Origin of the sequence: Pseudomonas sp. PA-1-3F, from assembly GCF_021609665.1 — a bacterium.
In the GTDB taxonomy this organism is placed as follows: domain Bacteria; phylum Pseudomonadota; class Gammaproteobacteria; order Pseudomonadales; family Pseudomonadaceae; genus Aquipseudomonas; species Aquipseudomonas paracarnis.
The window spans coordinates 57,014-112,082 of the sequence record NZ_WJZD01000001.1 but is presented as its reverse complement, the minus strand read 5'-3'; the positions used below and the strand labels follow the sequence as shown (position 1 = coordinate 112,082).

General features: G+C 60.0%; 58 protein-coding genes (2 of these 58 cut by a window edge). 37 read left to right on the top strand and 21 right to left on the bottom strand.

Annotation, left to right across the window (positions count from 1 at the left end):
- A protein-coding gene (locus tag GIV26_RS00555; protein WP_072447065.1) for an NADP(H)-dependent aldo-keto reductase crosses the window boundary here: on the bottom strand, positions 1-924 show its 5' portion. 117 nt of this gene lie to the left of the window's left edge; the window shows 924 of its 1,041 coding nt (coding positions 1-924); the start codon lies at positions 922-924; its stop codon lies beyond the left edge, outside the window.
- Between the two features lie 249 nt (positions 925-1,173).
- Between GIV26_RS00555 and rplM the strand changes: the two genes are divergently transcribed.
- From rplM to GIV26_RS00515, 8 genes are all read left to right on the top strand, one after another.
- On the top strand, positions 1,174-1,602 hold the full coding sequence (gene rplM / locus GIV26_RS00550; RefSeq protein ID WP_003188508.1) for a 50S ribosomal protein L13: 429 nt from the start codon (positions 1,174-1,176) through the stop codon (positions 1,600-1,602).
- Between the two features lie 14 nt (positions 1,603-1,616).
- Positions 1,617-2,009 (top strand): 30S ribosomal protein S9, encoded by a 393-nt coding sequence (rpsI, locus tag GIV26_RS00545; protein WP_002555064.1) that lies wholly within the window; start codon positions 1,617-1,619, stop codon positions 2,007-2,009.
- 266 nt (positions 2,010-2,275) lie between these two features.
- Positions 2,276-2,869 (top strand): ubiquinol-cytochrome c reductase iron-sulfur subunit, encoded by a 594-nt coding sequence (gene petA / locus GIV26_RS00540; protein ID WP_003188524.1) that lies wholly within the window; start codon positions 2,276-2,278, stop codon positions 2,867-2,869.
- Complete coding sequence (locus GIV26_RS00535; RefSeq protein WP_003188526.1) at positions 2,869-4,080, top strand: cytochrome b; 1,212 nt, start codon at positions 2,869-2,871, stop codon at positions 4,078-4,080. The genes petA and GIV26_RS00535 overlap by 1 nt, the downstream gene beginning before the upstream one ends.
- Positions 4,080-4,859 (top strand): cytochrome c1, encoded by a 780-nt coding sequence (locus GIV26_RS00530; RefSeq protein ID WP_014716911.1) that lies wholly within the window; start codon positions 4,080-4,082, stop codon positions 4,857-4,859. The genes GIV26_RS00535 and GIV26_RS00530 overlap by 1 nt, the downstream gene beginning before the upstream one ends.
- 148 nt (positions 4,860-5,007) lie before the next feature.
- Positions 5,008-5,625, top strand: coding sequence for a glutathione S-transferase N-terminal domain-containing protein (locus GIV26_RS00525; protein ID WP_003188529.1), 618 nt, complete (start codon positions 5,008-5,010; stop codon positions 5,623-5,625).
- A 17-nt stretch (positions 5,626-5,642) separates the two neighbouring features.
- Positions 5,643-6,062, top strand: coding sequence for a ClpXP protease specificity-enhancing factor (locus tag GIV26_RS00520; protein WP_014716912.1), 420 nt, complete (start codon positions 5,643-5,645; stop codon positions 6,060-6,062).
- Positions 6,063-6,221: 159 nt separating this feature from the next.
- A complete protein-coding gene (locus tag GIV26_RS00515; protein ID WP_034126291.1) occupies positions 6,222-6,971 on the top strand; it encodes a FadR/GntR family transcriptional regulator in 750 nt (249 codons plus the stop codon).
- A gap of 141 nt (positions 6,972-7,112) precedes the next feature.
- Here GIV26_RS00515 and GIV26_RS00510 read toward each other — a convergent pair whose 3' ends face one another.
- The gene (locus tag GIV26_RS00510; RefSeq protein WP_236279312.1) at positions 7,113-8,270 is read right to left on the bottom strand and encodes a phospholipase; all 1,158 of its coding nucleotides are present in this window, start codon (positions 8,268-8,270) and stop codon (positions 7,113-7,115) included.
- 233 nt (positions 8,271-8,503) lie between these two features.
- Between GIV26_RS00510 and kdgD the strand changes: the two genes are divergently transcribed.
- The 5 genes from kdgD to GIV26_RS00485 all read left to right on the top strand — a co-directional run bounded on the left by kdgD (position 8,504) and on the right by GIV26_RS00485 (position 15,188).
- Positions 8,504-9,415, top strand: coding sequence for a 5-dehydro-4-deoxyglucarate dehydratase (gene kdgD, locus GIV26_RS00505; RefSeq protein ID WP_236279311.1), 912 nt, complete (start codon positions 8,504-8,506; stop codon positions 9,413-9,415).
- A gap of 54 nt (positions 9,416-9,469) precedes the next feature.
- Complete coding sequence (locus GIV26_RS00500; RefSeq protein WP_236279310.1) at positions 9,470-10,915, top strand: aldehyde dehydrogenase family protein; 1,446 nt, start codon at positions 9,470-9,472, stop codon at positions 10,913-10,915.
- A 183-nt stretch (positions 10,916-11,098) separates the two neighbouring features.
- On the top strand, positions 11,099-12,463 hold the full coding sequence (locus tag GIV26_RS00495; protein ID WP_003188541.1) for an MFS transporter: 1,365 nt from the start codon (positions 11,099-11,101) through the stop codon (positions 12,461-12,463).
- Positions 12,464-12,473: 10 nt separating this feature from the next.
- Complete coding sequence (gene garD, locus GIV26_RS00490; RefSeq protein WP_032903376.1) at positions 12,474-14,027, top strand: galactarate dehydratase; 1,554 nt, start codon at positions 12,474-12,476, stop codon at positions 14,025-14,027.
- A 219-nt stretch (positions 14,028-14,246) separates the two neighbouring features.
- Positions 14,247-15,188 (top strand): AEC family transporter, encoded by a 942-nt coding sequence (locus GIV26_RS00485; RefSeq protein WP_034126295.1) that lies wholly within the window; start codon positions 14,247-14,249, stop codon positions 15,186-15,188.
- A gap of 124 nt (positions 15,189-15,312) precedes the next feature.
- Here the strand turns inward: GIV26_RS00485 and GIV26_RS00480 are convergent, their stop codons facing one another.
- The 6 genes from GIV26_RS00480 to gatC form a co-directional block, all read right to left on the bottom strand.
- Positions 15,313-15,696, bottom strand: a complete 384-nt coding sequence (locus GIV26_RS00480) for a carboxymuconolactone decarboxylase family protein (protein WP_034126296.1) — start codon at positions 15,694-15,696, stop codon at positions 15,313-15,315.
- Positions 15,693-16,772: a calcium/sodium antiporter gene (locus GIV26_RS00475; RefSeq protein ID WP_054897025.1), complete on the bottom strand. Its 1,080-nt coding sequence runs from the start codon at positions 16,770-16,772 to the stop codon at positions 15,693-15,695. The genes GIV26_RS00480 and GIV26_RS00475 overlap by 4 nt, the downstream gene beginning before the upstream one ends.
- Before the next feature lie 26 nt (positions 16,773-16,798).
- Positions 16,799-17,170, bottom strand: coding sequence for a septal ring lytic transglycosylase RlpA family protein (locus GIV26_RS00470; RefSeq protein WP_034126298.1), 372 nt, complete (start codon positions 17,168-17,170; stop codon positions 16,799-16,801).
- Between the two features lie 130 nt (positions 17,171-17,300).
- Positions 17,301-18,746 carry an Asp-tRNA(Asn)/Glu-tRNA(Gln) amidotransferase subunit GatB gene (gene gatB / locus GIV26_RS00465; RefSeq protein ID WP_054897023.1) on the bottom strand — a complete coding sequence of 482 codons (1,446 nt, stop codon included), beginning with the start codon at positions 18,744-18,746 and terminating at the stop codon, positions 17,301-17,303.
- A gap of 10 nt (positions 18,747-18,756) precedes the next feature.
- Positions 18,757-20,208, bottom strand: a complete 1,452-nt coding sequence (gene gatA, locus GIV26_RS00460) for an Asp-tRNA(Asn)/Glu-tRNA(Gln) amidotransferase subunit GatA (protein WP_205548448.1) — start codon at positions 20,206-20,208, stop codon at positions 18,757-18,759.
- Positions 20,209-20,224: 16 nt separating this feature from the next.
- Positions 20,225-20,512 (bottom strand): Asp-tRNA(Asn)/Glu-tRNA(Gln) amidotransferase subunit GatC, encoded by a 288-nt coding sequence (gene gatC / locus GIV26_RS00455; RefSeq protein WP_003188556.1) that lies wholly within the window; start codon positions 20,510-20,512, stop codon positions 20,225-20,227.
- Between the two features lie 210 nt (positions 20,513-20,722).
- On the opposite strand from gatC, the gene mreB reads away from it, so the two are divergent.
- The 8 genes from mreB to tldD all read left to right on the top strand — a co-directional run bounded on the left by mreB (position 20,723) and on the right by tldD (position 31,887).
- The gene (gene mreB, locus GIV26_RS00450) at positions 20,723-21,760 is read left to right on the top strand and encodes a rod shape-determining protein MreB (protein ID WP_002555108.1); all 1,038 of its coding nucleotides are present in this window, start codon (positions 20,723-20,725) and stop codon (positions 21,758-21,760) included.
- A gap of 139 nt (positions 21,761-21,899) precedes the next feature.
- Entirely contained in the window at positions 21,900-22,973 is a 1,074-nt protein-coding gene (gene mreC / locus GIV26_RS00445; protein ID WP_072447076.1) for a rod shape-determining protein MreC, read from the top strand.
- The gene (gene mreD, locus GIV26_RS00440; RefSeq protein WP_003188558.1) at positions 22,973-23,461 is read left to right on the top strand and encodes a rod shape-determining protein MreD; all 489 of its coding nucleotides are present in this window, start codon (positions 22,973-22,975) and stop codon (positions 23,459-23,461) included. The genes mreC and mreD overlap by 1 nt, the downstream gene beginning before the upstream one ends.
- 51 nt (positions 23,462-23,512) lie before the next feature.
- Entirely contained in the window at positions 23,513-24,109 is a 597-nt protein-coding gene (locus GIV26_RS00435) for a Maf family protein (protein WP_054897022.1), read from the top strand.
- A gap of 70 nt (positions 24,110-24,179) precedes the next feature.
- Complete coding sequence (gene rng / locus GIV26_RS00430; RefSeq protein ID WP_003188562.1) at positions 24,180-25,637, top strand: ribonuclease G; 1,458 nt, start codon at positions 24,180-24,182, stop codon at positions 25,635-25,637.
- 78 nt (positions 25,638-25,715) lie between these two features.
- On the top strand, positions 25,716-29,531 hold the full coding sequence (locus tag GIV26_RS00425; RefSeq protein WP_236279309.1) for a YhdP family protein: 3,816 nt from the start codon (positions 25,716-25,718) through the stop codon (positions 29,529-29,531).
- Between the two features lie 48 nt (positions 29,532-29,579).
- A complete protein-coding gene (locus tag GIV26_RS00420) occupies positions 29,580-30,428 on the top strand; it encodes a carbon-nitrogen hydrolase family protein (RefSeq protein ID WP_236279308.1) in 849 nt (282 codons plus the stop codon).
- Between the two features lie 16 nt (positions 30,429-30,444).
- Complete coding sequence (gene tldD / locus GIV26_RS00415) at positions 30,445-31,887, top strand: metalloprotease TldD (RefSeq protein WP_034126304.1); 1,443 nt, start codon at positions 30,445-30,447, stop codon at positions 31,885-31,887.
- A 45-nt stretch (positions 31,888-31,932) separates the two neighbouring features.
- Here the strand turns inward: tldD and yjgA are convergent, their stop codons facing one another.
- On the bottom strand, positions 31,933-32,454 hold the full coding sequence (gene yjgA, locus GIV26_RS00410) for a ribosome biogenesis factor YjgA (RefSeq protein WP_003188568.1): 522 nt from the start codon (positions 32,452-32,454) through the stop codon (positions 31,933-31,935).
- Positions 32,455-32,562: 108 nt separating this feature from the next.
- Between yjgA and pmbA the strand changes: the two genes are divergently transcribed.
- From pmbA to GIV26_RS00380, 6 genes are all read left to right on the top strand, one after another.
- Complete coding sequence (pmbA, locus tag GIV26_RS00405; RefSeq protein WP_034126305.1) at positions 32,563-33,909, top strand: metalloprotease PmbA; 1,347 nt, start codon at positions 32,563-32,565, stop codon at positions 33,907-33,909.
- A 147-nt stretch (positions 33,910-34,056) separates the two neighbouring features.
- The gene (locus tag GIV26_RS00400) at positions 34,057-34,452 is read left to right on the top strand and encodes a hypothetical protein (protein ID WP_003188570.1); all 396 of its coding nucleotides are present in this window, start codon (positions 34,057-34,059) and stop codon (positions 34,450-34,452) included.
- Positions 34,445-35,821 (top strand): class II fumarate hydratase, encoded by a 1,377-nt coding sequence (locus GIV26_RS00395; protein WP_034126306.1) that lies wholly within the window; start codon positions 34,445-34,447, stop codon positions 35,819-35,821. Before GIV26_RS00400 ends, GIV26_RS00395 begins: the two co-directional genes overlap by 8 nt.
- Before the next feature lie 27 nt (positions 35,822-35,848).
- On the top strand, positions 35,849-36,277 hold the full coding sequence (locus GIV26_RS00390; RefSeq protein ID WP_034126307.1) for a hypothetical protein: 429 nt from the start codon (positions 35,849-35,851) through the stop codon (positions 36,275-36,277).
- Position 36,278: 1 nt separating this feature from the next.
- The gene (locus GIV26_RS00385; protein WP_034126308.1) at positions 36,279-36,890 is read left to right on the top strand and encodes a superoxide dismutase; all 612 of its coding nucleotides are present in this window, start codon (positions 36,279-36,281) and stop codon (positions 36,888-36,890) included.
- A gap of 32 nt (positions 36,891-36,922) precedes the next feature.
- Complete coding sequence (locus GIV26_RS00380) at positions 36,923-37,816, top strand: ZIP family metal transporter (RefSeq protein ID WP_236279307.1); 894 nt, start codon at positions 36,923-36,925, stop codon at positions 37,814-37,816.
- A 113-nt stretch (positions 37,817-37,929) separates the two neighbouring features.
- Here GIV26_RS00380 and GIV26_RS00375 read toward each other — a convergent pair whose 3' ends face one another.
- From GIV26_RS00375 to GIV26_RS00330, 10 genes are all read right to left on the bottom strand, one after another.
- Positions 37,930-38,202 (bottom strand): HPr family phosphocarrier protein, encoded by a 273-nt coding sequence (locus GIV26_RS00375; protein ID WP_014716931.1) that lies wholly within the window; start codon positions 38,200-38,202, stop codon positions 37,930-37,932.
- A 16-nt stretch (positions 38,203-38,218) separates the two neighbouring features.
- The gene (gene rapZ, locus GIV26_RS00370) at positions 38,219-39,076 is read right to left on the bottom strand and encodes an RNase adapter RapZ (protein WP_034126310.1); all 858 of its coding nucleotides are present in this window, start codon (positions 39,074-39,076) and stop codon (positions 38,219-38,221) included.
- Positions 39,077-39,078: 2 nt separating this feature from the next.
- On the bottom strand, positions 39,079-39,543 hold the full coding sequence (gene ptsN, locus GIV26_RS00365; RefSeq protein WP_034126311.1) for a PTS IIA-like nitrogen regulatory protein PtsN: 465 nt from the start codon (positions 39,541-39,543) through the stop codon (positions 39,079-39,081).
- A gap of 10 nt (positions 39,544-39,553) precedes the next feature.
- Positions 39,554-39,859, bottom strand: coding sequence for a ribosome hibernation-promoting factor, HPF/YfiA family (gene hpf, locus GIV26_RS00360; RefSeq protein ID WP_003171804.1), 306 nt, complete (start codon positions 39,857-39,859; stop codon positions 39,554-39,556).
- A 75-nt stretch (positions 39,860-39,934) separates the two neighbouring features.
- Positions 39,935-41,428: an RNA polymerase factor sigma-54 gene (locus tag GIV26_RS00355; RefSeq protein ID WP_236279306.1), complete on the bottom strand. Its 1,494-nt coding sequence runs from the start codon at positions 41,426-41,428 to the stop codon at positions 39,935-39,937.
- A 184-nt stretch (positions 41,429-41,612) separates the two neighbouring features.
- Positions 41,613-42,338, bottom strand: coding sequence for an LPS export ABC transporter ATP-binding protein (gene lptB / locus GIV26_RS00350; RefSeq protein WP_003188582.1), 726 nt, complete (start codon positions 42,336-42,338; stop codon positions 41,613-41,615).
- A complete protein-coding gene (gene lptA, locus GIV26_RS00345) occupies positions 42,338-42,871 on the bottom strand; it encodes a lipopolysaccharide transport periplasmic protein LptA (protein WP_032893554.1) in 534 nt (177 codons plus the stop codon). The genes lptB and lptA overlap by 1 nt, the downstream gene beginning before the upstream one ends.
- Positions 42,858-43,430 (bottom strand): LPS export ABC transporter periplasmic protein LptC, encoded by a 573-nt coding sequence (lptC, locus tag GIV26_RS00340; protein WP_014716937.1) that lies wholly within the window; start codon positions 43,428-43,430, stop codon positions 42,858-42,860. The genes lptA and lptC overlap by 14 nt, the downstream gene beginning before the upstream one ends.
- Before the next feature lie 8 nt (positions 43,431-43,438).
- The gene (locus tag GIV26_RS00335; protein WP_236279305.1) at positions 43,439-43,963 is read right to left on the bottom strand and encodes a KdsC family phosphatase; all 525 of its coding nucleotides are present in this window, start codon (positions 43,961-43,963) and stop codon (positions 43,439-43,441) included.
- Positions 43,964-44,938: a KpsF/GutQ family sugar-phosphate isomerase gene (locus tag GIV26_RS00330; RefSeq protein ID WP_034126314.1), complete on the bottom strand. Its 975-nt coding sequence runs from the start codon at positions 44,936-44,938 to the stop codon at positions 43,964-43,966. It abuts the gene before it with no gap.
- A gap of 310 nt (positions 44,939-45,248) precedes the next feature.
- On the opposite strand from GIV26_RS00330, the gene GIV26_RS00325 reads away from it, so the two are divergent.
- The 10 genes from GIV26_RS00325 to hisC all read left to right on the top strand — a co-directional run bounded on the left by GIV26_RS00325 (position 45,249) and on the right by hisC (position 53,274).
- Positions 45,249-46,058: an ATP-binding cassette domain-containing protein gene (locus tag GIV26_RS00325; protein WP_003188590.1), complete on the top strand. Its 810-nt coding sequence runs from the start codon at positions 45,249-45,251 to the stop codon at positions 46,056-46,058.
- Positions 46,058-46,855, top strand: a complete 798-nt coding sequence (mlaE, locus tag GIV26_RS00320) for a lipid asymmetry maintenance ABC transporter permease subunit MlaE (RefSeq protein WP_003188592.1) — start codon at positions 46,058-46,060, stop codon at positions 46,853-46,855. Before GIV26_RS00325 ends, mlaE begins: the two co-directional genes overlap by 1 nt.
- Positions 46,855-47,322, top strand: a complete 468-nt coding sequence (mlaD, locus tag GIV26_RS00315; RefSeq protein WP_003188593.1) for an outer membrane lipid asymmetry maintenance protein MlaD — start codon at positions 46,855-46,857, stop codon at positions 47,320-47,322. The genes mlaE and mlaD overlap by 1 nt, the downstream gene beginning before the upstream one ends.
- Before the next feature lie 11 nt (positions 47,323-47,333).
- Positions 47,334-47,981: an MlaC/ttg2D family ABC transporter substrate-binding protein gene (locus GIV26_RS00310; protein ID WP_236279304.1), complete on the top strand. Its 648-nt coding sequence runs from the start codon at positions 47,334-47,336 to the stop codon at positions 47,979-47,981.
- Positions 47,978-48,283 (top strand): STAS domain-containing protein, encoded by a 306-nt coding sequence (locus GIV26_RS00305; protein ID WP_003188596.1) that lies wholly within the window; start codon positions 47,978-47,980, stop codon positions 48,281-48,283. Before GIV26_RS00310 ends, GIV26_RS00305 begins: the two co-directional genes overlap by 4 nt.
- Positions 48,284-48,397: 114 nt before the next feature.
- Positions 48,398-48,637, top strand: a complete 240-nt coding sequence (locus GIV26_RS00300) for a BolA family protein (protein ID WP_003188597.1) — start codon at positions 48,398-48,400, stop codon at positions 48,635-48,637.
- A 23-nt stretch (positions 48,638-48,660) separates the two neighbouring features.
- Positions 48,661-49,926, top strand: coding sequence for a UDP-N-acetylglucosamine 1-carboxyvinyltransferase (murA, locus tag GIV26_RS00295; RefSeq protein ID WP_034126315.1), 1,266 nt, complete (start codon positions 48,661-48,663; stop codon positions 49,924-49,926).
- Positions 49,927-50,137: 211 nt separating this feature from the next.
- A complete protein-coding gene (gene hisG / locus GIV26_RS00290; RefSeq protein ID WP_003188599.1) occupies positions 50,138-50,773 on the top strand; it encodes an ATP phosphoribosyltransferase in 636 nt (211 codons plus the stop codon).
- A 128-nt stretch (positions 50,774-50,901) separates the two neighbouring features.
- The gene (gene hisD, locus GIV26_RS00285) at positions 50,902-52,218 is read left to right on the top strand and encodes a histidinol dehydrogenase (protein ID WP_034126316.1); all 1,317 of its coding nucleotides are present in this window, start codon (positions 50,902-50,904) and stop codon (positions 52,216-52,218) included.
- A 3-nt stretch (positions 52,219-52,221) separates the two neighbouring features.
- A complete protein-coding gene (gene hisC / locus GIV26_RS00280; protein WP_236279303.1) occupies positions 52,222-53,274 on the top strand; it encodes a histidinol-phosphate transaminase in 1,053 nt (350 codons plus the stop codon).
- Positions 53,275-53,401: 127 nt separating this feature from the next.
- On the opposite strand, the gene GIV26_RS00275 is transcribed toward hisC, so the two are convergent.
- Positions 53,402-54,676 (bottom strand): uracil-xanthine permease family protein, encoded by a 1,275-nt coding sequence (locus tag GIV26_RS00275; RefSeq protein ID WP_003188606.1) that lies wholly within the window; start codon positions 54,674-54,676, stop codon positions 53,402-53,404.
- 2 nt (positions 54,677-54,678) lie between these two features.
- Positions 54,679-55,069, bottom strand: partial view of a uracil phosphoribosyltransferase gene (gene upp / locus GIV26_RS00270; protein WP_003188608.1) — the 3' portion only. The gene runs 248 nt beyond the window's last position; the window shows 391 of its 639 coding nt (coding positions 249-639); the start codon falls outside the window, past its right edge; its stop codon occupies positions 54,679-54,681.

Genomic DNA, 55,069 nt, shown 5'->3' with positions numbered 1-55,069 from the left:
CCCAATGATATTGCTGGTCACAAACGGCTGCTGTGTCACAAACGCCAGCGCCATCTGCGCCGGGTCCAGGCCATGCTTGCGCGCCAACGCCACATATCGGCTGCACGCCGCTTCCGATTGCGGGTTGAAGTAGCGGCTGAAACGGCTGTACTCGGTCAGGCGCGCCTTGGCCGGACGTGCGCCGTCTTCATACTTGCCACTGAGCATGCCGAACGCCAAAGGCGAATAGGCCAGCAAGCCGCACTGCTCACGAATGGCAACCTCTGCCAAGCCCACTTCAAAGCTGCGGTTGAGCAGGTTGTAGGGGTTCTGGATCGACACTGCACGTGGCCAGCCGCGGGCTTCGGCCAGGGCGAGGAACTTCATGGTGCCCCACGGCGTTTCGTTGGACAGGCCAATGTGGCGGATCTTGCCGGCCTTCACCTGTTCATCCAGGGCTTCGAGCGTTTCCTCCAGTGGCGTGAGGTCGTCTTCGTCCTTGTGCTTGTAGCTCAACTGGCCGAAGAAGTTGGTGCTGCGCTCCGGCCAATGCAGTTGGTAGAGGTCGATCCAGTCGGTCTGCAGGCGCTTGAGACTGGCGTCGAGGGCTGCGCCGATGTGCTTGCGGTTGTGGCGCAGGTGGCCATCGCGGATATAGTCGATGGTGTTGCCGGGGCCGGCGATTTTGCTGGCAAGGATCCAGTCGGCGCGGTCGCCACGGCTTTTGAAGTAGTTGCCGATGTAGCGCTCGGTGGTGGCGTAGGTGTCGGCCTTGGGCGGCACTGGGTACATTTCTGCAGTGTCGAGGAAGTTGATCCCCGCGGCCTTGGCCCGTTCGATCTGCGCGAAGGCCTCTGCCTCGCTGTTCTGCTCGCCCCAGGTCATGGTGCCCAACGCGATCGCGCTGACATTCAGATCGGTGCGGCCCAGCTGTCGGTAATCCATCGGGTACTCCTTCGGGGAAAACAATCATAAAAGCAGGTTGAATTTTTTTTCGCAATCTGCATAATTGCCCACCTCTTTCTGCAGTGGAAGTGATGCGCCGCCTGCCGAAGAATCTTGCCGTTGAACGGACGCGCCGACCCGAGCCCCCGATAGCGTCTGTATCCGGCTGCCTTTGACCTTGTCAAAGTACGCACTATTCAGTAAGATCCGCCGTCTAAATTTACAGGCGGCCCCTGAGGCTATTAAAGAATGACAACTTTTACTGCAAAACCGGAAACAGTTCAGCGCGACTGGTTTGTCGTCGACGCCGCTGGTCAGACCCTGGGTCGTCTGGCCACTGAAGTCGCCAGCCGTCTGCGTGGCAAGCACAAGCCTGAATACACCCCGCACGTTGATACCGGCGACTACATCGTCATCATCAATGCTGAGCAGGTTCGTGTAACCGGCAACAAAGCAAGCGACAAAATGTACTACCGTCACTCCGGTTTCCCAGGCGGTATCAAGTCTTCCAACTTCGAAGGCCTGATTGCCAAGAAGCCTGAAGCCCCGATCGAAATCGCGGTCAAAGGCATGCTGCCTAAGGGCCCACTGGGTCGCGATATGTTTCGCAAGCTGAAAGTCTATGCGGGCGCTGTACACCCTCATGCTGCTCAGCAGCCCCAAGAACTGAAGTTTTAACGGAATAGTTCATTATGTCGGCGACTCAAAATTACGGCACTGGCCGTCGCAAAACCGCAACCGCACGCGTTTTCCTGCGTCCGGGCACTGGTAACATCTCGATCAACAACCGCTCCCTGGACAACTTCTTCGGTCGCGAAACTGCCCGCATGGTAGTTCGTCAGCCGCTGGAATTGACCGAGACCGTTGAAAAGTTCGACATCTACGTCACCGTTATCGGTGGCGGTGTAAGTGGTCAAGCTGGCGCAATCCGCCACGGTATCACTCGCGCTCTGATGCAGTACGACGAAACCCTGCGTGGCGCTCTGCGCAAAGCTGGCTTCGTGACTCGCGATGCTCGTGAAGTTGAACGTAAGAAAGTCGGTCTGCGTAAAGCGCGTAAGCGTCCGCAGTACTCGAAGCGTTAATTCGCTTTACGTTCCACAAAAACGCCCAGCCTCCTCACGGAGCTGGGCGTTTTTTATTGCCTGTGATTTATGCACATTTTTCGCCGTGACAACTTGCCACATCCGTAGACCCCCTATACTACAAGGCCTGGAGACGGAGCCCCGGGCAATTCCCTTGTCATACGTGGGGCTTTTCATTACCATCCGTCAAAATTTTTATAAGTAAAGATTCAACACTTAGTAGACGCCTGATTTAACAGGCCAAAAAGCTGATGGGAGAGGACTGAATGAGCAATGACGGCGTGAATGCAGGCCGGCGTCGCTTCTTGGTAGCAGCCACATCCGTGGTGGGTGCTGCAGGAGCGGTGGGGGCTGCGGTCCCGTTCGTGGGGTCATGGTTTCCCAGTGCCAAGGCGAAAGCCGCAGGTGCACCGGTGAAGGTGAATGTCAGCAAGATCGAGCCAGGCCAGCAGATGATTGCTGAGTGGCGCGGCCAGCCGGTTTTCATTGTTCGTCGTACCGAGGAAATCCTGGGGAATCTGAAGAAGATCGAAGGCCAGCTGTCTGACCCGACATCCGAAAAGTCCGACCAGCCCGCCTACGCCAAGAACGAAGCACGTTCGATCAAGCCAGAGATTCTGCTGCTGGTTGGTCTTTGTACCCATCTGGGTTGCTCACCTACCTTCCGCCCGGAAGTGGCGCCTGTCGATTTGGGCAAAGACTGGGTCGGCGGTTATTTCTGCCCGTGCCACGGTTCCCACTATGACCTTGCGGGCCGCGTCTACAAATCCCAGCCCGCCCCCCTGAACCTGCCGGTTCCTCCTCACAATTACGAATCTGACGACATCATTGTCATTGGCCTCGACAAGGAGAACGCGTGATGAGCAAGTTCATGGATTGGGTGGATGCGCGCTTCCCCGCCACTAAAATGTGGGAAGACCATCTCAGCAAATATTACGCGCCGAAAAACTTCAACTTCTTCTACTTCTTCGGCTCCCTGGCCCTGTTGGTGCTGGTCAACCAGATCGTCACCGGCGTGTGGTTGACGATGAGCTACACGCCGTCGGCGGAAGAGGCGTTTGCCTCTGTCGAATACATCATGCGTGATGTCGAGTACGGCTCGATCCTGCGCCTGCTGCACTCCACCGGCGCGTCGGCGTTCTTTATCGTCGTCTACCTGCACATGTTCCGCGGCCTGCTCTACGGCTCGTACCAGAAGCCCCGTGAGCTGGTGTGGGTCTTCGGCATGTTGATCTATCTGGCGCTGATGGCCGAAGCCTTCATGGGCTACCTGCTACCTTGGGGCCAGATGTCTTACTGGGGCGCCCAGGTGATCATCTCGCTGTTCGGCGCAATCCCGGTGATCGGCAACGACCTGACCCAGTGGATTCGTGGTGACTACCTGATCTCCGGCATCACCCTGAACCGCTTCTTCGCCTTGCACGTGGTGGCCTTGCCGATCGTGATCCTGGGCCTGGTGGTATTGCATATCCTGGCGCTGCACGAAGTGGGTTCCAACAACCCGGATGGCGTGGACATCAAGAAGCACAAGGACGAAAACGGCATCCCGCTGGATGGCATTCCGTTCCACCCGTACTACACCGTGAAAGACATTGTCGGCGTGGTCGTGTTCCTGTTTGTGTTCTGCTCGATCGTGTTCTTTTTCCCGGAGATGGGTGGTTATTTCCTGGAGAAGCCTAACTTCGAACAGGCCAACGCCTTCAAGACACCTGAGCACATTGCCCCGGTCTGGTACTTCACGCCGTTCTACGCGATCTTGCGTGCGATCCCCGACAAACTCATGGGCGTGATCGCCATGGGCGCGGCCATCGCGGTGCTGTTCGTGCTGCCGTGGCTCGACCGTAGCCCGGTCAAATCAATGCGCTACAAAGGCTGGCTGAGCAAGATCTGGCTGTGGGTGTTCTGCATTTCGTTCGTGATCCTGGGTGTGTTGGGTGTATTGGCGCCCACCCCTGAACGGACGTTGCTGTCGCAGGTCTGCACCTTCCTGTACTTCGCCTACTTTATTCTGATGCCGTTCTATACCCGGCTCGAGAAGACCAAACCGGTTCCGGAAAGGGTGACTGGCTGATGAAAAAATTACTCGTTGCATTCGTGCTTGCGGCGCTGCCGCTACTGTCCTTCGCTGCCGAACATGGTGCGCAGCTGGAAAAAGTCGATATCGATGTGTCTGACAAAGCCGCCATGCAGGATGGGCTGCGTACATTCACCAACTACTGCATGGGGTGCCACAGCGCCAAGTTCCAACGGTACGAGCGCGTTGCCGATGACCTGGGAATTCCCCATGAGGTGATGCTCAGCCATGCGGTGTTCACAGGCGCCAAGATCGGCGACCACATGAACATCGGCATGCAGCCGGCCGACGCCAAGACCTGGTTCGGCGCCGCGCCGCCCGACCTTACCCTGGTGGCTCGCGTACGCGGTACCGACTGGCTCTACGGTTACCTCAAATCCTTCTACGAAGACCCTGCACGCCCCTATGGCGTGAACAACAAAGTCTTCCCGAACGTCGGCATGCCGAACGTTCTGGTCGGCCTGCAGGGGCGCCAGGTGGTAGGATGCAAACAGGTTCAGGTCGTTGAAGACGGCAAGAAGCAATATGATCCGTTGACCGGCACGCCGCTGACCCATGAAGCGTGCGATCAACTGACCATCGTGCCCAAGACCGGTACGCTGAACGAAGAGCAGTTCGACGAGAAGGTCAAGAACCTGGTGACCTTCCTGGCCTACTCGGCCAACCCGGTCAAACTGCAGCATCAGCGCATCGGTACCTACGTCTTGCTGTACCTGGCTTTCTTCTTTGTATTCGCTTATTTGCTCAAGCGTGAATACTGGAAGGATGTGCATTGATCCAACCGTAAGCAATTGCTGTTAATCTTGCGCGCCCAGCGGCATCTCTGAACACGTAGCGTCGGTTTGAACCGGACGTTACAGGGATGCTTTCTGGGCGCGCTCGTTTTTGAGCTTTCGATAATTTCAACAAGCGAGGAGGACCGCCATGGGCGTGACCAACCGGTTGGCCTGTTACTCCGACCCCGCCGACCACTATTCCCACCGAGTACGCATCGTGCTCGCAGAGAAGGGTGTCAGCGCCGAGATCATCAGTGTGGAGGCGGGCCGTCAGCCGCCGAAGCTGATCGAAGTGAACCCTTACGGCAGCTTGCCCACCCTGGTCGATCGTGACCTGGCGTTGTGGGAGTCGACCGTGGTGATGGAATACTTGGATGAGCGTTACCCTCATCCGCCTTTGCTGCCGGTGTACCCGGTGGCGCGTGCCAACAGCCGCCTGCTGATCCATCGGATCCAGCGTGACTGGTGCGGGTTGGTGGATGTGATCCTGGATTCGCGTTCCAAAGAAGCCGCTCGTGTGCAGGCGCGCAAGGAATTGCGCGAGAGCCTCACCGGCGTTTCGCCGTTGTTCGCCGATAAACCTTTTTTCCTCAGTGAGGAACAAAGCTTGGTGGATTGCTGCCTATTACCCATACTCTGGCGCTTGCCGATTCTGGGCATTGAACTGCCACGGCCGGCCAAGCCGTTGCTTGATTACATGGAGCGCCAGTTTGCGCGTGAGGCTTTCCAGGCAAGTCTGTCTGGTGCCGAACGTGATATGCGCTAAGGCTTAAGGAGCCGTTGATGAACTCCAGTCGACCTTACCTGGTCCGCGCGCTCTATGAGTGGATTGTGGACAACGATTGCACCCCGCACATGCTGGTCAATTCCGAATTTCCTGCGGTTCAGGTACCCCAGGGTTTTGCCAGTGACGGACAGATTGTGCTGAACGTATCGCCCAGTGCCGTGCGCCACCTGCACATGGACAACGAAGCGGTGAGCTTCGAAGGGCGTTTCGGCGGTGTGCCCCATACGCTGTTCGTGCCCATCGGTGCCATCCTCGGGATCTACGCCCGGGAAAATGGCCAGGGCATGGTGTTCGATCTGGAGTCGCCTTTGGAGGATGACGAAACGATCGAAGGCGAAGACGGTGATGATGTACCGCCACCGGATACCGAGCCGCCGCGCCCTAGCGGTCGGCCAAGCTTGAAAGTGGTGAAGTAGGCGGATTTCGCTTACAGATCCATCTGAAAAATGCCCCGACGTCTGTCGGGGCATTTTTTTTGCGTGAAGGATATGGATGAAAGTCGCGCCAGAACGGTGATCGTACAACCACCATGGGCTATGATGCGGTCTTTAGTTCGTCGAGAAAGATGGTTCATCATGGAAAACGCCAGCGCCGCCCCACGTCTTCCCCGCAAGCGCCGCAGCCTTGCCCAGGAATTGGTCACGGTGTTGTCCGAGCAGATCCGCGATGGCCAGCTCAAACGCGGCGACAAGTTGCCCACCGAGTCGGCGATCATGGATGCCCACGGCGTCAGTCGGACGGTGGTGCGTGAAGCCATCTCGCGCCTGCAAGCGGCGGGGCAGGTCGAGACTCGCCACGGTATCGGCACCTTCGTGCTGGACACGCCAAGCCCCAGCGGTTTTCGCATAGACCCGGCCACCGTGGTGACCTTGCGCGATGTGCTGGCGATTCTGGAGCTGCGTATCAGCCTGGAAGTGGAGTCTGCGGGCCTCGCGGCGCTGCGTCGCAGCGATGAGCAACTGGCGGCCATGCGTGCGGCCCTCGATGCCTTGAATGAGAGTGCGGCCCACGCCGGCGATGCGGTGGCGTCGGACTTTGCCTTCCACCTGGAAATTGCACTGTCTACCGGCAACCGCTACTTCACCGACATCATGACCCACCTGGGCACCAGCATCATTCCGCGTACCCGCCTGAATTCGGCGCGCCTGGCCCATGATGATCAACAGCACTACATGAGCCGCTTGAGCCGCGAACACGAAGAGATCTACGAGGCGATAGCCCGCCAGGATTCGGATGCGGCGCGGGCTGCGATGCGCTTGCATTTGACCAACAGTCGCGAACGACTGCGCCATGCCCATGAAGAGGCAGAGGCGCAGCGGGTCTGATCGTTCCCACGCTCTGCGTGGTAACGCCTCTATGGACGCTCCGCGTCCCGATGCGCGTGAATTTCTCAAGCCCTCGCAGGGTGACGCGGAGCGTCATAGGCTGTATTCCCACGCAGAGCGTGGGAACGATCATGCCAGCCGTTAGTTGACGGGTTGGTTTGGCTTGTAGTCTTTAAGCAGCAAGTACGTACTCCACCCCCACCAATCATTGGTCCAGTGCTTGTCGTTCAAATCGTTGACGTCCTTGCGCCGCAGCACCTTGTCCCCTTCCATCTTGAACAGCGGCGAGAAGTTATTCGCCGGGTTTTGCGCGGCGTTCAGGTCGGGCACATACAGCGGTGCCTTGAACTCAGCCGGGGAGGGCGCGATGCCGCTGATGAAGGTTTCGAAGATTTCATCTGCCGAGGCCTGTACTGCCCGTTTGACCTGCACGCGATTGTCGGCGTCAATGCTGTCGAAGTAGCGCTTGTCGCCGTAGGCATGCCACTGAGCGCCCATGGCATTGCGCACCTTGAGCCCGAATTTACTGTCTTCATCGTGCATGAAGCGGCTGATCAGCGAGCCGAGTTCTCCTGGTGTCACCACTGCCGCCAGTTGTTTACGCGGTACCCGCAGGTGGCCGGCGGAAAACAGGTCGGTCAAAAAGTGATCGGCAAAGCTGTTCATGGCATAGGCCAATTCCAGCGCCTGGTCGGTGCCGGTCTGATGGGCCACCACTGCCTGTTGCAGTGCTGCCGTATGGCCGGCCAAGTAGGCGGACAGGGCCCATTCACCGAAGTGGTCGGCGTTGTCCGCTGCCAGTTTCAGGTAGCGGCCGAGTGGCACGAGGGCCGAAACAGCGCTGCCGCCGCCGGTGATGCGGTTCCACTCCTCGGACAACGTATCACCCAGGGCGTCGTAGGCTTCGTGCGGCTGTTTGCCGTCCTTGATCGCCTGGTTGACGGCGTTGATCTCCTTTTGCATCACCGCCAGGATCTTCTGCGCTTCTTCCCGTGAAGCAGGCAACACGGCAAGAGAATTGAAGGCCGCGGTGAAGCGTTGCACGCGCTCGGCCGGAGAATTGCCCTCGCTGATCGGTTGGCCGGGGATGCCATAGAAGTCGCCGCCCAGGGCGATCACTTGGCCATAGGTCAGCGCAAGCCCGTTGGGCAGGTGCAGTTCGACTTGGCGCGCAGGAATGGCCGGGGCGTCCTTGACGAAGCGAAGCAGGGTGTCATCGCCGATGGCGGCGTGTTCACCGCCTTCGAAGCGCAGGGTAGGTGGTGTTTTTTCGGGTGCTGCGAGTTCAAGACCTGACATGTTAGCTCCTTGCTATGTCGTAGGAATCTTCCGTGATGACTGTATATGCATACAGCTTTCTGAATCATAGGTGAGAAATTTCCTACGTCAAGAGCCGCGTCTTAAGCCTTCGCGGGATTACGCCGGATGAATTGCAGTTGACGAATCTGTTTATAGTTGTACGATGACGTACGACATCATCAAAACCAACAACAACCTTTCGTTAGAAAGTCTTCGCCCAGGGTGTTCGAATAATGAATCCACAAGAACTGAAGTCCATCCTCTCCCACGGTCTGCTGTCTTTCCCGGTGACCGATTTCAACGCCCAGGGTGATTTCCACCAGGCGGGTTACATCAAGCGCCTGGAATGGCTGGCCCCTTATGGCGCCAGCGCCTTGTTCGCCGCAGGTGGCACAGGTGAGTTTTTCTCCCTGGCGGCCAGCGAATATTCCCAAGTAGTGAAAACCGCCGTGGATACCTGTGCGTCCAGCGTGCCGATCCTGGCCGGTGTAGGCGGTGCCACCCGCCAGGCCATCGAGTATGCCCAAGAGGCCGAACGCCTCGGCGCCAAAGGTCTGTTGCTGCTGCCGCACTACCTCACCGAAGCCAGCCAGGACGGGGTTGCCGCCCACGTTGAAGCCGTGTGCAAGTCGGTCAAGATCGGCGTGGTGGTGTACAACCGCAACGTCTGCCGCCTGACCGCACCGCTGTTGGAGCGCCTGGCCGGGCGTTGCCCGAACCTGATCGGCTACAAGGATGGCCTGGGTGATATCGAGCTGATGGTGTCGATCCGCCGTCGCCTGGGCGACCGTTTCAGCTACCTCGGTGGCTTGCCGACCGCAGAGGTTTACGCCGCGGCCTACAAGGCCCTGGGCGTGCCGGTGTACTCCTCGGCGGTGTTCAACTTCATCCCCAAGACTGCGATGGATTTCTACCACGCCATTGCTCGCGAAGATCACGCCACCGTTGGCAAGATCATTGACGACTTCTTCCTGCCATACCTGGATATCCGTAACCGCAAGGCGGGTTACGCGGTGAGCATCGTCAAGGCCGGTGCGAAAATCGTCGGTTATGACGCCGGCCCCGTGCGCACGCCACTGACCGACCTGCTGCCGGAAGAGTACGAAGCCCTCGCCGCGCTGATCGACAAGCAAGGCGCGCAATAAATTATCCACAAGGCCGCTGAGCAATCAGCGGCCTTTTGCGTCAGGAGAAGATTCGTGTCCCAGGCAAAGCGTTTTGAGAACTACATCAATGGCGAATGGGTAACCGGCGCCGACTACTGCACCAACATCAACCCGTCGGATGTGTCCGACGCCATTGGCGAATACGCCAAAGCCGACGTGGCCCAAGTCAACGCGGCCATCGACGCTGCCCGCGCCGCGTTCCCGGCGTGGTCCACCTCCGGTATCCAGGCGCGTCACGATGCGCTGGATAAAGTCGGCAGCGAGATCCTCGCCCGTCGCGAAGAACTCGGCACCCTGCTGGCCCGCGAAGAGGGCAAGATCCTGCCTGAAGCCATTGGCGAAGTGACCCGCGCCGGCAATATCTTCAAATTCTTCGCCGGTGAGTGCTTGCGCCTCTCGGGCGATTACTTGCCTTCGGTGCGCCCGGGCGTCAACGTTGAAGTGACCCGCGAAGCCCTCGGTGTGGTGGGTCTGATCACCCCGTGGAATTTCCCGATCGCCATCCCCGCGTGGAAAATCGCCCCGGCCCTGGCCTACGGCAACTGCGTGGTGATCAAGCCTGCCGAGCTGGTGCCGGGCTGCGCCTGGGCCTTGGCCGAAATCATCTCCCGCGCCGGTTTCCCCGCCGGTGTGTTCAACCTGGTGATGGGCAGTGGCCGTGTGGTCGGCGACGTGTTGGTCAACAGCCCGAAAGTCGATGGCATCAGTTTCACCGGGTCGGTGGGCGTTGGGCGTCAGATCGCGGTCAGTTGTGTATCGCGCCAGGCCAAGGTGCAGTTGGAGATGGGTGGCAAGAACCCGCAAATCATTCTCGACGATGCCGACCTCAAGCAGGCTGTCGAGCTGTCGGTACAGAGTGCGTTCTACTCTACCGGCCAGCGTTGCACGGCCTCGAGCCGCTTGATTGTCACCGCGGGGATCCACGACCAGTTTGTCGCCGCCATGGCCGAGCGCATGAAGTCGATCAAGGTGGGCCACGCTTTGAATAGCGGCACCGATATTGGCCCGGTGGTATCCCAGGCCCAGTTGGATCAGGACCTGAAATACATCGACATCGGCCAGAGCGAAGGTGCCCGGCTGGTGAGTGGGGGCGGCCTGGTGACCTGCGACACCGAAGGCTATTACCTGGCGCCCACACTGTTTGCCGACAGTGAAGCGGCCATGCGCATCAGCCGTGAAGAGATCTTCGGCCCGGTGGCCAACGTGGTGCGCGTGGCGGACTACGAGGCGGCGCTGGCCATGGCCAATGACACCGAGTTCGGCTTGTCGGCCGGCATCGCCACTACCTCGCTCAAATATGCCAACCACTTCAAGCGCCACTCCCAGGCTGGGATGGTGATGGTCAACCTGCCGACGGCGGGGGTGGATTACCACGTTCCATTTGGTGGCCGTAAGGGTTCATCCTACGGTTCGCGTGAGCAGGGTCGCTATGCGCAAGAGTTCTACACCGTGGTGAAAACCAGCTACATCGGTTCGTAACACGCAGCATCCTCTCTGTAGGAGCGAGCTTGCTCGCGAAAAACTCAAATTCACCGCGTGCATCCTGAATGCCCGCGTGATCGTTGAAGTTCTTCGCGAGCAAGCTCGCTCCTACAGGGAGGCGCAACCAGGCAATACAAAATCATTACCCGCAAAAAAAATAATTAGTGGGAGTACTTTTACATGCAAGCGACCAAGCCGACCCATGTCCGCTATTTGATCCTGCTCATGCTGTTCCTAGTGACCACGATCAACTACGCCGACCGGGCCACCATCGCTATCGCCGGCTCCAGCCTGCAAAAAGACCTCGGCATCGACGCGGTCACCCTCGGTTATATCTTCTCTGCATTCGGTTGGGCCTACGTGGCCGGGCAAATTCCCGGTGGCTGGCTGCTCGACCGTTTCGGCTCGAAAAAAGTCTATGCCCTGAGCATCTTCACCTGGTCGCTGTTCACCGTGCTGCAAGGCTATGTCGGTGAGTTTGGCGTCTCCACTGCGGTGGTCGCGCTGTTCATGCTGCGCTTTATGGTGGGCTTGGCCGAGGCGCCGTCGTTTCCGGGAAATGCCCGTATTGTTGCGGCGTGGTTCCCTACGGCGGAACGCGGCACTGCGTCGGCGATCTTCAACTCGGCCCAGTATTTCGCCACGGTGTTGTTCGCGCCGTTGATGGGCTGGATCGTCTATCGCTTTGGCTGGCAGCACGTGTTTATCGTGATGGGCGTGATCGGCATTGTTTTCTCGCTGATCTGGCTGAAAGTTATCCACAGCCCGCGCCAGCACCCGATGATCAACGAGGCCGAGTTCAATCACATCGCTGCCAATGGCGCGATGGTCGATATGGACCAAGACAAGGGCAAGGGTAAGAAAACCGACGGGCCGAAGTGGGATTACATCCGCCAGCTCCTGACCAACCGCATGATGCTCGGCGTCTACCTGGGCCAGTACTGCATCAACGGCATCACCTACTTCTTCCTGACCTGGTTTCCGGTGTACCTGGTGCAGGAGCGTGGCATGACCATCCTCAAGGCCGGCTTCATTGCCTCGTTACCGGCGATCTGCGGCTTTATCGGCGGAGTGCTCGGCGGGGTGATTTCCGACTACCTGCTGCGCAAAGGCCATTCGCTGACCTTCGCACGCAAGGCGCCGATCATCGGTGGCCTGCTGATTTCCAGCAGCATCGTGGCGTGCAATTACGTAGACATCGAATGGATGGTGGTGGGCTTCATGGCCTTGGCCTTCTTCGGCAAAGGCGTGGGCGCATTGGGTTGGGCGGTGGTATCCGACACTTCGCCTAAACAAATCGCCGGCCTCAGTGGCGGCTTGTTCAACACCTTCGGTAACCTGGCCTCGATCACCACGCCGATTGTGATTGGCTACATCATCAGCACCACCGGCTCGTTCAAATGGGCGCTGGTGTTCGTGGGCGCCAACGCGCTGGTGGCGGTATTTAGTTACTTGGTGATTGTCGGCCCGATCAAGCGCGTGGTGCTCAAGGAGCCGCCTACCCAGGGCCCTGAGTTGACCAACCTTTCTCAAGCGCATTCCTGAGGTTCGTGTGATGCAGTTGATTGAACATGCCGACTCGCCGCGCTCGATCCGTTTGCACGAGCGCGACAATGTGGTGATCGTGGTGAACGATCAAGGGGTACCCGCCGGTACCGAGTTTCCCGACGGGCTGGTCACCGTGGATTTCATCCCGCAGAGCCACAAGGTGACGCTGGAAGACATCCCCGAGGGCGGCCAGATTATTCGCTACGGCCAGACCATCGGTTATGCCCTGGCGCCGATTCCGCGTGGCAGTTGGGTGCAGGAGGACCAGTTGCGCATGCCCACCGCACCGCCGCTGGACAGCTTGCCGCTGTCCACCGAGGTGCCTGAAACCCAGGCGCCCCTGGAGGGGTTTACCTTCGAGGGCTATCGCAATGCGGACGGCACCGTGGGCACGCGCAACATCCTCGGCATTACCACCACCGTGCAATGCGTTACCGGCGTGCTGGACCATGCGGTCAAGCGCATCAAGGACGAGTTGCTGCCCCAGTACCCGCATGTCGATGACGTGGTGGCGCTGACCCACAGCTACGGCTGCGGCGTGGCGATTACGGCGACGGATGCCTACATCCCCATCCGCACCGTGCGCAACCTGGCGCGCAACCCCAACCTGGGCGGCGAAGCCTTGGTGATCAGCCTGGGCTGTGAAAAGCTCCAGGCCGGCCAGGTGATGCACGACAACGACAGCTCCGTGGACTTGAGCGAGCCGTGGCTGTATCGCTTGCAGGATTCCAGCCATGGCTTTACCGAAATGATCGAGCAGATCATGGCCCTGGCCGACGTGCGCTTGAAGAAACTCAACCAGCGTCGCCGCGAAACCGTGCCGGCCTCCGAGTTGATCCTGGGCATGCAGTGCGGCGGCAGCGATGCGTTCTCCGGCATCACCGCCAACCCGGCGCTGGGGTATGCCTCGGACCTGTTACTGCGCGCCGGCGCGACGGTGATGTTTTCCGAAGTGACTGAAGTTCGCGATGCGATTTACCTGCTGACCTCACGCGCGAAGAACCCGGACGTTGCCCGCGAGCTGGTCCGGGAAATGGACTGGTATGACCGTTACCTGGCCAAGGGCGAGGCAGACCGCAGCGCCAATACCACGCCGGGTAACAAGAAGGGCGGGCTGTCGAATATTGTCGAGAAGTCGTTGGGTTCCATCGTCAAATCCGGCAGCAGTGCCATCAACGGCGTACTTGGCCCTGGCGAGCGCTTCAAGGAAAAGGGCCTGATCTTCTGCGCCACACCGGCCAGTGATTTTGTCTGCGGCACCTTGCAACTGGCAGCGGGGATGAATCTGCACGTGTTCACCACCGGGCGCGGCACGCCGTATGGGCTGGCGATGGCGCCGGTGGTGAAGGTCTCCACCCGCACCGAACTGGCCCAGCGTTGGCCGGACCTGATCGATATCGACGCCGGGCGCATTGCGACGGGGCGGGCGAGTATCGAGGAGCTGGGTTGGGAGCTATTCCACTTCTATCTGGATGTGGCCAGCGGCAAGAAGCAGACCTGGGCAGAGCGGCATAAGCTGCATAACGACATCACGCTGTTCAACCCGGCGCCGATTACCTGAAACCAGGCGCTAACCCTGTAGGAGCGAGCTTGCTCGCGAAAGACGCCAACGATAACGCGTGTTAACTGAATGAACGCGGCGCCTGGGAGTTTCTCGCGAGCAAGCTCGCTCCTACGACGGCAAGCCAGCTCCCACATTTGAATGGCGTTGCCCACACGAACCCGCTCGTACTGGCTTATCATTAGCCAACTAACGACGCCCACCAAGGTTCTCCCCGGCATGCTGGCAATCTTCCTCACCACCCTCACCATCACCGCGCCGGTGTTTGCCATGCTGTTCCTGGGCGTGTTTCTAAAGCGCATCAATTGGATCAACGACAACTTTATCCACACCGCATCGTCCCTGGTGTTCAACGTCGCCATGCCGGCGCTGCTGTTCCTTGGCATTCTGCATGCCGACCTGCACTCGGCGCTCAAGCCGGGCCTGCTCATCTACTTCTGCGTCGCCACCCTGGTGAGCTTTGCCGTGGCCTGGGGTTGGGCGATCTTTCGCTGCAAGCGCGAAGACCGAGGCATCTACGCCCAAGGCGCGTTTCGTGGCAATAACGGGGTCATCGGCCTGGCACTGGCGGCCAGTATGTACGGCGATTACGGCATATCCCTGGGCGCGATCCTCGCCGCGCTGGTGATCCTCTTTTACAACACGCTGTCGACCATTGTGCTGGCGGTCTATAGCCCGGTGATCAAGTCCGACCCGTGGAGCATCTTCAAAAGCGTATTGGCCAACCCGCTGATTATCAGCGTGATCGTCGCTACGCCGTTCGCGTACTTCCAGATCGGCGTGCCCGGTTGGCTTGAGAAATCCTTGCAGTACCTGTCCGATACCACGCTGCCGCTGGCGCTGATTTGCATCGGTGGCACCTTGTCCATGGCCGCGCTGCGCAAGAGCGGCAACATGGCGTTGAGCGCGAGCCTGATGAAGATGATCTGGCTACCGGTGATCGCCACCCTGGGCGCGTGGTTGCTGGGGTTCCGAGGGCCGGAGTTGGGGATTCTGTTTCTGTATTTCGGCGCGCCGACCGCCGCCGCAAGCTTTGTGATGGCCCGGGCGGCGCAGGGTAATCATGAGCTGGCGGCCGCGATTATCGTGATCACCACGCTGATGGCGGCGGTGACCACGAATATCGGGATTTTTGTGTTGCAGGCGGGTGGTTGGATCTGAAATCGGCGGGCAGCTTGAGGCCCCATTGCAGCGATGCGGCGACCCGACAAGCCAGCTCCCACATGTGGGCGTGTGAATACCCTCAAGTGTGGGAGCTGGCTTGCCTGCGATAGCTACAGGACAGTCACTGCTGATCGGCCTGATACGCCTCAATCACTTCCTGCGCCGCCCGAAACGCATCAATCGCCGCCGGCACCCCTGCATACACCGCGCAATGCAGCAGCGCTTCGCGGATCTCCTCCACCGTACAGCCATTATTCAGCGCACCGCGCACATGGCCCTTGAGTTCCTGCGGGCACTTGAGGGCGGTGAGGGCGGCGAGGGTGATCAGGCTGCGGGTCTTGAGCGGTAACCCTTCGCGGTTCCAGACGCTGCCCCACGCGTGCTCATTGACGAAGTCCTGCAGCGGTTGGGTGAACGCCGTGGCATTACCCAAGGCGCGGTCGACGAACGCATCGCCCATGACCTGGCGACGTACTTCAACCCCGGGTTTTTTCTGTTCGGTCATTGCGATTCCCTCTTGTGTTGGCGGTGCCAGGCGCGCAGTGAGGTGAACAACAGCAGAGCCCCTAACGCTGGCAGGACGTAATACAGCATCAATTGTTCAAGCTTGTTGGCCAGCGGCATGCCAGTGGTGAAGGCCATGACATGCAGCCCGTACGCCAGGTACAGCCCCAGCAGCACCAGCCCTTCGATACGTGTTACCCGATAGCCGGTATAGAACACCGGCAGGCACAGGATGATGGCGCCGAGCATCACCGGTAAATCGAAGTCCAGGGCGTTGGGCGAGACCGACAGCGGCGTCGGCGCCACCAGTGCGGTAAAGCCCAGCACGCCGAGCAGGTTGAACAGGTTGCTGCCGATCACGTTGCCCACGGCGATCTCCCGTTCGCCACGCAACGCGGCGATCAGCGATGTGGCAAGGCACGGCAGCGAGGTGCCGACGCCGATCAACGTGAGGCCGATGACGCGCTCCGACAATCCGAGATCGCCCGCTACATCCACCGCTGCGCCGAGCAACAAATGCCCGGCCAGCACCAGCACCAGCAAACCGCCGAGCATCAGCAGCACACTGCTCAGCCATGGCGCCTTCGCCACGGTGTCCAGAGTGCGCGGGCGGCGGGAATGACGCGTCTGATAATGCAATACGCCAAGGTAGGCCACCAGCGCCACCAGCAGCACGGCGCCATCGAAGGGCGTCAGCATTTCGTTAGCCGCCAGGATAAATACCAGCAGGCCGGCGACGATCATCACCGGGATATCTACGCGCACCAGTTGCCGCGAGACCCGCAACGGAATGATCAGTGCGGACAAGCCCAGGGTCACGAGGATGTTGAAGATACTGCTGCCGATGACACTGCCCACAGCGATATCCGTGTTGCCGGCCAGCGTGGCCTGAAGGCTGACGGTCATCTGCGGCGCACTGCTGCCGAAGGCGACGATGCTCAAGCCGATGATCAGTGGCCGAACCTTGAGACTCGCCGCCAGGCGTACTGCGGCGCGTACCAGGATTTCAGCGCCGATGATCAGCAAGATCAGGCCGCCCACCAGTTCGAGCAGGCTCCAGGGTGAGAGGGCGTTCAATCCGAAAATGCTCAAGGCTGCCTCGATCAGTTGTTCAGGGCTTGCACGCGTACCCGTGCGGTACCGCTGCGCAGCATGCGCAACTGCTCGGCAGCCTTGCGTGAAACGTCGATCAGGCGGCCACGGGTATGCGGGCCGCGATCAGTGATACGCACCACGACAGAACGGTTGTTGTCGAGGTTGGTCACCTTGACCTGCGTACCGAAGGGCAGGCGCCGATGGGCGGCGGTCAAGGCGTTCTGGTTGAAAGGTTCACCGCTGGCGGTTTTCTTGCCATGGTGCTTGGCGCCGTAATAGGACGCGGTGCCGGTTTCGTCGTAGCCGTTGGGGTCGATGAGGCCGCTGGCGCAACCGGCCAGCAGGGAGGACAGGGCCAGGAGGCCGAGTAGACGCTTCATTTCAAGATGTCCCCGTTGGATCGTTCCCACGCTCTGCGTGGGAATGCAGCTGGTGACGCTACGCGTCACAAAAGCGGACGCGGAGCGTCCCGTGAGGCGTTCCCACGCAGAGCGTGGGAACGATCATGGATCAGCCTTCGAGCTTGCTTTTGAGCAGTTCGTTCACCTGTTGCGGGTTGGCTTTGCCCTTGGAGGCTTTCATCGCCTGGCCGACAAAGAAGCCGAACATCTTGCCGCGCTTGGCTTCGTCTGCGGCGCGGTATTGCTCGACCTGTTCGGCATTGGCCGCGAGCATTTCATCGAGCACGGCCGAGATCGCGCCGCTGTCGGTGACTTGTTTGAGGCCACGCTTCTCGATGATCTCGTCGGCATTGCCTTCACCGGCGGCCATCGCTTCGAACACGGTCTTGGCAATTTTGCCGGAGATGGTGTTGTCCTTGATGCGCAGCAGCATGCCACCCAGTTGTTCGGCGGTGACCGGCGCGTCGTCGATTTCCAGGCCCTGTTTGTTCAACAGGCTGCCCAGCTCGACCATCACCCAGTTGGCCGCCAGCTTGGCGTCGCCGGCAATGCTCACGACTTTTTCGAAGTAGTTGGCTTGTTCACGGCTGGAGGCCAATACGCTGGCATCGTAGACCGACAGGCCGAATTGCTCCTGGAAGCGCTCGCGTTTTTGCTGCGGCAGTTCCGGCAGGGTGGCGCGGATGTCATTGAGGAACGAATCCTCCAGCACCACCGGCAACAGGTCCGGGTCAGGGAAGTAACGGTAGTCGTTGGCTTCCTCTTTGCTGCGCATGGCGCGGGTTTCGTCTTTGTTCGGGTCGTACAGGCGCGTTTGCTGGATCACCTTGCCGCCGTCTTCGATCAGCTCGATCTGGCGACGTACTTCGCTGTTGATCGCTTTCTCGATGAAGCGGAACGAGTTGACGTTCTTGATCTCGCAGCGGGTGCCGAACTCGACCTGGCCCTTGGGGCGGATCGACACGTTGCAATCGCAACGCAGCGAGCCTTCGGCCATGTTGCCGTCGCAGATGCCCAGGTAGCGCACCAGCGCGTGGATGGTCTTGACGTAGGCCACGGCTTCCTTGGCGCTGCGCATGTCCGGCTCGGACACGATCTCCAGCAGCGGCGTGCCGGCACGGTTCAGGTCGATACCGGTGGCGCCCGGGAATTCTTCGTGCAGGCTTTTGCCGGCGTCTTCCTCCAGGTGTGCACGGGTGACGCCGACGCGCTTGATGGTGCCGTCTTCCAGGGGAATGTCCAGGTGGCCCTTGCCGACAATCGGCAGTTCCATCTGGCTGATCTGGTAGCCCTTGGGCAGGTCCGGGTAGAAGTAGTTCTTGCGCGCAAACACGTTGTGCTGGCCGATTTCGGCGTCAATCGCCAGGCCGAACATCACCGCCATGCGCACCGCTTCCTGGTTCAGCACCGGCAGCACGCCGGGCATGCCCAGGTCTACCAGGCTGGCCTGGGTATTGGGCTCGGAGCCGAACGTAGTGGCGCTACCGGAGAAAATCTTCGATTGGGTGGCGAGCTGGGTATGAATCTCCAGCCCGATCACAACTTCCCATTGCATAGTGTTCTCCTCAGAAGCCGGTAGGGGTGCGGGTGTGCCAGTCGGTGTTCAACTGGTACTGGTGCGCCACATTGAGCAGGCGGCCTTCCTGGAAATACGGGGCGAGCAGTTGCACGCCCACCGGCAGGCCATCGACGAAACCTGCGGGCATGGACAAGCCCGGCAAGCCCGCGAGGTTGGCGGTGATGGTGTAGAGGTCTTCCAGGTACTCGGCGATCGGGTCGCCGGTCTTGGCGCCGATCTTCCACGCGAGGTTCGGCGCGGTCGGGCCGAGGATCACATCGACTTCTTCAAAGGCGGCCATGAAGTCGTTCTTGATCAGGCGACGGATTTTTTGCGCCTTGAGGTAGTACGCGTCGTAGTAGCCGGCCGACAGGGCGTAGGCCCCGACCATGATCCGGCGCTGCACTTCACTGCCGAAGCCTTCGCCACGGGAGCGCTTGTACAGGTCGGTGAGGTCTTTGGGGTTTTCGCAGCGATAGCCGAAGCGCACGCCGTCGAAACGCGACAGGTTGGAAGACGCCTCTGCTGGCGCGATCACGTAGTAGGCGGGAATCGCGTGCTGGTTGTTCGGCAGGCTGATTTCCTTGATCACGGCGCCAAGCTTCTCCAGCTCTTTGATGCTGTTTTGCACCAGATCGGCGATACGCGGGTCGAGGCCGGCGCTGAAATACTCTTTTGGCACACCAATGCGCAGGCCCTTGATCGATGTATTCAGGCCGGCGCTGTAGTCCGGCACGGGCTCGTCGATGCTGGTGGAGTCCTGTTTATCGAAGCCTGCCATGCCTTGTAACAATATTGCGCAGTCTTCAGCGGTGCGTGCCAACGGGCCGCCCTGATCCAGGCTGGACGCATAGGCAATCATGCCCCAGCGAGACACACGACCGTAGGTCGGCTTCAGGCCGGTGAGGTTGGTGAAGGCGGCTGGCTGGCGGATCGAACCGCCGGTATCGGTGGCGGTAGCGGCGGGCAGGAAGCGCGCGGCCACGGCCGCAGCCGAACCACCGGAGGAGCCACCCGGTACGTGTTCCAGGTTCCACGGGTTTTTCACCGCGCCGTAGTAGCTCGACTCGTTGGCCGACCCCATGGCGAATTCGTCCATGTTGGTCTTGCCCAGGGTCACGGCCCCGGCAGCGGCCAGCTTGGCGACCACAGTGGCGTCGTAGGGCGCCTTGAAGTTGTCGAGCATCTTCGAGCCGCAGCTGGTGCGAATGCCCTGGGTGCAGAACAGGTCCTTGTGGGCGATCGGTGCGCCGAGCAGCGCGCCGTTCTCACCGTTGGCGCGACGGGCGTCGGCGGCCTTGGCCTGGCTCAGGGCCAGCTCTTCGGTGAGGCTGATGAAGCTGTTGACCTTGGGATCGAGCGCGGCAATACGCGCAAGCAAAGCCTGGGTCAGCTCTTCGGAAGAAAACGATTTGTCGGCGAGACCGCGGGCGATCTCGGCCAGAGTCATGTGATGCATGAAAGGCTCTTTCCCTTTAGTCGATGACTTTCGGAACCAGGTACAGGCCGTTTTCGACCGCTGGCGCGATGGACTGGTAGGCCTCGCGATTATTGCGTTCGGTCACGACGTCTGCGCGCAGGCGCTGGCTGGCTTCCAGTGGGTGAGCCAGGGGCTCGATGCCGTCGGTATTCACGGCCTGCATTTGGTCGACCAGCCCGAGAATGCTGTTCAGGGCTGCGGTGGTCTGTGGAAGATCGGCATCATTAAGGCCAAGCGAGGCCAAATGTGCGATTTTTTCCACGTCGGAGCGTTCAAGCGCCATGGGATTCTCCAGTGGAAAACAGAACGGAGGGCGTCCGTGTGTTAGATTGTCGGAACACTACCGCATTTCTACGGTCATAAGGCCGCGATTGTGGGGGTTGGTGCACAGAAAGTCGGCCAATTTAGCACATTGGCGCCTTGCCCAAAATCCCTGTCGTTGTTAGAGTTTGCCGCACTTTTTTACCCACGCGTTGCCTAGGGTCCTTTCCCCATGTTCAAGAAACTGCGTGGCATGTTTTCCAGCGATCTCTCCATTGACCTGGGCACTGCCAACACCCTTATTTACGTGCGCGAGCGCGGTATCGTTCTGAATGAGCCATCGGTTGTGGCCATTCGGACCCATGGTAATCAGAAAAGTGTCGTTGCCGTTGGCACCGAGGCCAAGCGCATGCTCGGCCGTACACCAGGCAATATTGCTGCCATTCGTCCGATGAAGGATGGCGTGATCGCCGATTTCAGCGTCTGCGAAAAGATGCTGCAGTACTTCATCAACAAAGTTCACGAAAACAGTTTCCTGCAGCCCAGCCCTCGCGTGCTGATCTGCGTTCCGTGCAAGTCCACCCAGGTGGAGCGTCGCGCCATCCGTGAATCGGCCCTTGGCGCCGGTGCCCGTGAAGTATTCCTGATCGAAGAGCCAATGGCGGCTGCGATCGGTGCCGGCCTGCCGGTGGAAGAAGCGCGCGGTTCGATGGTGGTGGATATCGGTGGTGGTACTACCGAAATCGCCCTGATTTCCCTGAACGGTGTGGTGTATGCCGAATCCGTGCGCGTGGGCGGCGACCGCTTCGACGAAGCGATCATCACTTATGTGCGTCGTAACTACGGCAGCCTGATCGGCGAATCCACCGCCGAGCGCATCAAGCAGGAAATCGGCACCGCTTACCCAGGCGGTGAAGTGCGCGAAGTCGATGTGCGCGGTCGCAACCTGGCCGAAGGCGTTCCACGTGCCTTCACCCTGAACTCCAATGAAGTGCTGGAGGCTCTGCAAGAGTCCCTGGCCACCATCGTTCAGGCGGTGAAAAGTGCCCTGGAGCAATCGCCGCCGGAGCTGGCTTCCGATATTGCCGAGCGTGGCCTGGTACTGACCGGTGGTGGCGCCTTGCTGCGCGACCTCGACAAGTTGCTGGCCCAGGAAACCGGCCTGCCAGTGATCGTCGCTGAAGACCCGCTGACCTGCGTTGCCCGTGGCGGTGGTCGTGCGCTGGAAATGATGGATAAACACACCATGGACCTGCTCTCCAGCGAATAAGATTGCCTGGATGGTTCATGCTTCGTCGGCAGGCAGCACTTTGCAGTGCTGCCTGTTGGCGTTTATCTTCTTCAATCTGCATCCAGGCCGGTTTGATGCCGTATGAATAAAGAGAACATTTGCCTGGGAGGAGCGGCTTATTAAACCGCTTTTCGCCAAAGGCCCCTCATTGGGTGTGCGCTTATTGGTGCTGACCGTGCTTTCGGTCGCGCTGATGGTGGTCGATGCCCGCTTTGCACTGCTCAAGCCGGTGCGCAGCCAGATGTCGCTGGTGTTGATGCAGACCTACTGGATCACCGACCTGCCGCAACGTCTCTTCCAGGGCGTGTCCAGCCAATTTGGCAGCCGCACCGAACTGGTCGCCGAGAACGAAAAACTCAAGACTGAAAACCTGCTGTTGCAGGGGCGCATGCAAAAGCTGGCGGCCCTCACCGAGCAGAACGTTCGGCTGCGCGAGTTGCTCAATTCTTCCGCGCTGGTCAACGAAAAGGTCGAAGTGGCCGAGCTGATCGGCATGGACCCCAACCCCTTTACCCACCGCATCATCATCAACAAGGGTGAGCGCGACGGTGTGGTGCTTGGCCAGCCGGTGCTTGATGCCCGTGGCCTGATGGGCCAGGTGGTGGAGTTGATGCCCTACACCTCGCGGGTGCTGTTGCTGACGGATACGACCCACAGCATTCCGGTGCAGGTCAACCGTAACGGCTTGCGCGCAATCGCCAGCGGCACCGGTAACCCGGAACGCCTGGAACTGCGCCATGTGGCCGACACTGCGGACATCAAGGAAGGCGACCTGTTGGTCAGCTCTGGCCTGGGCCAGCGCTTCCCGGCGGGTTATCCGGTGGCGACGGTCAAAGAGGTGATCCACGATTCCGGCCAGCCGTTCGCTATCGTTCGGGCGGTACCGACTGCCGCGCTGAACCGCAGCCGTTACCTGCTGCTGGTGTTCAGCGACAACCGCACCCCGGAAGAGCGCGCTAACGACGCTGCCCAGGCCCAGGAAGCGGAGGACCAGCAGAATGGCACCGCGCCTATCGTGCCGGCCACGGTGCCAAAACCTGCTTTTGTTGGCCCACCTGCACCCGCGCCAGCCACGTCACCTGCACCGGCAGCTGCAGCACCTGTGGCAACGCCGGCCAAACCTGCCGCGCATAACGCGCGCCCGGCTAAACCGACCGCCGCTCCGGCCACCACACCGCAGAGGGGGGACTAATGGCGGGTACTCATTCACGCAATGGCTGGATCGTCTGGCTGACCTTCGCCATCGGCTTGCTGCTCAGCGTCTCGCCGCTGCCGCAGTTCATGGAAATCCTTCGCCCGCTCTGGCTGGCCTTGTTGCTGGCGTTCTGGTCATTGAACCTGCCGCACAAGGTGGGCATGGTCACGGCCATGTGCCTGGGTTTGGCCGAAGATGTGTTGTATGGCACCTTGCTGGGCCAGAACGCGTTGATCCTGACCCTGATTACCTTTCTGGTGCTGTCGCTGCAGCAGCGCTTGCGCATGTTCCCGATGTGGCAGCAGTGCCTGGTGATCCTGGTGATCTTCGGCCTGGCGCAGTTGGTGCAACTATGGCTCAGCGCGTTGACCGGCAACCGCCAGCCGACCCTGGCCTTGGTTCTGCCGGCGCTGGTCAGCGCCTTGTTATGGCCCTGGATCAGTTTTGGCCTGCGTGGGCTGCGTCGTCGCTATAAAATCAATTGAATGGATTGCGAGGCTCTGCCTGGTTATCGAACCCCACAGGGAGAGTCTGCAATGAATTCGCTTTATCTGGCCTCGGGCTCCCCGCGGCGACGTGAACTGCTGGCCCAGATCGGTGTGCCCTTCACCCTGGTCAGCGCCGCTATTGATGAAACTCCCCTGAACGACGAACCTGCCGTTGCCTATGTCGAGCGCCTTGCGCGGGGCAAGGCGACGGCAGGTTTTGTCGCGCTTGGCCACACCTCGGGCACCTGCGTACTGGGGGCCGACACGGCGGTGATTGTCGATGGGCGGATCCTGGGCAAGCCGGTGGACCAGGCTGATGCACTGGCCATGCTGATGGCCCTTTCCGGCCGCGAGCATGAAGTGCTCACCGCCATCGCCCTGACCGACGGCCAGCAATGTGAAACCCGATGTGTCAGCAGCCGTGTACGTTTCCGCGAGGTTTCTGTGCGGGAGGCTACCACCTACTGGCACAGTGGCGAACCGCAGGACAAGGCCGGCGGCTATGCTATCCAAGGGCTGGGCTCGGTGTTTGTGGCCGGGCTGAATGGCAGTTATTCCGCCGTGGTGGGCCTGCCAGTCTGCGAAACCGCGCAACTGCTCGCCCAATTCGGCATACCCTGTTGGCAAAACCTTACCGTGTGCTGAACGCCGTATTCCAGCGCCAAGCCTTAAGCGAACGGTCACTATTGTGAAAACGCCTGAACGAGACCCAGCCATGAGTGAAGAGATTCTGATCAATATCACGCCGATGGAATCGCGCGTGGCGGTGGTAGAGAACGGTGTTCTGCAAGAAGTGCATGTCGAGCGCACCCAGAAGCGCGGGATCGTCGGCAATATCTACAAAGGCAAGGTGGTGCGCGTATTGCCGGGCATGCAGGCGGCCTTCGTCGACATCGGCCTGGACCGTGCAGCGTTTATCCATGCCTCGGAAATTTCCTTGCGCGAGGGCCCTGCGGTGGAAAGCATCAGCGCTCTGGTGCACGAGGGCCAGAGCCTGGTGGTGCAAGTCACCAAGGACCCCATCGGTTCCAAGGGCGCCCGCTTGACCACCCAGCTGTCGATTCCCTCGCGCTACCTGGTGTACATGCCGCGCACCGCCCATGTGGGCATTTCCTTGAAGATCGAAGATGAAGCCGAGCGCGAGCGCCTGAAGAAGGTGGTCAGCGACTGCGTCGCCGCCGAGGGCATCAAGGAAGCGGGCGGGTTTATCCTGCGCACCGCCGCAGAAGGCGCAGGCGCTGACGAGATCCTCATGGATATTCGCTACCTGCGGCGCTTGTGGGACCAAATCGACGCGCAGATCAAGACCATTGGCGCGCCCAGCGTCATTTATGAAGACCTTGGCCTGGCGTTGCGCACGTTGCGCGATCTGGTCAGCCCGAAGATCGAGAAAATTCGCATCGATTCGCGGGAAACCTTCCAGCGCACCACGCAATTTGTTGCTGAGTTGATGCCAGAAATCGCCGATCGCCTGGAACACTACCCCGGCGAGCGGCCGATATTCGACCTGTATGGCGTCGAAGACGAAATCCAGAAAGCCCTGGAGCGCAAGGTGCCACTCAAGTCCGGCGGCTACCTGGTGGTGGACCCGGCAGAAGCCATGACCACCATCGACGTCAACACCGGTGCCTTCGTGGGCCATCGCAACCTTGAAGAGACGATCTTCAAGACCAACCTCGAAGCGGCCACGGCCATCGCTCGTCAACTGCGCCTGCGTAACCTGGGCGGCATCATCATCATCGACTTCATCGACATGGAAGATGAAGAGCACCAGCGCCAGGTGCTGCGTACGCTTGAAAAACAACTGGAGCGCGATCACGCCAAGACCAACATCATCGGCATCACCGAGTTGGGCCTGGTGCAGATGACCCGCAAGCGCACGCGTGAGAGCCTGGAACAGGTACTGTGCGAGCCGTGCAGCAGTTGCCAGGGGCGCGGCAAACTGAAGACCCCGGAAACGGTTTGCTACGAGATTTTCCGTGAGATCCTGCGGGAGGCACGCGCCTATCAGGCCGAAGGTTATAGAGTGCTTGCCAATCAGAAGGTGGTGGATCGCCTGCTGGACGAAGAGTCCGGTAACGTCGCCGAACTGGAAAGTTTTATCGGTCGCACCATTCGCTTCCAGGTCGAAACCATGTATTCCCAGGAACAATACGACGTGGTGTTGCTCTGATCCCCAACTGTGCACTTTCTTCGAGACCGGCAGACCTTGATCTGCGGTCCGCTAACTGTTTTTTGAGGGTCGCCTGACATGGAGCGTCTGATACGCTTTTTTGCCGCTTTGACCCGTTGGAGTCTGGGCCTGTGTGCGTTGTTGCTGGTATTGGCGGCGGTGTACGTGAGCCTGGGGCGCGAACTTACCCCGCTGGTGGCCGAATACCGCGCCGAAGTCGAGGCCAAGGCCCAGGCTGCGCTGGATACGCCGCTGCATATCGGCAGCCTTGAAGGCCGCTGGAGCGGGTTTGCCCCGGTATTGCTGGCCCACGACGTCATGGTCGGCGAGGGCAGCAGTGCCTTGCGCCTGGACCAGGTGCAAGTGGTGCCGGATATGTGGGCCAGCCTGTTGGCCCGCGAAGTGCGTATCGCCCATCTGCAAGTCAGTGGCTTGCAACTGAGTGTCAAGGAAGACCAGGACGGCCGCTGGACCCTGCAAGGCTTGCCGGTGCAGGACGACCAGCCGTTGGACCCGCAACAACTGCTGACGCGCATGCAAATGGTCAAGCGCGTGTCGGTGCTGGACAGCCAGGTGACCCTGCAACCCTTCGACCAGGCACCAGTGACCGTGACCTATGTGGGCCTGAGCCTGCATACCGGCATGAGCCAGCAGCGTCTGGACGCTCGCCTGACATTGCCCGATGGCCAACCGTTGGCGGTCAGCCTGCGTAGCCGCATTCGTGCCAGCCAGTGGCAAGACGCTGAGGTCGATGCCTACCTGAGCCTGCCGCAGAGCGACTGGGCCAAGTGGATTCCCGCCAAACTGACCCAGCAATGGAAGCTGACGCAATTGAAGGCTGGCGGCGAGTTTTGGCTCAGTTGGGCCAAAGGTACGGTGCAAAGCGCTGCCGTGCGCCTCAATTCGCCCCAAGTGAAGGGCAGCTATGCCGACCGTAAGCCGGTACACCTCGAAAACCTGGCCCTGACCGCCTACCTGCAGCGCAGTGACGCTGGCCTCAAGGTGCTGTTTGATTCCCTGGCGATGAACATTGGCGAAACCCGCTGGGAGTCGCGCCTGCAATTGCAGCAAAGCCTGGCGACCGACAAGGAACAGGAAGTGTGGAAATTGCAGGCCGACCACCTCGACCTGACCCCCATTACCCCGTTGCTCAACGCCTTGGCGCCGCTGCCAGACGGTTTCGCCAAGGCCGTCGAACACCTCAAAGCCACTGGCCTGTTACGCAATGTGCTGGTGGACTTCCGACCGCAAGACACCACCGATCGCAAACTCAGTTTTGCCGCCAACCTGGAGCGTGTCGGCTTCGATGCCTACTTTGGCGCGCCGGCCGCACGCAATGTGTCCGGCAGCATCAGTGGCGACCTGGGCCAGGGTGAGTTGCGCATGGACAGCAAGGACTTTTCCTTGCATCTGTATCCGATCTTCGCCAAGCCGTGGCAGTACATCCAGGCCAATGCGCGCCTGACCTGGAAGTTGGACAAGCAAGGCTTCACCCTGATCGCCCCGTATATCAAGGTCCTGGGGGAGGAAGGCAAGGTGGCGGCGGACTTCCTGATTCGTCTGCATTTCGACCACAGCCAGGAAGACTACATGGACCTGCGGGTCGGCATGGTCGATGGCGATGGCCGTTTCACCCCCAAGTACCTACCGGCCGTGTTGAGCCCGGCGCTGGATGAATGGCTGCGCACGGCGATCCTCAAGGGCGCGGTGGACGAAGGCTTCTTCCAGTACCAGGGCTCGCTCAGCCACAATGCGCTGCCTGCGTCGCGCAATATCAGCCTGTTCTTCAAGGTGCATGATGCCGAGCTCGCCTTCCAGCCGGGCTGGCCTCATGTGAACAAGGTCAATGGCGAAGTGTTTGTCGAGGAGAGCGGCGTACGCATTCTGGCGAGCAAGGGCCAGTTGCTCGACACCCAGGTCAAGGATGTCTACGTCAATATCCCCCACGCCCCAGCGGGCGGGGACAGTCATCTGCTGCTCACGGGCGGGTTCTCCGGCGGCTTGGGCGACGGCCTGAAGATCCTTCAAGAAGCCCCTATCGGCACGGCGTCTACGTTTGCCGGCTGGAAAGGCGAGGGCGACCTGCAAGGTAGCCTGGACCTGGACGTACCGCTGGCCAAAGGCACTGAGCCCAAGATCGTGGTGGACTTCAAGACCGACAAGGCGCGCCTGCAATTGGCCGAGCCGCCGCTGGACCTGACCCAGCTCAAGGGTGATTTTCGCTTCGACAGCGCCAAGGGCCTGAGCGGGCAGAAGATCTCGGCCCAGGCGTTCGACCGCCCCATCACGGCGCAGATCTTTGCCGAAGGCAAACCGGGTAATATCAGCACGCGGGTGACTGCCAATGGCCAGGTCACCGTCAAGCGCCTTACGGACTGGTTGAAAATCAGCCAGCCGTTGCCGGTCTCCGGCGATATTCCGTACCAGTTGCAAGTGATCCTGGACGGCGCGGACAGCCAGTTGATGGTCAACTCCAACCTCAAGGGTGTCGCGGTGGACCTGCCGGCACCGTTCGGCATGCCCGCCAGCCAGGGGCGTGACAGCACCTTTCGCATGACCTTGCAGGGTGCTGAGCGCCGTTACTGGTTTGATTACGGCGAGTTGGCGAATTTCACTTTTGCCGCGCCGCCGGACAAGTTCAATGATGGTCGCGGCGAACTGTTCCTCGGCGACGGCGATGCCGTGTTGCCCGGTGCCAAGGGCCTGCGCATTCGTGGCGTGCTGTCGGAACTGGATATCGATCCCTGGAAGAAACTTGTGGATCGCTACGCGGGCAATGATCCAGGTGGCAATGCCAAGCAACTGCTCAGCGGTGCGGACTTCAAGGTGGGCAAACTGACCGGGTTTGGTACCCAGTTTGACCAGGTCAGCTTGCAGCTCGATCGCAAACCAGCGGCCTGGGGCCTGCAACTCGATAGCCAGCAAGCCAAGGGCGCGGTGAACCTGCCGGACGCCAAAGGCGCGCCGATTGCGGTCAACCTCAAGTATGTGAAATTGCCTGCGCCAGACCCGACCGCGCAGGCGGACGAAAACGCGCCGGACCCGCTGGCCGATATCGACCCAAAAAGCATTCCGGCGCTGGATATTGCCGTCGACCAGCTGTTCCAGGGCTCGGACCTGATCGGGGCCTGGTCGCTGAGGATCCGCCCCACCGCCAAGGGCCTGGCCTTCAATAACCTCGACCTTGGCCTCAAGGGCATGCTGCTCAAAGGCGCCGGGGGTTGGGAAGGTGCGCCAGGCGCCAGCAGCAGTTGGTACAAGGGCCGCCTCGATGGGCGCAACATTGCCGACGTGCTCAAGGGCTGGGGTTTTGCGCCTACGGTGACCAGCGAAGACTTCCATCTGGACGTGGATGGCCGCTGGCCGGGGTCGCCGGCCTGGGTCGGGCCCAAGCGGTTTTCCGGCAGCCTGGATGCCGCGTTCCGCAAAGGTCAGTTCGTCGAAGTGGAGGGCGGGGCCCAGGCATTGCGAGTGTTTGGCCTGCTTAACTTCAATTCCATTGGTCGGCGTTTGCGTTTGGACTTTTCCGACTTGTTCGGCAAGGGCTTGAGCTACGACCGGGTCAAAGGCTTGTTGGCCGCCAGTAATGGCGTGTTCGTGACCCGCGAGCCCATCACCATGACCGGGCCTTCCACCAACCTGGAGCTTAACGGCACCCTGGATCTGGTTGCTGATCGCGTCGACGCCAAATTGCTGGTCACCTTGCCTGTGACCAACAACCTGCCGATTGCGGCGCTGATTGTCGGTGCGCCGGCCATTGGTGGTGCGCTGTTTTTGATCGACAAGCTGATCGGTGACCGGGTTTCGCGCTTCGCCAGTGTGCAATACAAGGTGCAAGGCCCCTGGAAGGATCCAAAAATCACCTTCGACAAGCCATTTGAAAAGCCAAACTGAGAGCCTGTGGAGTAGCATGGCCCCATGCCCTGTATGGAGTGTCGGCCCATGTCCTTTGCGGTAATTCAAATGGTCAGCCAGAGTGACGTGCTGGCCAACCTCGCCCAGGCGCGTCGCCTGCTGGAGCAGGCGGCGGCCGATGGCGCGAAACTCGCGGTGCTGCCAGAGAATTTCGCCGCCATGGGCCGCCGCGACGTGGCCGACATTGGCCGCGCCGAGGCGTTGGGCCAAGGGCCTGTGCTGCCCTGGTTGAAACAGGCCGCCCGCGACCTCACCTTATGGATAGTGGCCGGCACATTGCCGCTGCCGCCCAAGGACCAGCACCACGCCAAACCCAATGCTTGCTCGCTGCTGATCAATGATCAGGGTGAAATCGTCGCTCGCTACGACAAACTCCATCTGTTTGATGTGGACGTGGCGGATGCTCGCGGTCGTTATCGCGAATCTGACGACTATGCTTTCGGTAACCATGTGGTGGTGGCGGATACGCCGGTGGGCCGTGTGGGGTTGACGGTGTGTTACGACCTGCGTTTCCCCGAGCTGTACAGCGAGTTACGTGCGGCGGGGGCTGAACTGATTACCGCGCCCTCGGCCTTCACGGCGGTGACCGGGGCTGCACACTGGGATGTGCTGATTCGCGCACGTGCCATCGAAACCCAGTGCTACCTGCTGGCAGCCGCCCAAGGCGGTGTGCACCCAGGCCCACGGGAAACGTTTGGCCATGCGGCGATTGTCGATCCTTGGGGCCGAGTGCTGGCGCAACAGGATCAAGGCGAAGCGGTGTTACTGGCCGAACGCGATAGCAGTGAACAGGCGTCGATACGGACGCGCATGCCGGTGGCCAATCACCGGCGCTTTTTCTCGCAGGGCGCGCAGCGGCCTGCTTCAGAACGATGAATTTAAGGCCAAACCTATGAGCGAGTTGTTGTCCTCAGTCAGTGATCACCTCCTGGCACCCGGTGGCGTGACCATCGAAAGCCTGCAAGCCGTGCTCGGCGATCTGGCCGGGCCGGGTATCGATGCGGCTGACCTGTATTTCCAGGGGCAGATTTCCGAGTCCTGGGCGTTGGAAGATGGGATCGTCAAGGAAGGCAGTTTCAACCTTGACCAGGGCGTAGGCGTTCGCGCGCAATCGGGTGAGAAGACCGGATTTGCCTACAGCAATGCGATCACCCTGGAGGCCCTGGGCCTGGCGGCGCGTGCCGCCCGTTCGATCTCCCGTGCCGGGCAGAATGGCACGGTGCAGGCGTTCAGTACCCAGGACGTGGCGCAGTTGTATGCGCCGGATAACCCGTTGGAAGTGATCAGTCGTGCGGAAAAGGTCGAGCTGCTCAAGCGTATCGACGCTGCTACCCGTGCCTTGGACCCGCGTATCCAGCAAGTGACCGTGAGCATGGCTGGCGTGTGGGAGCGCATCCTCGTGGCGTCCACCGACGGTGGGCTGGCGGCGGATGTACGGCCGCTGGTGCGTTTCAATGTGAGTGTGATCGTCGAACAGAACGGGCGCCGCGAGCGCGGCGGACATGGCGGCGGTGGGCGCACCGACTACCGTTATTTCCTTGCTGACGACCGTGCCATGGGCTATGCCCGTGAGGCGCTGCGCCAGGCATTGGTCAACCTGGAAGCGATTCCCGCGCCGGCCGGCACCTTGCCGGTGGTGCTGGGTTCGGGTTGGTCTGGCGTGTTGCTCCACGAAGCCGTGGGCCATGGCCTGGAAGGCGATTTCAACCGCAAGGGCAGTTCCGCCTACAGCGGGCGCATGGGCGAAATGGTTGCGTCCAAGCTGTGCACCATTGTCGATGACGGCACCCTGGCCGGCCGCCGTGGTTCGCTGAGCGTCGATGACGAAGGCACGCCGACCGAATGCACCACCCTGATCGAGAACGGCGTGCTCAAGGGCTACATGCAAGACAAGCTCAACGCCCGCCTGATGGGCGTGGCGCGCACCGGTAACGGTCGTCGTGAGTCCTATGCGCATCTACCGATGCCGCGCATGACCAACACCTACATGCTCGGTGGTCAAAGCGATCCGGCAGAAATCATTGCCTCGGTAAAACGCGGTATCTACTGCGCCAACCTCGGCGGCGGCCAGGTGGATATCACCAGCGGCAAGTTCGTGTTCTCCACCAGCGAGGCGTACCTGATCGAAGACGGCAAGATTACCGCGCCGGTCAAAGGGGCGACGCTGATTGGTAACGGGCCGGAAGCCATGAGCAAGGTATCGATGGTCGGTAACGACCTGTCGCTGGACAGCGGCGTGGGCACGTGCGGCAAGGATGGGCAGTCGGTGCCGGTAGGTGTCGGCCAGCCAACTTTGAAAATTGATGCGATTACCGTGGGTGGCACGGGATCGTAGGAGCCGGAGCTTCGGGTGGCGAAGACCGCCACCCGGGGAAGAGGATCAGCGCAGACCGCGTTGAGTCTCGTCCAGCTCACGGATGTACTTGAAGATTTTACGGCTGGTGGCCGGCGCCTTGTTATGCGCCAGCTCGTGCTGGGCCTGACGGATCAGGGAGCGCAATTGCTGGCGGTCCGCGTCCGGGTAGTCCAGTACGAATTTCTCCAGCACCGCGTCATCGCCCGAGATCAGGCGGTCACGCCAACGTTCCAGGTTGTGGAAGCGTTCGTTGTACTGGCGAGTGGAGGCATCGGTTTGATCGAGCAAAGTCAGAATGGCGTCAATGTCTTGGTCGCGCATCAGTTTGCCGATAAACGAGATGTGCCGTTTACGCGCGATATTCGCGGTGTGCTTGGGCGCATCGGCCAGGGCCCGACGCATTTCGTCGGTCAGTGGCAGTTTGGCAACCAAATCCTTTTTGAGCGTTGTAAGGCGCTCGCCAAGGTCAACCAGAGCATGCAGCTCACGTTTGACCTGGGTTTTGCTTTTCTCCCCATCGAGGGAGTCGTCGTAAGAATCAACCATGGTGGCAGTCCGCAAAGAAACGCCGCCATGATAACCAGTCGGGGGCCGCTTGTCCGGCCCGGTCGCTCGATGGCCATTACCGAAAGCAGAATTTGAGTGGAGAAAACCATGAGTGCAGCCCAAAGCGTCGGTCCACAAGCGTTACCGGCACTGCAGGAACAAGTCGAGCAGATCCTTGCCGAAGCCAAGCGCCAGGGGGCCAGCGCCTGTGAAGTGGCGGTGTCGCTGGAGCAAGGGTTGTCGACTTCGGTGCGCCAGCGTGAAGTGGAAACGGTTGAATTCAATCGCGACCAAGGGTTTGGCATCACCTTGTATGCGGGCCAGCGCAAAGGTTCGGCCAGCACCTCGGCCAGTGGGCCGGAGGCGATTCGCGAGACCGTCGCCGCAGCACTGGCGATTGCCAAGCACACCTCCGAGGATGAAAGCTCGGGCCTGGCCGACAAGGCGCTGATGGCCAAGGATGTGCAGGATTTCGACCTGTTCCATGCCTGGGATATCACCCCTGAGCAAGCCATCGAGCTGGCGCTGACCTGCGAAGCGGCAGCGTTCGATGCCGATGCCCGCATCAAGAATGCGGACGGCACCACCTTGAGCACCCATCAGGGTTGCCGCGTCTACGGCAACAGCCATGGCTTTATCGGTGGTTATGCCTCCACGCGTCACAGCCTCAGTTGCGTGATGATTGCCGAAGCCAATGGGCAGATGCAGCGTGATTACTGGTACGACGTAAACCGCCAAGGCGATTTACTGGCAGACCCTGCAAGCATTGGGCAGCGTGCGGCGCAACGGGCCGCGAGCCGCCTGGGCGCGCGCCCGGTGCCGACCTGCGAAGTGCCTGTGCTGTTTTCCGCAGAGCTGGCCGGTGGTTTATTCGGCAGCTTCCTGGGCGCGATTTCCGGTGGCAACCTGTATCGCAAGTCTTCGTTCCTGGAAGGCGCCATCGGTCAGAAACTGTTCCCTGAGTGGCTGACCATTGACGAGCGCCCGCATCTGATGCGCGCGATGGGCAGTTCGTCGTTCGACGGCGATGGCCTGGCGACCTATGCCAAGCCGTTTGTCGAGAAGGGTGAGCTGGTGTCCTATGTGCTGGGCACTTATGCCGGTCGCAAGCTGGGCCTGCCAAGCACCGCTAACGCGGGCGGTGTGCATAACCTGTTCGTGACCCACGGTGATGAAGACCAGGCGGCGTTGTTGCGGCGGATGGGGCGCGGGTTGCTGGTGACTGAATTGATGGGCCATGGCCTGAACATGGTCACCGGTGACTACTCGCGTGGTGCGGCGGGCTTCTGGGTGGAGAATGGCGAGATTCAGTTCGCCGTCCAGGAAGTGACCATCGCCGGCAATATGCGCGATATGTTCAAGCAGATCGTTGCCGTGGGTAACGACCTGGAACTGCGCAGCAATATTCGCACGGGTTCGGTGCTGATCGAACGCATGACGGTCGCTGGCAGCTAATTCCTCCCGCACGTTCTGAAAGGCGCGCCATCGCAAAGATGGCGCGCCTTTTTTATTGCGCCTCTTTTGACAGGATTAATGGGCTACTCTTGTTTTGATTCTCAATATCATTTAATAATAAATATCATTACCGAATGAGTGTGTCTCATGAGTTCTGTCTTGCATGAGGATCCCTATCTGGAAAGCTGGCGTTGGATGAGCCGCCAGATTCGCTGTGGCCTGGATCCCAATGAACCCCGCCTGATTGAGCATTACCTGAACGAAGGTCGATACCTGGCGTGTTGCACCGCAACCCATCCGTGGACCATCGCTGAAACCTCATTTCGTTTGTTGATCGACACCGCCGCTGATGTCGCCTTGCCCTGGCATTGGCGCTCCCTGTGCCTGGACCAGGCCTGGCGACCACTGCGCGACCTGGAAAAACTCTCCCACTGTGCCTGCCGCCTCAAGCGCTGGCAGACCTTTGCCTGGCAATTGGCGAGCTGCGAATTACTGCCTTCGATTTCCGTTTCTGACTTGGTGCAAGGATCTAATGATGAGTAACACCCGTATCGAACGCGACAGCATGGGCGAACTGCATGTGCCGCAAGAAGCTTTGTATGGCGCACAAACACAGCGTGCGGTGAACAACTTTCCGATCAGTCATCAACCCATGCCGGCGCAATTCATCCGCGCGCTGATCCTGGCCAAGACAGCCGCGGCCAAGGTCAACGTCGACCTCAAGCAAATCAGCGAAGGGCAGGGCAAGGCTATTGTCGATGCTGCCCAAGGCTTGCTGGAAGGCGACTACATGCAGCACTTCCCCGTGGATATCTTCCAGACCGGCTCCGGCACCAGCTCCAACATGAACGCCAATGAAGTGATCGCGACCCTTGCCAGCCGTTTGCTGGGCGAGGCGGTCAACCCCAACGATCATGTGAATTGCGGCCAGAGCAGCAACGACATCATCCCCACCACCATTCACGTCAGTGCTGCGTTGGTGCTGCACGAGCAAACGTTGCCGGCCCTGCTGCATCTGGTGCAGGTCATCGAGCAAAAAGCCGAGGCGGTTCACCCGTTCATCAAGACCGGCCGCACGCATTTGATGGACGCCATGCCGGTGCGCATGAGTCAGGTGCTGAACGGCTGGGCGCAGCAGCTCAAGGCCAATATCGGCCACTTGCAGGACCTGCTTCCGGCGCTGCAAGCATTGGCTCAGGGCGGCACGGCGGTCGGTACCGGGATTAACGCACACCCCGAGTTTGCCGGGCGTTTCAGCCAGCAACTGAGCCTGTTGACCGGAGTGAAGTTCACACCCGGCAAGAACCTGTTTGCGCTGATTGGCTCCCAGGACACCGCCGTTGCAGTCTCTGGCCAGTTGAAAGCCTCGGCGGTGTCGCTGATGAAGATCGCCAATGACCTGCGCTGGATGAACTCCGGGCCATTGGCCGGCCTGGGTGAAATCGAACTGGAGGCGCTGCAGCCGGGCTCGTCGATCATGCCGGGCAAGGTCAACCCGGTCATCCCGGAAGCGACCGCCATGGTGGCCGCCCAGGTCATCGGCAATGACACAGTGATCACGGTGGCCGGTCAGTCGGGCAATTTCGAGCTGAATGTGATGCTGCCGATCATTGCCCAAAACCTGCTCAGCAGCCTGGAGTTGCTGGCCAATGCCAGCCGGTTGCTGGCGGACAAGGCCATTGCCAGCTTCAAGGTCAACGAACCCAAGCTCAAGGAAGCGCTGTCGCGCAATCCGATCCTGGTCACCGCACTTAACCCGATCATCGGCTACCAGAAAGCCGCTGAAATCGCCAAGAAGGCGTATCAGCAAGGCCGCCCGGTGATCGATGTCGCCCTCGAACACACCGACCTGCCTCGCAGCCAACTGGAAGTCCTGCTGGACCCGGAAAAGCTCACCGCCGGCGGCGTGTAATCAACGACCCTGCTTTGGAGGCTCACCATGGAGCACTGGAAACGCACGATCGAACGGGCCAATCGCTGCTTTATGGCGGGTGAGTTGGTTGACGCTCGCGAGGCCTATCTGCAAGCCCTGGCCCTGGCCCAAGTGTTGTTCGAACGCTGGGCGGATGCTGACGAAGCAGTGGCGGCCTGTGTCATTTCCCATCACAACCTGGCGGACCTGCACTTGCGCCTGAACCAGCCTGAGGAAAGCGCCGAATACCTCTGCGCTATCCATCAGCGCCTCTTGCAGACCATGCAGGACCCACGCCTCAGCCCGTCACTGCGCGAGGCCGCGTTGCGCCAGAGCAGCAAGACCTACGTCGAGCTGCTGAATTTCATCAGCGATCACGGCGAATACCCACGCACTCATCGGCTGCTGGGAAGTGCTGCGACGCCACCGTCCACGTCCCATTATGGAGCACATTGATATGACCTATACCTTGCCGGCCTTGCCTTACGCCTACGATGCCCTCGAGCCGCATATCGACGCGCAAACCATGGAAATTCACTACACCAAACACCACCAGACCTACATCAATAACCTCAATGCCGCGGTCGAGGGCACTGAGTTCGCCGGCTGGCCCGTGGAGAAGCTGGTGTCCAGCGTCGAAACATTGCCGGAGAAATTACGCGCTGCCGTGGTCAACCAAGGAGGCGGGCATGCGAACCACTCGTTGTTCTGGGCGGTCATGTCACCGACAGGGGGCGGCAAACCCGAGGGCGCCCTGGGCAAGGCTATCGACGAGCAATTGGGTGGTTTCGACAGCTTCAAGGAGGCCTTCACCAAGGCGGCGTTGACGCGTTTCGGTAGCGGCTGGGCCTGGTTGAGTGTCACGCCACAGAAAACGCTGGTGGTGGAAAGCAGCGGCAACCAGGACAGCCCGCTGATGAGCGGCAATACACCGGTCCTGGGCCTGGACGTTTGGGAGCACGCCTACTACTTGCAATATCAAAACCGACGACCTGAGTACATCAATGCATTTTACAGCGTCATCAACTGGCCGGAAGTTGCCGCGCGGTATCAGGCGGCCTTGGCCTGACACTCACTCCATAACAAGATCTAAGGCCGACTATGGGCACTCAAACACTGGCGATCGGTAGCGTACGAATGTTTCGTTATGCGTTTGGCACGCTGCTGCTATTGGCAGGTACTGCGTTATTGGTGGCCCATGGGCTGGCCTGGTTGAACCTGGAGGCGCGCATCCTGCGCGCTTTGCAGGGTGGAGCGATCTGCGCGCTGGGCACGGCGCTGGGCGCGGTGCCGGTGTTGGTGATTCGGCGCATGCCGATGGCGCTGAGCGATACCTTGCTGGGCTTTGGTGCCGGTGTGATGCTGGCGGCGACCGCTTTTTCCCTGGTCGTGCCGGGTATCGCCGCCGCTGAAAGCCTGGGGCTTTCACCTTGGGGTGCCGGTGGCTTGATCAGCTTCGGCATCATGCTCGGGGCGTTCGGCCTGTACCTCGTAGATCGCAAGGTTTCTGGCGCCAGCCCGGAAATGCTGGTGGGTACACCGGATAAACCGGTTATCCCGCCGCGTATCTGGTTATTCGTATTTGCGATCATTGCGCACAATATCCCGGAAGGCATGGCTGTAGGTGTTTCTGCGGGCGGAGGCATGGCGGATGCCGACAGCCTCGCCATGGGCATTGCCCTGCAGGATGTCCCTGAAGGGCTGGTGATCGCACTGGTATTGGCTGGGGCCGGAATGTCGCGGATCAAAGCCTTCCTGATTGGCGCTGCATCGGGCTTGGTTGAACCGGTATTTGCGGTGCTCTGCGCATGGCTGGTGAGCCTTGCCGAAGTGTTGTTGCCGCTGGGTTTGGCGCTGGCCGCCGGGGCAATGTTGCTGGTAGTGACTCATGAAGTCATCCCCGAATCGCGCCGCAATGGCCATGAAAAGCTCGCCAGCCTTGGGCTGTGCATCGGGTTTTGCCTAATGATGGTGATGGATACGGCGTTGGGTTGAGGGGGGCTGTAGGAGCGAGCTTGCTCGCGAAAAACCTGAGAACACTGCGTTAAACCAGGATGCCCGCGTTATCGTTGACGTTTCGCCAGCAAGCTCGCTCCTACATAAGGGGGTTATTCGCCTTCGTCGAAGTAGTTGTTGATCAACGCGACCAGTGCGGCCATTGCTTCGTCTTCTTGCTCGCCTTCTGTGCGCAGATGGATTTTGGTGCCTTTGCCGGCCGCCAACATCATCATCGCCATGATGCTTTTGCCATCGACCATGGACTCTGGCGTACGCCCAGCACGGATCTGGCAGGGGAACTGGCCGGCCACGCCGACGAATTTAGCCGACGCCCGGGCGTGCAAGCCCAGCTTGTTGATGATTTCAATTTCCAGAGCAGGCATCGCGCAGGTGTTCCTTTCAACTCAGGTCGCGGTGGCGAACCTGGACGTTCTTGAGGGTTTGTTGCAGCACCTGGCCCAGGCGCTCAGTCAGATAGACCGAGCGGTGGTGGCCGCCAGTGCAGCCAATGGCAATGGTGACATAGGCTCGATTGCTGGCGGCAAAGCGCGGCAACCATTTGAGCAGGTAGCTGGAGATATCCAGGAACATCTCTTCTACGTCCGGTTGTGCGGCCAGGTAGTCGATCACGGGCTGATCCAGCCCGGACTGGTCGCGTAACTCCGGTTTCCAGTAAGGGTTGGGCAGGCAGCGCACATCGAACACAAGGTCGGCATCTACCGGCATGCCCCGCTTGAAGCCAAACGACTCGACCAGAAACGCTGTGCCCGGCTCAGGCTGGTTCAGCAGGCGCAGCTTGATCGCGTCGCGCAACTGATACAGGTTCAGGTTGGTGGTGTTGATCTTCAGGTCGGCCAGGTCAATGATCGGCCCGAGCAGCTTGGTCTCGTCCTCGATGGCTTCGGCCAGGGAACGGTTGGCGCTGCTGAGGGGGTGGCGTCGACGGGTTTCGGAGAAACGCTTGAGCAGGGTCTCTTCGTCGGCATCCAGGTACAGCACATCGCAATGAATGTGCTTGGCACGCACTTCTTCCAACAGTTCCGGGAACCGCGAGAGGTGGCTAGGCAGGTTGCGCGCATCAATCGAGACCGCCACCAGCGGCTGCGCCAATTCGGTATGGATCAGTGCGCGTTCCGCCAGCTCTGGCAGCAGGCCGGCGGGCAGGTTGTCGATGCAATAGAAGCCGTTGTCCTCAAGCACATTGAGGGCGGTGCTCTTACCCGAGCCGGAGCGACCGCTGACGATGATCAAACGCATGATTACTGCCCGTTTTGTTCATCCAGGACAACTTGGTACAACGCTTCATTGCTGGAGGCGCTGCGCAGTTTGTCGCGTACATCCTTGCGGTCCAACATGCTGGCGATCTGCCGTAGCAGTTCCAGGTGCGCATCGGTGGCGGCTTCCGGGACCAGCAGCACAAACAGCAGGTCGACCGGGGCGCCGTCGATGGCGTCGAAATCAATCGGAGCGTCCAAGTGCATCAGCGCGCTCACAGGTTTATCACAACCTTTGAGGCGGCAGTGAGGGATCGCGATGCCGTTACCAAAACCGGTGGAGCCGAGTTTTTCACGGGCAATCAGAGCTTCGAAGACATCTTGCATCTCCAGATCCGGAATTTCCCGGGCGATCAGGTTGGCAATTTGTTCGAGGGCGCGCTTTTTACTGCCGCCCGGCACGTTCACGAGGGAACGGCCGGGGGTCAGGATGTTTTCAAGTCGGATCATGGGGGGAGAGTTAACGACCTGTACCTTGCATCAGGTGCAGATTCTTTTCCTTATGCTTTATGAGTTGGCGGTCGAGCTTGTCGTAGAGGGAGTCAATGGCCGCGTACATATCTTCATGTTCCGCATTGGCGACGAGCTTGGCATTCGGTACGTGCAGGGTGGCCTCGATTTTCTGCTTGAGCTTATCGACCTCCATGATGACCTGCACGTTGGTGATCTTGTCAAAATGCCCCGCAAGCTTGTTCAGTTTGCTCTCGGTGTATTCACGCAGGGGCTTGGTGACTTCCAGCTGGTGTCCACTGATGTTGACTTGCATACAGCTTCTCCTTCGTTGCCAGTGCATAAAGCGGTGGGCAGGAATACCCACCACTGGAACGCTGTGGCCCGCCCGTCACATCAAACGCTTACGCTCGCTGGAAGGCGCGATCCCTAGGGACTCGCGGTACTTGGCGACGGTTCGACGGGCGACCTGAATGCCTTGTGCCTCCAGTAAACCAGCGATCTTGCTGTCACTCAACGGCTTTTTCTGATTTTCAGCGGCAACCAGTTTTTTGATGATCGCGCGGATCGCCGTGGACGAGCATTCACCGCCTTCAGAGGTGCTGACGTGGCTGGAGAAAAAGTATTTCAGCTCATAAATACCCCGTGGGGTATGCATGAATTTCTGCGTGGTAACCCGGGAAATCGTCGATTCATGCATGCCGACGGCTTCGGCGATGTCGTGCAGCACGAGAGGCTTCATGGCCTCGTCGCCGTACTCCAGGAAACCGCGCTGGTGTTCGACGATCTGGGTTGCGACTTTCATCAGGGTTTCGTTGCGGCTTTGCAGGCTCTTGATGAACCACCGCGCTTCCTGCAACTGGTTGCGCATGAAGGTGTTATCGGCGCTGGTGTCGGCGCGGCGCACAAAACCTGCGTATTGCGGGTTGACCCGCAGGCGCGGTACTGACTCCTGGTTCAGCTCCACCAGCCAGCGTTCGTTGTCCTTGCGCACAATGACGTCGGGCACCACATATTCGGCTTCGCTGGACTCGATCTGCGAGCCTGGACGCGGGTTGAGGCTTTGCACCAGCTCGATGACCTGGCGCAAGTCATCTTCCTTGAGCTTCATACGGCGCATCAGTTGACTGTAGTCGCGACTACCCAACAGGTCGATGTAGTCACTGACCAAGCGTTGCGCTTCGGTGAGCCATGGCGTCTTGGTAGGCAACTGACGCAGTTGCAGTAACAGGCACTCGCTGAGTGTACGTGCGCCGATGCCTGCGGGCTCGAATTGCTGGATGCGGTGCAGGACGGCTTCGATTTCGTCCAGTTCGATATCCAGTTCCGGGTCGAAGGCCTCGAGGATCTCGTCGAGGGTTTCGTCCAGGTAACCCTGGTTATTGATGCAATCGATCAGGGTGACCGCTATCAGGCGATCGGTATCGGACATCGGCGCCAGGTTCAGTTGCCACAGCAAGTGGCTCTGCAGGCTCTCCCCCGCCGACGTGCGGGTAGTGAAATCCCACTCGTCATCATCGCTGCTTGGCAGGCTGCTGGCGCTGGTCTGGTAGACGTCTTCCCAGGCGGTGTCCACGGGAAGCTCGTTGGGAATGCGTTCATTCCAGTCGCCTTCCTCCAGGTTGTCCACCGTCGGGGCGGTTTCCTGATAGGAGGGTTCCTGCACGTCGGAATTGGGTTTTTGCTCGATGTTATCGGCCAGAGGATCTGCGTTATCGAAGTCGTCGCCTTCTTCCTGGCGTTCGAGCATCGGATTGGACTCCAGGGCCTCCTGGATTTCCTGTTGCAGGTCCAGGGTCGACAATTGGAGCAGGCGGATGGCCTGTTGCAGCTGCGGTGTCATCGTCAGCTGCTGGCCCATTCTCAGGACTAGCGATGGTTTCATGGCAGGGGCTTAACACCTTATTCGCCGGCGCAATGCGCCATCCACGACAGGGCGCGTGAGCGCCAAACATAAGCAAATTATATGCCTGATCTCGGGGCCTTTGCCTAGAGCGCGGTAACAATAAAAAAACCGAGGTTTCCATTGACTCCCGCGCGCTTCAGGTAAGAGCGCGATACCCCTGTGTTTACAGGCGGAACTCGTGACCCAGGTACACTTCCTTCACCAGCTCGTTGGCCAGGATGGTTTCGGCATCGCCTTCGGCAATTAGCTGGCCATCATTGACGATATAAGCGGTTTCACAGATATCAAGGGTCTCGCGCACGTTGTGGTCGGTGATCAGCACACCAATGCCCTTGGCCTTGAGGTGATGGATGATCTGCTTGATGTCACCTACCGAAATCGGGTCGACACCTGCGAAGGGCTCATCCAGCAGGATGAATTTCGGCGCGGTCGCCAGGGCGCGGGCGATTTCCACGCGACGACGTTCACCACCGGACAAGCTCATGCCGAGGTTGTCGCGAATATGGTTGATGTGGAATTCCTGCAGCAGGCTTTCCAGCTCCTGGCGGCGGCCATCGCGATCGAGTTCCTTGCGGGTCTCGAGGATCGCCATGATGTTGTCGGCTACCGACAGTTTGCGGAAGATCGACGCCTCCTGCGGAAGATAGCCGATACCTGCCCGTGCACGACCGTGCATGGGTTGGTGGCTGACGTCCAGGTCGTCGATCAATACGCGACCCTGGTCCGCCTGGACCAGCCCGACGATCATATAGAAGCAGGTGGTTTTGCCGGCACCGTTAGGGCCGAGCAGGCCGACGATCTGGCCGCTGTCGATCGACAGGCTGACGTCGCGTACCACCTGGCGGCTTTTATAGGCCTTGGCCAGATGCTGGGCTTTCAGGGTTGCCATTACTCGGCCTTCTTCTTCGGCTGGATAACCATGTCGATGCGTGGGCGGGGTGCGGTGACCTTGTTGCCGTTGGCGCGACCGGCGTTAGCGATCTGCTTCACGGTGTCATAGGTGATTTTTTCACCTTCCGTGGAGTTGCCGTCCGGGCTCAGCACCTTGGCCTGGTCAATCAGTACGATGCGGTTCTGCTGGGCGTGATACTGGATAGTCTTGCCGTAGCCTTTCATGGGGCCTGTATCGGTAGCGGACTGCTTCTGCTCGAAATAAGCCAGGTTGCCGACCGAAGTCACCACATCGATATCGCCGGTCTTGGTACGAGTCAGGGTCACCGTGTTGCCGGTAATCTTCATCGAGCCTTGGGTGATGATCACGCCGCCGGTGTAAGTGGCGACACCTTGCTTGTCATCGAGCTGCGCATCGTCAGCCGAGATGTGGATCGGTTGCTGGCTATCGTTCGGCAGAGCCCAGGCGCTCACGCTTCCCAGTGCTGCGCCCAGACCGAGCAAAATAGGGAGAGTTTTAACGAGCCTCATACTGTCCTCTTACGTTCGATAGCAGGTGTATCCTGCTTTCTTTCAAATACGCTTTCATTCCCTTGCCAGTCGATACACCGCCAGCGCCGTCGATTCTAACGTCTTGCTCGGTCTGCGCATATTGCTTCTGTGGGAATACGGTCATGCGACTGCTGGTAATGATGGTGTCGCGGTTCTGCGCGTCTGTACGTGCGACGCGAACCGAGTCGATCAGTTCAACTTCGGTGCCGTCAGGGTTGACTTCGCCACGCTTGCTGGTCACGTGCCAGGGAAATTCGGTGCCGCGATACAGGTTCAGGTCCGGATTCGTCAGCAGGCTGACTTCGGAAGCCTTCAAGTGCTCGACCTTGTCCGATGTCATCTCATACTGCACCTTGCCGTCGGGCAGATACTGAATGCTGTAGGCATTGGTGGCGTAATAGTCGATAAGGCCTTCGTCAACCTGTGCAACAGGCTTGTCGAGAAAGCGCTCCGGGCTGATATTCCAGTAGCCCACCGCCAGGAGCAGCGCGGCGATGACCCCGAATAACAGGAAGTTGCGAATCTTTTTACTCAGCATATAACGCTCTATAGGTAGGCGGCGTGGGCCGCTTCAAGACTGCCTTGGGCACGCAGGATCAACTCGCAGAACTCGCGGGCGGCACCCTCGCCGCCACGGGCGGTGGTGATGCCATGGGCGTGTTCGCGGACAAACGCCGCGGCATTTGCGACGGCCATGCCCAGGCCCACCCGGCGAATCACCGGCAGGTCTGGCAGGTCGTCGCCCAGATAGGCGACTTGTTCATAGCTTAGGTTGAGTTGGCCAAGAAGCTCGTCCAGCACCACCAGTTTATCCTCGCGGCCCTGATACAGGTGAGGAATACCGAGGTTTTGTGCACGGCGTTCCACAACCGGTGTTTTTCGACCGCTGATAATTGCGGTTTGCACGCCCGTTGCCATCAGCATCTTGATGCCTTGGCCGTCGAGGGTGTTGAAGGTCTTGAATTCGCTGCCGTCTTCGAGGAAGTACAGGCGGCCATCGGTCAGCACGCCGTCAACGTCGAAAATCGCCAGCTTGATGTCTTTACCGCGTTGCAACAGGTCGCTGTTCATTTACATCACTCCTGCGCGCAGCAAGTCGCCAAGGTTAAGGGCCCCGATCGGCCGGTCATCGTCGTCGACCACGATAAGAGCGCCTATGCGGTGATCTTCCATGATTTTCAACGCTTCGGCCGCGAGCATTTCGGCGCGCGCGGTCTTACCGTGAGGGGTCATCACTGCGTCGATGGTCGCGGTATGGATATCAATGGTGCGGTCCAGGGTGCGACGCAGGTCACCGTCGGTGAATATCCCTGCCAGTCGGCCATCGGTTTCGACGATGGCAGTCATGCCCAAGCCCTTGCGGGTCATTTCCATCAGCGCATCCCTGAGCAGGGTGCCGCGTGGAACGCTCGGCAGCTCGGCGCCGCGATGCATGACATTTTCCACTTTCAGCAGCAGGCGACGGCCCAGTGCGCCACCCGGATGGGAAAATGCGAAGTCCTCGGCCGTAAACCCGCGGGCCTCCAGCAGTGCCACCGCGAGGGCATCGCCCATTACCAGCGCGGCGGTAGTGGAGGAGGTGGGCGCCAGGTTCAGCGGGCAGGCCTCATGGGCTACGTGCACGTTCAGGTTGACGTCGGCGGCCTTGGCCAGCGTTGACTCAGGGTTGCCAGTGAGGCTGATCATCTGGATGCCCAGGCGCTTGATCAGCGGCAGCAGGGTCACGATTTCGTTGGTAGTACCGGAGTTGGACAGGGCGAGGATCACGTCGTCCTTGGTGATCATGCCCATGTCGCCGTGGCTGGCTTCGGCCGGGTGCACGAAAAACGCGGTGGTCCCGGTGCTCGCCAAGGTCGCTGCGATCTTGTTGCCAATGTGGCCGGACTTGCCCATGCCGACCACCACAACGCGGCCCTTGCTGGCCAGAATCATCTCGCAGGCGCGCACGAAATCCGCGTCGATATGCGCCAGCAAGCCCTCTACGGCTTCAAGCTCAAGGCGTATGGTGCGTTGTGCGGATTGAATAAGGTCGCTGGATTGGCTCATGTCTGAAATCGTATAGCCTGACGAAAAGTCGGCGATTATAGCGGTAATGATCAATTCCCTCACGCAAGTTCGTCAGGCTTTGTGCGCGGGATAACTGAAAACCACCGTCGGTAACATAGCAAGCAACGTTTTTTCCCTGTCTCAAATCTGAACCAGCGCTGTTCCGGCCTTGGGGGCTCTGTACCAGCAGTGATATAGTTCGCCGCCAGTTCGGTCCGCCCAACCCATGTGCTCAACTATTGCGCATCTGTTGAAAACCAAAGTCGCACACATGGTGTCTGAGTGAAAGGCTGCATCCCAAGGAGATTAGATGAGTGCCGATAACGCCTACGCGGTCGAGCTGAAGGGTCTTACCTTCAAGCGCGGTACGCGCAGCATCTTCAATAACGTCGATATTCGCATTCCTCGCGGCAAGGTCACGGGCATCATGGGGCCCTCCGGTTGCGGCAAGACCACCCTGTTGCGCCTGATGGGCATGCAATTGCGCCCCAGTGCCGGGGAAGTGTGGGTCAACGGCCAGAACCTGCCAACGCTGTCGCGTAGCGATCTGTTCGATGCGCGCAAGCATATGGGCGTGCTGTTCCAGAGCGGCGCGCTGTTCACCGACCTCGATGTGTTCGAAAACGTAGCCTTCCCGCTGCGGGTGCACACCCAGCTGTCCGATGAGATGATTCGTGACATCGTGTTGTTGAAACTGCAGGCCGTAGGGCTTCGCGGCGCCATCGACCTGATGCCGGACGAGTTGTCCGGCGGCATGAAGCGCCGTGTCGCCCTGGCGAGGGCGATTGCCCTCGACCCACAGATCCTCATGTATGACGAGCCATTCGTGGGTCAGGACCCGATCGCCATGGGCGTGTTGGTGCGCCTGATCCGTCTGCTCAACGATGCATTGGGGATCACCAGCATCGTGGTTTCCCACGACCTGGCCGAAACCGCGAGCATCGCCGACTACCTGTATGTAGTGGGTGATGGTCAGGTGCTGGGGCAGGGTACGCCTGAAGAGTTGATGAACGCCGATAACCCGCGCATTCGCCAATTCATGACCGGCAACCCCGATGGCCCGGTGCCTTTTCACTTTCCGGCAGCGGACTACCGCTCAGATCTTCTGGGGAAGCGCTGATGCGCAAGACATCTCTTATCGAGAAGGTTCGCCTTTTCGGTCGCTCGGGCATCGACATCGTCGAAGTGCTGGGGCGTTCGACCATTTTCCTGTTTCACGCCTTGCTGGGGCGCGGCGGTATCGGCGGCGGCTTTGGCCTGCTGGTCAAGCAGCTGCACTCGGTGGGGGTGATGTCCCTGGTGATCATCGTGGTCTCCGGCGTATTCATCGGCATGGTGCTGGCGCTGCAGGGTTTCAATATCCTGTCCAGCTACGGCTCGGAGCAGGCGGTAGGGCAGATGGTGGCCCTGACCCTGTTGCGTGAGCTTGGCCCGGTGGTTACCGCCTTGTTGTTCGCGGGGCGTGCAGGTTCGGCGCTGACCGCTGAAATCGGCAATATGAAATCCACTGAGCAGCTGTCCAGCCTGGAAATGATCGGCGTGGACCCGCTCAAGTACATTGTTGCCCCGCGCCTGTGGGCCGGCTTCATTTCCCTGCCACTGCTGGCAATGATCTTCAGCGTGGTGGGTATCTGGGGTGGTTCGTGGGTGGCGGTTGACTGGCTGGGCGTCTACGACGGCTCCTACTGGGCCAACATGCAAAACAGCGTGACCTTCACCGGTGACGTGCTCAACGGCATCATAAAGAGCATCGTCTTTGCCTTTGTGGTGACCTGGATTGCCGTATTCCAAGGCTATGACTGTGAGCCCACTTCAGAGGGGATCAGCCGTGCCACTACCAAGACCGTTGTATACGCCTCGTTGGCGGTACTGGGCCTTGACTTCATTTTGACCGCCTTGATGTTTGGAGATTTCTGATGCAAAACCGCACTGTGGAAATCGGTGTCGGCCTTTTCTTGCTGGCTGGCATCCTGGCTTTACTGTTGCTGGCCCTGCGAGTCAGCGGCCTTTCGGCCAGCCCTACCGCCGATACCTATAAACTTTACGCGTACTTCGACAATATCGCCGGTTTGACGGTCAGATCCAAAGTGACCATGGCCGGTGTCACCATCGGCAAGGTCACGGCAATCGATCTGGATCGCGACAGCTTTACCGGTCGGGTGACGATGCAACTGGACAAGAAGGTAGATAATCTGCCAACTGACTCCACGGCATCTATCCTCACTGCGGGTTTGCTGGGCGAAAAGTACATCGGGGTCAGCGTGGGTGGGGAAACAGCCCTGCTCAAGGATGGTTCGACCATCCACGACACACAGTCGTCGCTGGTGCTCGAAGACCTGATCGGGAAATTTTTGCTCAATACGGTCAATAAAGACGCTAAATGAGGAATCTGTTCATGATCTCTACCTTGCGACGTGGCCTGCTGGTACTGCTTGCAGCATTGCCGATGATGGCCAACGCGGCAGGTTCTGCCCACGATTTGGTACAGGACACCACCAGCAAAATGCTGGCTGACCTCAAGGCTAATAAAGAACAGTACAAGCAAGACCCTTCCAGGTTCTACAACGCGCTCAACACGATCGTTGGCCCTGTGGTCGATGCTGAAGGCATCTCCAAAAGCATCATGACGGTCAAATATTCGCGCAAAGCTACGCCTGCGCAAATGCAGACGTTCCAGGAAAACTTCAAGAAGGGGCTGTTCCAGTTCTACGGTAACGCTCTGCTGGAATACAACAACCAGGGCATTATCGTTGATGCGCCCAAGGACGAGTCGGGCGGCCGTGCCGAAGTCGGGATGAAAGTCTCCGGCAGCAATGGCGCCGTGTACCCTGTGTCCTACACCCTGACGAAGATCAACGGTGAGTGGAAGCTGCGTAACGTGATCATCAACGGTATCAACATCGGCAAGCTGTTCCGTGATCAGTTCGCCGACGCGATGCAGCGCAATGGCAACGATCTGGACAAGACCATCAATGGTTGGGCCGGTGAAGTGGCCAAGGCCAAGGAAGAAACCGATAAAGCTGCCGGGAAGCCTGCGCAATGACCGAGTCGGCTGTTCGTATCGGCGACGCCGGCGAGCTGTTCCTCAGCGGCGTGCTGGATTACCGCACCGGGCCTGACCTGCGCAAGCAGGGCCAGGCGCTGATCAAGGCCAGCAAGGCGCCAGAGCTGGTGCTTGATTGCTCGGCGGTGACCAAGTCCAGCAGCGTCGGCCTGTCGTTGTTGCTGTGCTTCATGCGTGATGCCGAGGCGGCGAAAAAGCCGGTAAGCATCCGTGCGTTACCAGAAGACATGCGCGAAATTGCCGAAGTTTCCGGTTTGACCGAGCTGCTGGCGCATCCCTGATACACATTATTAAAGAAGCCCCCCGTCAGAGTCCTGCTATGCGGGGTTCGCAGGCGCGGGGCTTTTTTGTATGATGTGCGACCCGTGCGCACTGGGCGCCGATAGAGGTTGAGCATGCAGGCCCTAGAAGTTAAGAGCTTCCTTGAAGGAAAGCTGCCTGAAACGACTGTAGAAGTCGAAGGCGAAGGCTGCAATTTCCAGCTGAACGTGATTAGCGATGAACTGGCGGCATTGAGCCCGGTCAAGCGTCAGCAGCAGATCTATGCCCATTTGAACCCATGGATCACCGATGGCAGCATCCATGCGGTCACTATGAAATTTTTCAGCCGCGCGGCCTGGGCCGAGCGCACCTGAGCCCCCAAGGCGTCGAGATTCTTATGGATAAATTGATTATTACCGGCGGTGCCCGCCTTGATGGCGAGATTCGCATTTCCGGTGCGAAAAACTCCGCCTTGCCGATCCTGGCAGCGACCCTGCTGTGCGATGGCCCGGTGACTGTGGCCAACCTGCCGCACCTGCACGACATCACCACCATGATCGAGTTGTTCGGTCGCATGGGCATTGAGCCGGTGATCGACGAGAAGCTGGCCGTCGAAATCGACCCACGCACCATCAAGACCCTAGTCGCTCCGTACGAACTGGTGAAAACCATGCGTGCGTCGATCCTGGTGCTGGGCCCCATGGTTGCCCGTTTCGGCGAAGCCGAAGTAGCCTTGCCTGGCGGTTGCGCCATTGGTTCGCGTCCGGTCGACCTGCACATCCGTGGCCTTGAGGCCATGGGCGCAGTCATCGACGTCGAAGGCGGCTACATCAAGGCCAAGGCGCCGGAAGGCGGCCTGCGCGGCGCGAACTTCTTCTTTGATACCGTCAGCGTCACCGGTACCGAGAACATCATGATGGCCGCTGCCCTGGCCAACGGTCGCAGCGTGTTGCAGAACGCCGCACGCGAGCCGGAAGTGGTCGACCTGGCCAACTTCCTCAACGCCATGGGCGCGAAGGTTTCCGGTGCTGGCACCGACACCATCACTATTGATGGTGTAGAGCGTCTGCACACCGCCACCTACAAAGTCATGCCTGACCGCATCGAGACCGGTACCTACCTGGTTGCCGCTGCCGTGACAGGTGGCCGTGTGAAGGTCAAGGACACCGATCCGACCATCCTGGAAGCCGTCCTGGAAAAACTCAAGGAAGCCGGCGCAGAGATCACCACCGGCGAAGACTGGATCGAGCTGAACATGCACGGCAAGCGGCCAAAAGCCGTCAACGTGCGTACCGCTCCGTACCCGGCGTTCCCGACCGACATGCAAGCGCAGTTCATCTCCTTGAACGCGATTGCCGAAGGCACCGGTGCCGTGATCGAGACCATCTTCGAAAACCGCTTCATGCACGTGTATGAACTGCACCGCATGGGCGCCAAGATCCAGGTCGAAGGCAACACCGCCATCGTCACCGGGATCGACAAGCTCAAGGGCGCGCCAGTAATGGCAACCGACCTGCGTGCCTCGGCCAGCCTGGTAATCTCGGCACTGTGCGCCGAAGGTGACACCCTGATCGACCGCATCTACCACATAGACCGTGGTTACGAGTGCATCGAAGAGAAACTGCAGATGCTCGGCGCGAAGATTCGCCGCGTACCGGGCTAGTCCCTGTTTGTGGCGAGGGAGTTTGCTCCCGCTGGACTGCGTAGCAGTCCCGCTCTTCGAGGGCCGCTTCGCGTCTCAGCGGGAGCAAGCTCCCTCGCCACAGTTTGTTGTTGACTGGTTTGTTTCAAATCGAGGCTGTCATGGCCTCGATCTGTGTCTGGCGCCGTTTGCGACCGGACAGCAATAGCCTGATGAAGGACTGACATTTCCCATGTTGACCATCGCACTGTCCAAGGGCCGCATCCTTGACGACACGTTGCCGCTTCTGGCTGAAGCGGGCATCGTGCCGACCGAGAATCCGGACAAGAGCCGCAAGCTGATCATCCCCACGACCCAGGACGACGTGCGCCTGCTGATCGTGCGGGCTACCGACGTGCCGACCTACGTTGAACATGGCGCCGCCGACCTGGGTGTTGCCGGCAAGGACGTGCTGATGGAATACGGCGGCCAGGGCCTGTACGAGCCCCTGGACCTGCGCATCGCACTGTGCAAGCTGATGACCGCCGGCCGCGTCGGTGATGTCGAACCCAAGGGCCGCCTGCGGGTCGCCACCAAGTTCGTCAACGTTGCCAAGCGCTATTACGCCGAACAGGGCCGTCAGGTCGATATCATCAAGCTCTACGGCTCCATGGAGCTGGCACCGCTGATCGGCCTGGCTGACAAGATCATCGACGTGGTCGACACCGGCAACACCCTGCGCGCCAACGGTTTGGAGCCCCAGGATTTTATCGCTGACATCAGCTCCCGCCTGATCGTCAACAAAGCATCGATGAAGATGCAGCACGCCCGTATCCAGGCGTTGATCGACACCCTGCGCAAGGCAGTGGAGTCTCGACACCGCGGTTGACTCCCCCGCGTAGCTGAAGAGCTACGCCCGTCTATCCGCCTCATAGCCAGAATTCTCAGGTGCCCAAGCGGAAACGACTGCTAGTTTAGGGCGCCTGAGTTTTTGCCAATTCTATTGAGGCCCTCGCTATGACCACGTCCACTGCAATTGCCCGACTCAACGCTGCCGACCCGGATTTCGCCCATCATCTGGATCATCTGCTGAGCTGGGAAAGCGTGTCCGACGACTCGGTCAACCAGCGGGTGCTCGACATCATCAAGGCCGTGCGTGAGCGCGGTGATGCAGCGCTGGTGGACTTCACCCGCCAGTTCGACGGCTTGGACGTGCAGTCCATGGCTGACCTGATCCTGCCGCGTGAACGCCTGGAGCTGGCGCTGACGCGCATCACCGCACCGCAGCGCGAAGCCCTCGAAGTCGCTGCGGCGCGGGTACGCAGCTATCACGAAAAGCAGAAGCAGGACTCCTGGAGCTACACCGAGGCCGACGGCACTGTGCTGGGCCAGAAGGTCACGCCGCTGGACCGCGCCGGTCTGTACGTGCCGGGCGGTAAGGCGTCGTATCCATCGTCGGTGTTGATGAATGCGATCCCGGCCAAAGTCGCAGGTGTGACCGAAGTGGTCATGGTGGTGCCGACCCCGCGTGGCGAAATCAACGAGCTGGTGCTGGCTGCCGCCTGCATCGCCGGTGTGGACCGTGTGTTCACCATCGGTGGCGCCCAGGCCGTTGCAGCGCTGGCCTATGGCACCGAAAGCGTGCCGAAGGTCGACAAAGTGGTCGGCCCCGGCAATATCTACGTCGCCACCGCCAAACGCCATGTGTTCGGCCAGGTCGGTATCGACATGATTGCCGGTCCTTCCGAAATCCTCGTGGTGTGTGACGGCCAGACCGACCCGGACTGGATCGCCATGGACCTGTTCTCCCAGGCGGAGCACGATGAAGACGCCCAGGCGATCCTGGTCAGCCCCGATGCCGAGTTCCTCGACAAGGTCGCCGCCAGCATCAATAAGCTGCTGCCGACCATGGAGCGTGCCGAGATCATCGAGAAGTCGATCAACGGCCGTGGTGCGCTGATTCTGGTGAGTGACATGGAGCAGGCCATTGAAGTGGCCAATCGCATCGCACCGGAGCACCTTGAGCTGTCCGTAGCGGACCCACAGGCCTGGTTGCCATCGATCCGTCACGCTGGGGCGATCTTCATGGGCCGTCACACCAGCGAAGCCCTGGGTGACTATTGCGCCGGCCCCAATCACGTGTTGCCAACCTCCGGTACTGCGCGTTTCTCGTCGCCGCTGGGGGTGTACGACTTCCAGAAGCGCTCGTCGATTATCTTCTGCTCGCCACAAGGCGCTTCCGAACTGGGCAAGACCGCCTCGGTGCTGGCCCGTGGTGAATCCCTCAGCGCGCACGCACGCAGCGCTGAATACCGCATCGTCAAGGGAGAGTAAGGCATGAGCAAATTCTGGAGCCCTTTCGTCAAAGACCTGGTGCCTTACGTACCCGGTGAGCAACCGAAGCTGACCAAGCTGGTCAAGCTCAACACCAACGAAAACCCCTACGGCCCATCGCCCAAGGCGCTGGCGGCAATGCAGGCCGAGTTGAACGACAACTTGCGCCTGTACCCGGACCCCAACAGCGACCTGCTCAAGCAGGCCGTGGCCAGGTATTACGGGATCGATGCCGGCAAGGTGTTCCTCGGCAACGGTTCCGACGAAGTCTTGGCGCACATCTTCCATGGTCTGTTCCAGCACGATCTGCCGCTGCTGTTCCCGGACATCAGCTACAGCTTCTACCCGGTGTACTGCGGCCTGTACGGCATCACGTTCGACTCGGTGCCACTGGACGAACAGTTCCAGATTCGGGCCACTGACTATGCCAGGCCCAACGGCGGGATCATCTTCCCCAACCCTAACGCGCCCACCGGGTGCGTACTGGGGCTGGACGCGGTGGAGCAGATCCTCAAGGCCAGCCCGGATTCGGTGGTGGTGGTCGATGAAGCCTATATCGACTTCGGTGGCGAAACTGCCATCAGCCTGGTCGACCGTTACCCGAACCTGCTGGTGACACAGACCCTGTCCAAATCACGCTCACTGGCCGGTTTGCGTGTGGGCCTGGCCGTGGGTCACCCAGACCTGATCGAAGCGCTGGAGCGGGTCAAGAACAGCTTCAACTCCTACCCGTTGGATCGGTTGGCGATTGTTGGCGCGGCGGCCGCGTTTGACGACCGTGAATACTTCGAGAAGACCTGCCAGTGGGTGATCGACAGCCGCAACCAGGTCGTCGCGCAATTGCAGGGCAAGGGGTTTGAGGTATTGCCGTCGGCAGCGAACTTCATCTTTGCGCGTCGCCCGCGGCATGACGCTGCAGGGCTGGCCGCCAAGTTGCGTGAGCAAGGGGTGATCGTGCGGCACTTCAAGCAGGAGCGGATTGCTCAGTTCCTGCGCATCAGCATCGGGACACCGGAGCAGAACCAGGCGCTGATCGATGGGCTCGGCGAGCTCTGACAGACGCTGAAAATCAAATGTGGGAGCTGGCTTGCCTGCGATGACGGTGTAACAGTCGACCTATCTGTCGTTTGATACACCGTCATCGCAGGCAAGCCAGCTCCCACACTGATTTGCGTTTAGTCAGTTACAGCAGCGGCTCATCCGGCTTCTTGTTCTTCCAGCCATCATTGCCCGGCAGCAACAAATTCAAACCAATCGCCACCACCGCACACAGGGCGATGCCCTTGAGGCCGAAATCATCCGGGCCGGTGCCGGTACCGACCAGCACACCGCCAATCCCGAACACCAGCGTTACCGACACAATCACCAGGTTGCGCGCCTCGCCCAGGTCGATCTTGTGGCGAATCAGCGTGTTCATCCCCACCGCGGCAATCGAGCCGAACAGCAGGCACAGAATCCCGCCCATCACCGGCACCGGGATACTCTGCAGCAGTGCGCCGAACTTGCCGATGAATGCCAGGCTGATGGCAAACACTGCCGCCCAGGTCATGATTTTCGGGTTGTAGTTCTTGGTCAGCATCACGGCGCCGGTCACTTCGGCGTAGGTGGTGTTTGGCGGGCCGCCAAACATGCCGGCAGCCGTGGTGGCGATACCGTCACCCAGCAGCGTGCGATGCAGGCCAGGCTTTTTCAGGTAATCGCGGCCGGTCACGCTGCCTACCGCAATCACACCACCGATATGCTCGATCGCCGGGGCCAGTGCTACCGGGACGATAAACAGGATGGCCTGCCAGTTGAACTCCGGCGCGGTGAAGTGGGGCAGGGCGAACCACGGCGCAGCGGCGATTTTCGCCGTGTCGACCACACCAAAGTAGAACGACATGGCAAAACCCACCAGCACGCCGGAAATGATCGGCACCAGGCGGAAAATCCCCTTGCCGAACACCGCCACGATCAAAGTGGTAAGCAGCGCTGGCATCGAGATCAGCATCGCCGTCTGATAGTGGATCAGCTCGGCACCGTCGCCAGACTTGCCCATGGCCATGTTGGCGGCAATCGGCGCCATGGCCAGACCGATCGAGATAATCACTGGGCCAATCACCACGGGCGGCAGCAGCCGGTCGATAAAACCGGTGCCCTTGACCTTCACGGCCAGTCCCAGGAACGTATAAACGAAACCCGCCGCCATCACGCCGCCCATGGTCGCCGCCAGGCCGAACTGGCCCTTGGCGAGAATGATCGGGGTGATGAACGCGAAGCTCGATGCCAAAAATACCGGCACCTGCCGCCCTGTCACCACCTGGAACAGCAACGTGCCCAGGCCTGCGGTAAACAGCGCGACGTTTGGATCAAGACCTGTGATCAGCGGCATCAACACCAACGCGCCAAATGCTACGAAGAGCATTTGTGCGCCAGACAGGATCTGGCGCCAAAGCGGGTCGTTGAATTCATCCTGCATGCTCACGCGTCCTTCTGCTTGGTGCCGAAGATCTTGTCACCGGCATCGCCCAGGCCCGGAATGATGTAGCCGTGTTCATTCAGGCGCTCATCGATGGATGCGGTGTAGATCTGTACATCCGGATGGGCCTTCTCGACGGCGGCGATGCCTTCGGGCGCGGCCACCAGCACCATGGCGCGGATGTCCCGGCAACCGGCTTTTTTCAGCAGGTCGATGGTGGCGACCATGGAACTGCCGGTGGCGAGCATCGGGTCGATGATCATGGCCAGGCGCTCGTTGATTTCCGGGACGAGTTTTTCCAGGTAGGTGTGGGCCTGCAGTGTTTCTTCATTGCGGGCTACGCCCACGGCGCTGACCTTGGCACCCGGGATCAGGCTGAGTACACCTTCAAGC

Excerpts from the sequence above, each read along its gene's own strand:
- GIV26_RS00400 (WP_003188570.1), top strand. The coding sequence starts at position 34,057 with ATGAGTTCTGTCTTGCATGAGGATCCCTATCTGGAAAGCTGGCGTTGG.
- GIV26_RS00425 (WP_236279309.1), top strand. The coding sequence starts at position 25,716 with ATGGAGCGTCTGATACGCTTTTTTGCCGCTTTGACCCGTTGGAGTCTG.
- rng (WP_003188562.1), top strand. The coding sequence starts at position 24,180 with ATGAGTGAAGAGATTCTGATCAATATCACGCCGATGGAATCGCGCGTG.
- GIV26_RS00325 (WP_003188590.1), top strand. The coding sequence starts at position 45,249 with ATGAGTGCCGATAACGCCTACGCGGTCGAGCTGAAGGGTCTTACCTTC.
- rpsI (WP_002555064.1), top strand. The coding sequence starts at position 1,617 with ATGTCGGCGACTCAAAATTACGGCACTGGCCGTCGCAAAACCGCAACC.
- GIV26_RS00530 (WP_014716911.1), top strand. The coding sequence starts at position 4,080 with ATGAAAAAATTACTCGTTGCATTCGTGCTTGCGGCGCTGCCGCTACTG.
- lptB (WP_003188582.1), bottom strand. The coding sequence starts at position 42,338 with ATGGCAACCCTGAAAGCCCAGCATCTGGCCAAGGCCTATAAAAGCCGC.
- hpf (WP_003171804.1), bottom strand. The coding sequence starts at position 39,859 with ATGCAAGTCAACATCAGTGGACACCAGCTGGAAGTCACCAAGCCCCTG.
- ptsN (WP_034126311.1), bottom strand. The coding sequence starts at position 39,543 with ATGATCCGACTTGAAAACATCCTGACCCCCGGCCGTTCCCTCGTGAAC.
- gatC (WP_003188556.1), bottom strand. The coding sequence starts at position 20,512 with ATGGCGCTTGAACGCTCCGACGTGGAAAAAATCGCACATTTGGCCTCG.
- GIV26_RS00335 (WP_236279305.1), bottom strand. The coding sequence starts at position 43,963 with ATGAACAGCGACCTGTTGCAACGCGGTAAAGACATCAAGCTGGCGATT.
- hisG (WP_003188599.1), top strand. The coding sequence starts at position 50,138 with ATGTTGACCATCGCACTGTCCAAGGGCCGCATCCTTGACGACACGTTG.
- lptC (WP_014716937.1), bottom strand. The coding sequence starts at position 43,430 with ATGCTGAGTAAAAAGATTCGCAACTTCCTGTTATTCGGGGTCATCGCC.
- GIV26_RS00515 (WP_034126291.1), top strand. The coding sequence starts at position 6,222 with ATGGAAAACGCCAGCGCCGCCCCACGTCTTCCCCGCAAGCGCCGCAGC.
- GIV26_RS00470 (WP_034126298.1), bottom strand. The coding sequence starts at position 17,170 with ATGAAGCGTCTACTCGGCCTCCTGGCCCTGTCCTCCCTGCTGGCCGGT.
- tldD (WP_034126304.1), top strand. The coding sequence starts at position 30,445 with ATGAGCGAGTTGTTGTCCTCAGTCAGTGATCACCTCCTGGCACCCGGT.
- GIV26_RS00275 (WP_003188606.1), bottom strand. The coding sequence starts at position 54,676 with ATGCAGGATGAATTCAACGACCCGCTTTGGCGCCAGATCCTGTCTGGC.
- GIV26_RS00525 (WP_003188529.1), top strand. The coding sequence starts at position 5,008 with ATGGGCGTGACCAACCGGTTGGCCTGTTACTCCGACCCCGCCGACCAC.
- mreB (WP_002555108.1), top strand. The coding sequence starts at position 20,723 with ATGTTCAAGAAACTGCGTGGCATGTTTTCCAGCGATCTCTCCATTGAC.
- murA (WP_034126315.1), top strand. The coding sequence starts at position 48,661 with ATGGATAAATTGATTATTACCGGCGGTGCCCGCCTTGATGGCGAGATT.
- GIV26_RS00435 (WP_054897022.1), top strand. The coding sequence starts at position 23,513 with ATGAATTCGCTTTATCTGGCCTCGGGCTCCCCGCGGCGACGTGAACTG.
- yjgA (WP_003188568.1), bottom strand. The coding sequence starts at position 32,454 with ATGGTTGATTCTTACGACGACTCCCTCGATGGGGAGAAAAGCAAAACC.
- GIV26_RS00330 (WP_034126314.1), bottom strand. The coding sequence starts at position 44,938 with ATGAGCCAATCCAGCGACCTTATTCAATCCGCACAACGCACCATACGC.
- GIV26_RS00520 (WP_014716912.1), top strand. The coding sequence starts at position 5,643 with ATGAACTCCAGTCGACCTTACCTGGTCCGCGCGCTCTATGAGTGGATT.
- GIV26_RS00375 (WP_014716931.1), bottom strand. The coding sequence starts at position 38,202 with ATGCCTGCTCTGGAAATTGAAATCATCAACAAGCTGGGCTTGCACGCC.
- kdgD (WP_236279311.1), top strand. The coding sequence starts at position 8,504 with ATGAATCCACAAGAACTGAAGTCCATCCTCTCCCACGGTCTGCTGTCT.
- GIV26_RS00300 (WP_003188597.1), top strand. The coding sequence starts at position 48,398 with ATGCAGGCCCTAGAAGTTAAGAGCTTCCTTGAAGGAAAGCTGCCTGAA.
- lptA (WP_032893554.1), bottom strand. The coding sequence starts at position 42,871 with ATGAGGCTCGTTAAAACTCTCCCTATTTTGCTCGGTCTGGGCGCAGCA.
- GIV26_RS00355 (WP_236279306.1), bottom strand. The coding sequence starts at position 41,428 with ATGAAACCATCGCTAGTCCTGAGAATGGGCCAGCAGCTGACGATGACA.
- GIV26_RS00535 (WP_003188526.1), top strand. The coding sequence starts at position 2,869 with ATGAGCAAGTTCATGGATTGGGTGGATGCGCGCTTCCCCGCCACTAAA.
- pmbA (WP_034126305.1), top strand. The coding sequence starts at position 32,563 with ATGAGTGCAGCCCAAAGCGTCGGTCCACAAGCGTTACCGGCACTGCAG.
- GIV26_RS00390 (WP_034126307.1), top strand. The coding sequence starts at position 35,849 with ATGGAGCACTGGAAACGCACGATCGAACGGGCCAATCGCTGCTTTATG.
- GIV26_RS00480 (WP_034126296.1), bottom strand. The coding sequence starts at position 15,696 with ATGACCGAACAGAAAAAACCCGGGGTTGAAGTACGTCGCCAGGTCATG.
- GIV26_RS00310 (WP_236279304.1), top strand. The coding sequence starts at position 47,334 with ATGATCTCTACCTTGCGACGTGGCCTGCTGGTACTGCTTGCAGCATTG.
- mlaD (WP_003188593.1), top strand. The coding sequence starts at position 46,855 with ATGCAAAACCGCACTGTGGAAATCGGTGTCGGCCTTTTCTTGCTGGCT.
- GIV26_RS00380 (WP_236279307.1), top strand. The coding sequence starts at position 36,923 with ATGGGCACTCAAACACTGGCGATCGGTAGCGTACGAATGTTTCGTTAT.
- GIV26_RS00495 (WP_003188541.1), top strand. The coding sequence starts at position 11,099 with ATGCAAGCGACCAAGCCGACCCATGTCCGCTATTTGATCCTGCTCATG.
- GIV26_RS00395 (WP_034126306.1), top strand. The coding sequence starts at position 34,445 with ATGAGTAACACCCGTATCGAACGCGACAGCATGGGCGAACTGCATGTG.
- GIV26_RS00305 (WP_003188596.1), top strand. The coding sequence starts at position 47,978 with ATGACCGAGTCGGCTGTTCGTATCGGCGACGCCGGCGAGCTGTTCCTC.
- rapZ (WP_034126310.1), bottom strand. The coding sequence starts at position 39,076 with ATGCGTTTGATCATCGTCAGCGGTCGCTCCGGCTCGGGTAAGAGCACC.
- GIV26_RS00485 (WP_034126295.1), top strand. The coding sequence starts at position 14,247 with ATGCTGGCAATCTTCCTCACCACCCTCACCATCACCGCGCCGGTGTTT.
- hisC (WP_236279303.1), top strand. The coding sequence starts at position 52,222 with ATGAGCAAATTCTGGAGCCCTTTCGTCAAAGACCTGGTGCCTTACGTA.
- GIV26_RS00420 (WP_236279308.1), top strand. The coding sequence starts at position 29,580 with ATGTCCTTTGCGGTAATTCAAATGGTCAGCCAGAGTGACGTGCTGGCC.
- hisD (WP_034126316.1), top strand. The coding sequence starts at position 50,902 with ATGACCACGTCCACTGCAATTGCCCGACTCAACGCTGCCGACCCGGAT.
- rplM (WP_003188508.1), top strand. The coding sequence starts at position 1,174 with ATGACAACTTTTACTGCAAAACCGGAAACAGTTCAGCGCGACTGGTTT.
- gatA (WP_205548448.1), bottom strand. The coding sequence starts at position 20,208 with ATGCATCACATGACTCTGGCCGAGATCGCCCGCGGTCTCGCCGACAAA.
- petA (WP_003188524.1), top strand. The coding sequence starts at position 2,276 with ATGAGCAATGACGGCGTGAATGCAGGCCGGCGTCGCTTCTTGGTAGCA.
- GIV26_RS00510 (WP_236279312.1), bottom strand. The coding sequence starts at position 8,270 with ATGTCAGGTCTTGAACTCGCAGCACCCGAAAAAACACCACCTACCCTG.
- garD (WP_032903376.1), top strand. The coding sequence starts at position 12,474 with ATGCAGTTGATTGAACATGCCGACTCGCCGCGCTCGATCCGTTTGCAC.
- gatB (WP_054897023.1), bottom strand. The coding sequence starts at position 18,746 with ATGCAATGGGAAGTTGTGATCGGGCTGGAGATTCATACCCAGCTCGCC.
- GIV26_RS00385 (WP_034126308.1), top strand. The coding sequence starts at position 36,279 with ATGACCTATACCTTGCCGGCCTTGCCTTACGCCTACGATGCCCTCGAG.
- mreD (WP_003188558.1), top strand. The coding sequence starts at position 22,973 with ATGGCGGGTACTCATTCACGCAATGGCTGGATCGTCTGGCTGACCTTC.
- mlaE (WP_003188592.1), top strand. The coding sequence starts at position 46,058 with ATGCGCAAGACATCTCTTATCGAGAAGGTTCGCCTTTTCGGTCGCTCG.